This is a genomic window from Cupriavidus sp. 05L310 (assembly GCF_056398185.1).
The window spans coordinates 114033-169003 of sequence record NZ_JBFTOX010000010.1 but is presented as its reverse complement, the minus strand read 5'-3'; the positions used below and the strand labels follow the sequence as shown (position 1 = coordinate 169003).

The window sequence follows — 54971 nt, the reverse complement described above, 5'->3', positions numbered from 1 at the left end:
TCGAAACCAATGTGCTGGTCGACGACGGCCAGATCATCGTGCTGGGCGGCCTGATCGAAGACACTTACGGAGACGGCGTGCAGAAGGTGCCGGGCCTGGGCGACCTGCCGCTGATCGGCGGGCTGTTCCGCTACGAGAACAAGAACCGCGGCAAGACCAACCTGCTGGTGTTCCTGCGGCCGTACGTGATGCGCACCGCCGGCGCCACCGACCGCCTGACGCAGGACCGCTACGACTACATGCGCACCCTGCAGCAAGGCTTTGTGTCGCCCAACATCATGGTGCGCGACGGCAATACGCCGGTGCTGCCGCCGGCGGATGCGCCGATGTCGCCCTTCGTCGACCCGCGCTCGCGCGGGCCGGTGCCGGGTCCGCTGCCGCTGGAACAGACGCTGCCGCAATCGCAGCAGCAACCGCAACCCCGCACGCAGAACCCGTCGGGCAATGGCACGCCGCCGCCGGGCGTCAACCTTGGCAACGCGACGGTGGATTCCACCCGCGCGGTGAACTGAGACAAGCCATGGCAACAAGCATCGCCCCCGCCGCAGCGTCCGACGACGTGCTGGAGCCACCGTCGACCATCGCCGCGCGGCTGGTCTCGTACGGCTTCGCGCGCGAGGCGCGCCTGCTGATCGCGCGCCAGCGCGCCGATGGCCTGGAGGTGTGGGTGAGCCGCGCCACTTCGCCCGCGGCGCTGGCCGAAGTGGCGCGCGTGCACGGGCCGTTGCGCCTGCGCGTGCTGGAACCCGAGGCGCTCGAACTTGCCATGTCCGAGGCGTACAACCGCCAGGACAGCGGCAGCGCCGCCCAGGTGGTTGGCGAGGTGGAAGGCGAGGTCGACCTGTCGCGGCTGATGCAGGACATTCCCGCGGTGGAAGACCTGCTTGAATCCGAGGACGACGCGCCCATCATCCGCATGATCAACGCGCTGCTCACCCAGGCCGCGCGCGAAGGCGCCTCCGATATCCATATCGAGCCCTTCGAGTCTTCCTCGGTGGTGCGCTTTCGCGTGGACGGCACGCTGCGCGACGTGGTGCGCCCGAAAAAGGCGCTGCACGGCGCGCTGATCTCGCGCATCAAGATCATGGCGCAGCTCGACATCGCGGAAAAACGCCTGCCGCAGGACGGCCGCATCACGCTGCGCGTGGGCGGACGCCCCGTGGACGTGCGCGTCTCCACCCTGCCCACCGGCCACGGCGAACGCGCGGTGTTGCGTCTGCTGGACAAGGAAGCAGGCCGCCTCGACCTGGCCAAGCTCGGCATGGCGCCGGACACGCTGGCCGGCTTCGATCACCTGATCCGCCAGCCGCACGGCATCGTGCTGGTGACGGGGCCGACCGGCTCGGGCAAGACCACCACGCTGTACGCCGCGCTGTCGCGGCTCGATTCGCGCACCACCAATATCATGACGGTGGAGGACCCGATCGAGTACGACCTGGACGGCATCGGCCAGACCCAGGTCAACCCGCGCATCGACATGACCTTCGGCAAGGCGCTGCGGGCTATCCTGCGCCAGGACCCGGACGTGGTGATGATCGGTGAAATCCGCGACCTGGAAACCGCGCAGATCGCGGTGCAGGCATCGCTGACCGGCCACCTGGTGCTGGCCACGCTGCACACCAACGATTCCGCCTCGGCGGTGACGCGCCTGGTCGACATGGGCATCGAGCCGTTCCTGCTTTCGTCGTCGCTGCTCGGCGTGCTGGCGCAGCGGCTGGTACGCCGGCTCTGCCAGCACTGCAAGCGCGAGGAAGTGGTCGAGGTCACGCCCGAGGCAGCGGAAGTGCTGCTTGCGCAAGGCAAACCGCTGCAACGCATCTGGCACGCGGTGGGCTGCGACAAATGCGGCCACTCCGGCTATCAGGGCCGCATGGGCGTGTACGAGCTGCTGAGCGTCGACGACGAGATCCGCACCATGATTCACCGCCAGGCGGCCGAATCGGAAATCAAGAAAGTGGCTTTGGAGGGTGGCATGCACACCATGCGCCACGACGCGCAGCGCTGGATCGATTCCGGCGCCACCGCGCTGGAAGAAGTGCTGCGCGTGACGCGCGACTAAGGGACGGCCCGCATCCATGCCAGCCTATCGTTACGAGGCAGTCGACGCCGCCGGCAAGACCGACCGCGGGGTGATCGAAGCCGACAGCCCCAAGCAGGCCCGCGTCCACTTGCGCGCACGCGGCCTGACGCCGCTCAACGTCGATCCGCTGGCGGGCGTCGGCGGCGTGCAGAAGAGCAGCACCGCCGCCTTCGTGCGGCGGCTGTCCACGCAGGAACAGGCGCTGTTCACGCGCCAGCTCGCCAGCCTGATCGTGGCCGGGCTGCCGCTGGACGAAGCGCTGGCGGCGCTGGCCGACCAGGCCGAGCGCAGCTACGTGCACGAACTGCTGGCCGGCATCCGCGCCGACGTGGTCGGCGGCAGTTCGCTCTCGGCGGCGCTGCTGCATCATCCGCGCGATTTTCCGGACATCTACCGCGCGCTGGTCTCCGCCGGCGAGCACTCGGGCCACCTCGGGCTGGTGCTGGAAAAGCTGGCCGACTATATCGAGACGCGCAACACGCTGACCTCCAAGATCCGGCTGGCCTTCACCTATCCCGCCATCGTTACCGTGGTGGCCTTCGCCATCGTGATCTTCCTGCTGTCCTACGTGGTGCCGCAGGTGGTGAGCGTATTCGCCAACACCAAGCAGAAGTTGCCGACACTGACCATCATCATGCTGGCGCTGTCGGATTTCGTGCGCAACTGGTGGTGGGCCGCGCTGGCGTTCATGGTGGCCGTAAGCCTGGGGATACGCAGTCTGCTGCGGCAGCCCGGTGTGCGCCTGGAGTGGCACCGCTGGCTGCTGACCGCGCCGCTGGTCGGCAAGCTGATCCGGGGCTACAACACCGCGCGCTTCGCCAGCACGCTGGCGATTCTCGTGTCGGCCGGCGTGCCCATCCTGCGCAGCTTGCAGGCAGCCGGCGAAACCCTGACCAACGAGGCACTCAAGGCCAACGTGGATGATGCCACCATGCGCGTGCGCGAAGGCGCCTCGCTGGCGCGCGCGCTGGCGGCGCAGAACCAGTTTCCCTCGGTGCTGGTGCATCTGATCCGCTCCGGCGAAGCCACCGGCAACCTGCCGATCATGCTGGAGCGCGCGGCGCAGGGCGAAGGCGCGGAGCTGGAGCGCCGCACGCTGTTCCTCACCAGCCTGCTGGAGCCGCTGCTGATCCTCAGCATGGGCGTGGTGGTGCTGCTGATCGTGCTGGCGGTGCTGATGCCGATTATCGAGATCAATCAGCTGGTGCGGTAGGGCCACGCTTTGCCGCGCAAGCGGGCGAAATGCAAAACGGCGCCTTCGGGCGCCGTTTTGCATTTCTTGTTTCTACTGAGGCTTGGGAGCCGAAGCCACCCGCAAAGGCGTACTTCGGCTTCACCGCCCATAGCCTATTCGGCAGCCTTGGCGGCCTTCTTCGGCACGCGCTTGGCAGGTGCCGCGGCGGCGGCCTTCTTGGCTGCCGGCGCCTTCTTGGCTGCCGGCGCTTTCTTCGCGGGCGCAGCTGCCTTCTTGGCGGGAGCCGCAGACTTCTTGGCTGCTACCTTTTTGGCAGGCGCGGCAGCCTTCTTGGCCCGGGCCGGCGCCTTGGCTTTTGCCTTGGTCTCTGGCACGCTCGCTTCGACGGCTTCAGCCGTTTCCACCTCTTCCACGGCTTCCACCGATTCGACGGCTTCGATCAGCTCGGCAGCTTCGATCGGTTCGAATGCCTCTGGCGCTTCGACAAACTCGACCACCTCGGCGACTTCGATTGCCTCCACGACCGGCGCTACCACCGTCGCGGACGGCGCCACGAAGATCGAGCGGTCGATTGGCCACGGGATCTCGCTCAGCGTGACCTCGGGCTTCGGCGGCCGGCGGCGGCGCGCACCGTTCGTATCGCCGGACTCGACTTCCGTCTGTTCATCTGCCTGCTGCTCATCGCCATCGAGGGCCAGCGCTTCACGCTCCAGGGCATCCATCGGATCGACCACGAAGGTGGCGACAGGCTGGCTCACGGGCGCGGGGGCAGCGAGTTCGGGCAGCGGTGCGGGCTGGACAGGCAGCGCCGGCTGCTGCGCGGGCGCCGGGCGCGATCCGTACTGTTGCTGGGAAGCCAGGCGATCATCGCCTTGACGACCATCGCCGCGACGGTTGTCGTTACGGCGACCGCGCTTTTCGCGCCGCTCGCGATTCTCACCCTGGCGGTTCTCCTCCTGACGGTTCTCGCCCTGGCGGTTCTCGCCCTGGCGGTTCTCGCCCTGACGGTTCTCGCCCTGGCGGTTCTCGCCCTGGCGGTTCTCGCCCTGGCGGTTCTCGCCCTGGCGGTTCTCGCCCTGGCGGTTCTCGCCCTGGCGGTTCTCGCCCTGACGATTCTCGCCTTGACGGTTCTCGCCTTGGCGGTTCTCGCCTTGGCGACCCTCGCCCTGACGGTCTTCACCTTGACGAGCCTCGCCCTCACCCGGCTTCGAACGGCGCTTCAGCCGCACCCACAGCGTCTTGTTGTTGCCGCCGTTGCGAGTCTCGACTTCGAACAGGCCGGTGGCAGCCACCAACTCGGAGAGCTTGCCATAGCCATAGTTGCGCGAATCGAACTCGGGTGCCTGCTTGGCGATATGGTTGCCCATGCCGCCGAGCGTGGCCCAGCCCTCTTCGTCCGACACCGCTTGCGAGGCGCTTTGCAGCAGGCGCACCAGGCGCGAATCCTGGCGCAGCTCACCGCTGTTGCGCTTGCGCGCGGGCGCGGCGGCACCGTCGGATTCCGTATCGGTGTCGGCATCGCTGTCGCTGCGCAGCACGTCGGCAAAAATAAACTTGTCGCAGGCCGTGACGAATGGCTTGGGCGTCTTGCGTTCGCCGAAGCCGTACACGGTGAGCCCCTGCTCGCGGATACGCGAGGCCAGGCGAGTGAAATCGCTGTCGCTGGAAACGATGCAGAAGCCGTCGAAGCGGCCTGTGTACAGCAGGTCCATCGCGTCGATGATCATCGCGCTATCGGTGGCGTTCTTGCCTACCGTGTAGCGGAACTGCTGGATCGGCTGGATGGAGTGCGAGAGCAGGCGCTCCTTCCAGCCGGCCAGGTTGGGCTTGGTCCAGTCGCCGTAGATCCGCTTGACGGCGGCCACGCCATACTTGGCGACTTCGGCCAGCAGGCCTTCGACGATGGCGGGCGCCGCATTGTCGGCGTCGATCAGCACAGCCAGGGTCGCAGTGCCCTGGCGGGAGGAAATAGTCATGTTGGGTCCTGGAGGCCGGTCGGCCTCGGATGGGGCGGGTTGCACCACGGCGTGATCCCTTGAGATATGACGCCCGGCTCGCATCTGCCCGTTTGTTGCGTAAACCTGTTTGCAACGCAGTGTACACGCGAAGCGTGTCCATACGGGAAACCACGCCCCGCGCAGCCGCACTTTTTGCTGCATCGCAAGGTGCCGCGCCCTCCGGCGCGGTGCTACCATGCGCCAAAGAGACACGGCCGTTTTCCGCCTTCACAAGAGGCGGCGCACGGTCGCCCACAACTGAAGTGAGTCGGCGATCCCGACTGCATGCCCCATAGAGGAGCACCTATGAATGCCCCACTGACCCCTCCGGTCAGCGACGCCCTCCGCCGCGCGCTCGAAAACGTTTCCCTCGAAGATAAATACACGCTAGAACGCGGCCGCGTCTATATCAGCGGCACGCAGGCCCTGGTACGCCTGCCGATGTTGCAACGCGAGCGCGACCGCGCCGCCGGCCTGAACACCGCGGGCTTTATCTCCGGCTATCGCGGCTCGCCGCTGGGCGCGCTGGACCAATCGCTGTGGAAGGCCAAGCAGCACCTGGCCGCGCACGACATCGTGTTCCAGGCGGGATTGAACGAGGATCTGGCCGCCACTTCCGTATGGGGCTCGCAGCAGGTCAATATGTACCCGGACGCCAGGTTCGAAGGCGTATTCGGCATGTGGTACGGCAAAGGTCCGGGCGTGGACCGCACCAGCGACGTCTTCAAGCACGCAAACTCCGCCGGCTCCTCGAAGCACGGCGGCGTGCTGGTGCTGGCGGGCGACGACCACGCGGCCAAATCGTCCACGCTGGCGCACCAGTCCGAGCACATCTTCAAGGCTTGCGGCCTGCCGGTGCTCTACCCCTCGAACGTGCAGGAATACCTCGACTACGGCCTGCACGCCTGGGCCATGAGCCGCTACTCCGGCCTGTGGGTGTCGATGAAGTGCGTGACCGACGTGGTGGAATCGTCGGCCTCGGTGGAACTGGATCCGCACCGCGTGGAAATCGTGCTGCCGGAGGATTTCATCCTGCCGCCGGGCGGCCTCAATATCCGCTGGCCCGATCCGCCGCTGGAACAGGAGGCGCGCCTGCTGGACTACAAGTGGTACGCCGGCCTGGCCTATGTACGCGCCAACAAGATCGACCGTATCGAGATCGATTCGCCGCATGCCCGCTTCGGCATCATGACGGGCGGCAAGGCTTATCTCGACACGCGCCAGGCGCTGGCCAACCTGGGCCTGGACGACGAGACCTGCGCGCGCATCGGCATCCGCCTGTATAAGGTGGGCTGCGTGTGGCCGCTGGAAGCGCACGGCGCGCGCGCCTTTGCCGAAGGCCTGCAGGAAATCCTGGTGGTCGAGGAAAAGCGCCAGATCATGGAGTACGCGCTCAAGGAAGAGCTGTACAACTGGCGCGACGATGTGCGGCCCAAGGTTTACGGCAAGTTTGACGAAAAGGACAACGCAGGCGGCGAATGGTCGATCCCGCAGAGCAACTGGCTGCTGCCGGCGCACTATGAACTGTCGCCCGCCATCATCGCGCGCGCCATCGCCACCCGGCTCGAAAAGTTCGAACTGCCGTCGGACGTGCGCGCCCGCATTGCCGCGCGCATCGCGGTGATCGAGGCCAAGGAAAAAGCCATGGCCGTGCCGCGCGTGGCGGCCGAGCGCAAGCCCTGGTTCTGCTCGGGCTGCCCGCACAATACGTCGACCAACGTGCCCGAAGGCTCGCGCGCGCTGGCCGGCATCGGCTGCCATTACATGACGGTGTGGATGGACCGCAGCACCAGCACCTTCAGCCAGATGGGCGGCGAAGGCGTGGCATGGATCGGGCAGGCGCCCTTCGCCGGCGACAAGCATGTGTTCGCCAACCTGGGCGACGGCACCTACTTCCACTCCGGGCTGCTGGCGATCCGCGCGTCGATCGCTGCCAACGTCAACATCACCTACAAGATCCTCTACAACGACGCGGTGGCCATGACCGGCGGCCAGCCCGTCGACGGCAAGCTGTCGGTGCAGGACGTTGCCTTCCAGGTCGCGGCCGAAGGCGCGAAAAAGATCGTCGTCGTCACCGACGAGCCAGAGAAATACAGCGCGGCCATCAAGCTGCCGCAAGGCGTGGAAGTGCATCACCGCGACCAGCTCGACAGGATCCAGCGCGAACTGCGCGAGGTGCCCGGCGCCACCATCCTGATCTACGACCAGACCTGCGCCACCGAGAAGCGGCGCCGCCGCAAGCGCGGCACTTACCCCGATCCGGCAAAGCGCGCCTTCATCAACGACGCGGTCTGCGAAGGCTGTGGCGATTGCTCGGTGAAGTCCAACTGCCTGTCGGTGGAACCGCTGGAAACGGAGCTTGGCACCAAGCGCCAGATCAACCAGTCATCGTGCAACAAGGACTTCTCGTGCGTCAACGGCTTCTGCCCGAGCTTCGTCACGGCGGAAGGCGCGCAGGTGAAGAAGCCCGAGCGCCACGGCGTGTCGATGGACAACCTGCCCGCATTGCCGGAACCCGTGCTGCCTGGGCTTGACCATCCCTTTGGCGTGCTGGTCACGGGCGTAGGCGGCACCGGCGTCGTCACCATCGGCGGCCTGCTGGGCATGGCGGCGCACCTGGAGAACAAGGGCGTGACCGTGCTCGACATGGCGGGCCTGGCGCAGAAAGGCGGTGCGGTGCTGTCGCACGTGCAGATCGCGGCGCATCCCGACCAGCTCCACGCCACCCGCATCGCCATGGGCGAGGCGGACCTGGTGATCGGCTGCGACGCCATCGTCAGCGCCATCGATGACGTCATCTCCAAGACCCAGGTCGGGCGCACGCGTGCCGTCATCAACACCGCGCAGACGCCCACCGCCGAGTTCATCAAGAACCCCAAGTGGCAGTTCCCCGGCCTGTCGGCAGAACAGGATGTGCGCAACGCGGTCGGCGAAGCTTGTGACTTCATCAACGCCAGCGGCCTGGCCGTGGCGCTGATCGGCGACGCCATCTTTACCAACCCGCTGGTGCTGGGCTACGCCTGGCAGAAGGGATGGCTGCCGCTATCGCTGGACGCGCTGGTGCGCGCCATCGAACTCAACGGCACGGCGGTGGAAAAGAACAAGGCGGCATTCGACTGGGGCCGCCACATGGCGCACGACCCTGAGCATGTGCTGTCGCTCACCGGCAAACTGCGCAGCACCGCCGAAGGCGCCGAGGTAGTCAAGCTGCCCACCTCCTCCGGCGCCATGCTGGAAAAGCTGATTGCGTACCGCGCCGAACACCTGACTGCCTATCAGGATGCGGCATACGCGCAGACCTTCCGCGACGCGGTGAACCGTGTGCGCGCAACGGAAAGCGCGCTGGTCGGCAGCGGCAAGCCGTTGCCGGTGACCGAAGCGGCGGCGCGCAATCTTGCCAAGCTGATGGCCTACAAGGACGAGTACGAAGTCGCGCGGCTCTATACCGACCCGGTCTTCCTCGACAAGCTGCGCAACCAGTTCGAAGGCGAGCCCGGCCGCGACTACCAGCTCAATTTCTGGCTGGCGCCACCGCTGATGGCCAAGCGCGATGAGAAGGGGCATCTGGTAAAGCGCCGCTTCGGCCCGTCCACGATGAAGCTCTTCGGCGTGCTCGCCAGGCTGAAAGGCCTGCGCGGCGGCGTGTTCGATGTGTTCGGCAAGACCGCCGAGCGCCGCACCGAACGCGCGCTGATCGGCGAGTATCGTGCCTTGCTGGACGAGCTGACGAGCGGCCTGAGCGCGGCCAACCACGCAACCGCGATCACGCTGGCGAGCCTGCCGGACGACATTCGCGGCTTCGGGCATGTCAAGGACGACAACCTGGCGAAGGTGCGTACGCGCTGGACGGCGCTGCTGGAGCAGTTCCGGCATCCGGAGTCGGCGCAGCAGGTGGCTTGAGTTTCAGGTTGAACGGAGCGCTGCCGCGAGGGGGCGCTTCGGTTGTTGTCGGACCCCACATTTTTTGGAAATGTGGGGTCTTTTTGTTTCCGGCGTGGCTGCTGTCGGAGCCAATACGCGCTTCACACTGCAAGATGGCACTGCACATCTCGTTATGCGAAACTCAGTGTCCTTCGTCCCGCAGCGCCTGAATCGCATTGATCGACTCTTTCGTCCGCTGACGGCCAAACTTGGCCCTTACTGGTGAGCGATGCCCGTATCTTCTGGCATCGGCAGCCCGGTGAACTTCACCCTATGAGTAGGCATGTCGCAACAGGCATGTGGGCATGCAGGAAGAAAATCGACCCCTACCGCGCGACCTGCCTCCCCCATTGCGGGATCATCCAGGAACGTTGCCCGTGCGCTGGTATGAATCCTTGTGGGATTGAATCCCCGGCTGACAAGAAAGTGACGAACTGTCTCGGCACGCGCGCTGACAAGTTGCCTCCCACCTGTATCGCCACCGACCAGATATGCCGCAATGAAGAAATAGTCGTAGTTCGGGTAGTGAACCCGCAGGTCCGCGAGCCAAGTCCCAAGCTTGAGTGCCGCACTGGCATTCAGCGTGTGTACATTCTTCGGGAACTGAAGGTCTACTCCCTTCACGCGTGGACTGCAAGCGAAGGCCACGCTATTCGACAGGCACATCGCCAGCATGGCGCATCCGACCCACCGCCGATACGAACTCGCCGATCCTGGTCTATTTCGGTTGGTCATGATTCCCCCGATCAGCTTGTTTCGCATCAATTGGTTGTGGCCCAGGACAGCACGGATGGGGGCAGCGCGGGTTGATGGATATATACGCCGTACTTGCCAGCCTCCGTGCTTCGGCGTTTGGCGGCGCACCGTATCCATAGTTCTTTATTTCTGTATCAAAGATATCCGAATCCTCAACACCAAAATTCAATAGCAGAGTCTTCAAGTTGCGCAACCGAATCTTCGCCAGATGCACCGATACCCCAACTCGTGGATTCTCCTGAACAGAAATGTAATATTGACCGCTATTTGGGAACGCCAGTCGAGTCTTGCTCCTCCAATCCGCCATCCGATGTATCTCGCCGGCGGAAAGATTAGTGCGACCAGACTCATAAATTGGCTCGTACTCAATATATGGAGGATGGCAGGCGAGGACTGGCGACACAAAGGCAATCAAGGCGAAGGCCACGCTACTCGACAGGTACATCGCCAGCATGGCGCGACCGATCCACCGCCGATACGAACTCGCCGATTCCGGCCAATTTGCTTTGGTCATGATCCCCCCGATCACCTTGTTGCGCATCAATTGGTTGCGGTCCGGGACAGCACGGATGGGGGCAGCGCGGGATGATTGAAATCTCAGCAACATTGGTGAGATGGCGCAGTTCTTGACCTGGCCTCAGGCCGTCGCGAAATCTACGGACAGCTGATTCCTCAATGTCCACCTTGTCGATACCCATATTCGAAAGCGTAGACAACAGGTTCTTTCGCCTCTGCTCCGCCAGCTTGGCTGACACACCTACGCGCGCATTCTGGCGAACATAGACCAGATACTTCCCTCCACTCGGGAGCCACAGCCTAAGTTGTGCCCGCCAATTTGCCAGGCGCAGGACCTCACTTGCCGATAGATCAGATCGACCATTTGAAAACACGGGCTCATAGTCAACATACCCCAAGGTGCACCCTATTGTGGGAAATGAAAATAAAAATACAGTCGCGACGAATAGCTGTTTCACTATGGCCTCCATACCGGCGTCAATCCATCCCAATTTGGAATTTTTGCAACGTAGGCAGCGATGCTATCCGCGTTATTCAGGCAGAACTTATCACGAGCAGCCTGCTTTTGTGCCCACTTGATATTACTCCATGAATCCACCGCATCCATTGCAGATGGAAAATGCGACACCTCATGAATCAAAGTCGTTAGTTTGGAATCATTGGCCGATGGAGTAACATTATTTCAATTAGCCTCATCCGGCATCGTGCAGAAAAGGTGCCCAATAAAAATTGAATACGTCCCGTCCGGCTTGCAGATGGAGGCAGCTGCTGGAATCTCATCACCCTTCGCGCGCGGCACGCACCCAACCCGGGCGAGCGCTTCCTTTGTTTGGCGCTCATAGTTCCTGTCGGTCAGCCCACGCATGATCTCCCGCATCCGGGCCAACCCATCACGCAATGTCTCGCGCGTATCCTCCCTCGCATTGCCAAACCAAAGGCGGACCTTGTCCTGATCCGCCCGATTCCACCGGTCCAGCTCCACCAGTCGATCACCCATCAGGCGCACAGCCTTGTCGCGCAGCCGGTTCATCGTGGAATAGAACTCCGCGTTGCTCATGTTCTGGCAGATCAGCGTGGGATCGTCTTCCGGTGTTGACTGGCGCGCCCCCTCCACCAGCTTGTTCGATGCCTCCACCGGCTCGGCGACAGCGCTATGCGTCGGCATAGGCGTGCGGCCGCCATGGGTCACCTGAATCGTGAAGGTGTTCTGCGAGGCAATGACGAACGGCTTGACGGCACACTTGCAGTTGACGCGAGCGCCTTCCACCAGGACCTGCTTGTCCATCAGGCTAAAGGCCGGATAGCAATCGTTGGTGACAGTGCCACCACTCTTGCACACCGGGCAGGTGGCAAAGTCCCCCTCGACGCCGACCTGCACGCCGTCTTGCGTCATCTCCCCGGTGCCGATCAGCACGCCGTTGTTACTGGTGCGGTCCCCATTGCGAAGCGCACATCGAATATCCATCATTGGAAGTCTCCACGAATCGTGTGTTCTTGCGGTGGCTTCGGCCATCAGCCTGAAGCCGACCGTTCAGGCATTCACCTTGCGGACCGGTTCTCCGAAGAACACCTCGATGGGCACGAAGTGCCATTGCGCGGCTTCGGGGTCGTAAAGGGCTACCTGGTTGATCTGCGCCCCCACGGGGACCGTTCCCGGCATGCGCTGTATGGCCAGCGCCACGGCCTGATGCCGTTGCTGTTCCGTCCAGGTTTCCAGCAGGCAGTGCGAATCCGCGTGCGCGAACAGCCCGGCGTGTTCACGCAGCCGTTCGTACTTGGCAATGCCGTCCTGGTCGATCTCGAGGTCGATGGCATCGCGCCGCGCTTCCGGGATCTCTTCGGTCTGCACCATGCAGACACTGGCGAGCGCCCCTTTGCGCCGGACCACGATCCGGCCATCGCTCGCAGCCCAGCCACAGTGCAGGTTGACATGGAGCTTTCCGCCGCTATCCCGGATCAACGTCCGGGGATCGAAAGCCGCCGCATGCACGACGTGATACGGCTTGCCCGGGCCAGACACGAACGCGGCGTTCAGCAGTGCATCAAAGGGTGAGATATGGACGGCCAGTGCGGAGCCGGCATCGGCGTTGCCCTCCTCCACGAATTCGCAAGCGGCATTGCACCAGTCCGGCTGGCCGTCCCCCGGCGCGTAGTTGACCAGCACGAACAGGGCTGGCCGGGTATGCAGAACGTGCCCGCATGAGCGAAAGGGCGTATTAGGGGGCGTATTGGGTAGCGCCATTTGAGTGCACCTCCTATGAGTGAAATTTGGAGTGCCTCAATCTTTACTCGATACGGCGCGAGCGTTGGTTGGGAAATTTCTGATTTTGCTCGGGGATTGAGCAAAGGCGGGACGACGAAGCGTCCGGCGTGCTTGAATTCAACAAGGCGCGGCATCGCCCTTTAGTGTCGGTGAAGGGATCCTGGATGCCGTCCGAGATGAGCTTTGTAGCGATGGACTGCGTGATGCGGCCAGCTTGACTGAAAGCAAGCCAAGCGATGTCGTAGAGCAGATAGCACTACTGGAGGCGCATGAAACCAGAATTCAGCCTGTTGCAGATGAGAGATGTTTGGATTGATGCCTACAAATATGGCGACATCGATCAGCTGGATTTCGTGCAGAGCGCCCATTTCTTTGTGAAGCGAGGCGAGACGATCCTGACCAAGCAGCAACAACTTGGACACATACGTACACGCTTGGCTGCAAACGCATGGCGCGCTGACGAATTGAACGCTCATGATGAAACAAAAGACGTGATGGAGCACGCCGAGTGGGCAACGATCTCCGGCACCGGTTCAATGAGGCAGAACGGGAGGGTGCTCTCCCGATTCCGGTTTCTGGAACTCTGGCTGGTCAGTGACGGGCGATGGCAGGTCGCCGCATTGTGTTATGAGGATGCCGGCAACCGTGAGGCATCGAGCTAGCCTTGTTTCTCCACGCCGAACGCATGCCGCTATACGACTCGGCGCGGGAAACACCTGCGTCAGCGTCTGCTAGCCGCCAGGCACGCCATGCGCGATGGAAGGGGTAGAGACATTGCTGACGCTGCAATATCAGCGGTCCCGATACTTCAACGCGAACAGCGTCATCCCCCAGAACGGCACCCACCAGGCCAGATCGCTGCACAGCACGAACAAGCCGCTGCGCCATTCGAAGACGCCAGTCAGCGCTCCGTGCAGGAAGCCCAGCGGCCCCAGCGTCTTGCCCACCAGGCCCACCACCACCAGCGGCCAGTAGCGCAGCATGTCCTGCGCCGCGATCCAGTAGCCCAGCGCGTAGACGCCCACCATCATGCCGATGCAGCGGATCATGGCGTCAGGCGTGACGGGCATGCCCAGCCAGTCGAAGATCTGCGACGGCCACAGGCTCAGCGCAATCGCATAGAGCAGGTTATAGAACGCGGCCAGCCGCAATACCGCGGGCATCCACGCTGGTATGCGGGGCAGGCTGACGGACGCATTGCGCCCGATGGTCGGATCGGACTTCATTCCACATTCTCCGGGTGAGTATCAGGTTCAGGTTCGCGGATGGCGAGCACGCCGTCGTAGCGCAGCAGGTAGCCCAGGCGTGGCGCCCATATGCGCACGTCGCAGCGATAGCGGTCCGCATCCAGTGCGCGTTCGCTGGCCAGCACGTGCAGCCACGGCACGGTCAGGCCGAACAGGCTGACGCCGCGGCTGGCCTGCCGCAGGCGCCCGGCGCCATCGACACGCGTTGCCAGCACGATGGCCAGCGGCCCCAGGCGTTCGGTCACTTGCCCGGCCCGCGCGTGCCGCATGCGGCTCGCCACGATGTGCCCGCCGATGCGGCGGTGCCAGCGCTCGCCGGCGGGCTCTGGCGAGATGGTCACAAGGCAAGCCGCCGCCGCCGCGGGCCGGGGCAGCGCCGACAGCCGCATCAGCGCCCGCAGCCAGCCCCGCGCACTCCAGCGCACGCTCAGCGTGCCGCGCAAGTGCACGCCCTCGGCACGATGCACGCGCCGCAGCACCGGCGGCAGGCTGGCAAGGGCGGTCCCCAGCATGGTCCCGTACAGGCTTTGCGGGCCACCGTCCGTGGCATGCGCGGCGAGCGTGTTCATCCACGTGCCCGCCCGTTGCCGAGCAGGTCCTCCAGCGCCAGTTGCAGGGTCGGGAAGCGGAAGGCATAGCCTTCCTGCTGCAGTCGCGCCGGCGCCGCGCGCAGCCCGTCGAGCAGCAGCGTGGCCTGCTCCCCCAGCGCAAGACGCATGGGCCAGGCCGGCGTCGGCATCCAGGCCGGGCGGCGCAGCACAGCGGCGGCGCGGCGGACCAGGCCGGCCTGCGTGGGAGTCTCGGGCGCTACCAGGTTGTAGGTGGCGACGGCGCCTTCGCTTACCGGCGCCGCTCCACGGCACAGCCACGCGATCACGCCAAGCACGTCGTCGATGTGGACCCAGCTCTGCGCCTGGCGGCCGCTGCCCATCGGGCCGCCGAAGCCCAGCCGCACCGGCATCATCATGGCCGGCAGCGCGCCCTGGTGGCCGTAGACCACACCCAGGCGCAGGATGGCCAGCGGAATGCCGAGCCCGGCCACGGCGCGCGCCGCCAGCTCCCATTCCCGGCACAGTTGCGAGGCGAAGATATCCTGCGGCGCGCTGGCTTCGGTACGATCGCGCAAATCGTCGTCGGCCTGGATGCCGTAGTAGCCCACCGCCGAACCGTTGATCAGCAGACGCGGCCGGTGCGTGGCCGACGCTAGCCAGGCAGTCAGCGCGCGCGTGGTGCCCACGCGGCTCTCCACCAGGCTGCGCTTGCGCGCGGCACTCCAGCGCGAGCCCAGGATAGGTGCGCCGGCGAGGTTCACCACGACATCGAAGCGCGTGGCAGGATCGAGTTCCGCGAGGGCACCGACGCACGCCGCGCGGCCATCGAACAGCTGCGATGCCACGCGCGGGTTGCGCGCCCAGATCGTGACGCGGTGCCCGTCCGCCAGCAGTGCCCGCACCAGCGCCTGGCCAATGAAACCGGTGCCGCCGGTCAGCAGGAAGGATTGCGCGCGCCGCGCCGTATCGGCCCCGGCAAAATCGAACGCCGGCACCGTGCCGGCACGGTCGGCAAGTGCGCGGCTCGCCAGTGCATCGCGCACCCCGGACGCCGCCACGCCCAGCGCAAACACGCTCAGCCCCCAGCTTTGCCAGCCTTGCGGATTGAGATGCAGGCCGGTCGGTAAGTGCCACCACGCTTGCGAATGCCACGCCAGCAGGCCGAAGATCACGCCACCGTTGATGGCCAGCACGGTATGCGTCACCCGCTCGCTCGGCGGCAGGCTGCGGGTCTGGTCCTCCACCACGAAGTCGCGCAGCGTCAGCAGGATCTCGATGGCGATGATGGCCCACAGGGGAACCAGCCATGCGCCACCCCACGCAAACCACGCCAGGCCGGCGAACAGCACGCCGTACAGCACCGCCCGGATCGCATGCAGGCGCAGCTCCGGCGCGGCGTTGTGCTGCTGCGGCAGTGCGCAGCGCAGCTCGTGGTGCCAGACGGTGTCGAAGGCGCCCATCAATCCCTGCACGATCAGCAGGTTGAGGATGACGGTATGGAGCGTGTCGCTGGCCGGGTCCATCTCAAGCATCCTTAATTACAATAATTTCTGTTAAAAGAGAAATATCAAGTCAAAAAAACGGCCGCCATGGCGGCCGGCTCTTCATGCCTGTGCTATTTGCCAGCTTCGCGGGCGCGCTGGTCGCCACGCACCAGCTTCTGGATGCGCGCGCCCAGTTTCATTACCTTGACCAGTGTGTCGGGCGAGAGCCGCAGCATCTCGTCGCCCCAGCTGCCCAGCGTTTCCATCAGCTGCAGCGTGGCGATGATGCGCTTCTGCACTTCCTTGCTCTCCCTGGCGAAGGCGGGATTGTTCACGCATTCGTGCAAGGCATCGATGGTGGGATCGAACTCGCGCTGCTTGCGCTCGCGCACCACGGTGCGGAACAGGTCCCACACGTCGGTGACGGTCTCGAAGTGATCGCGCCGGTCGCCCATCATGTGCACGGTGCGGATCAGCTTCCAGTTCTGCAGCTCTTTCAGGCTGTTGCTGACGTTGGAGCGCGCGACGTTCAGCGTGTCGGCGATTTCCTCGGCCGGCAGCGGATGCTCGGCAAGGAATAGCAGGGCGTGAATCTGCGCGACGGTGCGATTGACGCCCCACTTCGAGCCCATTTCGCCCCAGTGCAGGACGAATCGTTGTGCGACCGGTTGAAGTTCCATGCCTGACAGTTTATCCGTTCGGAAATTTCCGTCAAGACAGAAATCCAATTTCAGGCAAGCAGGCTCAGGCCGGCCGCGCCAGCGTGCTTTCGTTTTCCTTCACGTACATCGAGTTGCGCGGACGCGCGAACACCCGCCGCACCATCGGCTCGAAGAAGGACAGCGGCAGCGTGTCGTAGTCCCGCATGAAAGCCGCGCCGTCGTACTTGGCGCAGAACTCGGCGGTGCGTTCGAACAGTTCGGGCTGGCTGCGGAATTGCTCGCGCAGGTTGCGGTCGAGACCGAGGTGGTGAAAGAAGTAGTAGCCCTGGAACACGCCGTGCTTCTCGACCATCCAGAGGTTTTCCGGGCTGACGAAAGGCTTGAGGATGGCGGCGGCGATGTCGGGATGGTTGAACGTGCCAAGCGTATCGCCGATATCGTGCAACAGCGCGCACACCACGTACTCTTCGTCGCGCCCGTCGCGGTGGGCCAGCGTGGCGGTCTGCAGGCAGTGGGTCAGGCGGTCGATGGGGAAGCCGCCGTAATCGCCGTCGAGCAGCTTGAGGTGATCGAGCACGCGGTCGGCCAGCGCCTGCGCGAACGGCATGAACTCCGCGGATATCGCGGCCCAGTCCTCGCGCGTGCCTTGCTCCATGTGGCTGAAGGTGGCACGGGCGTGCGCAGTCGTTTCGCTCATTGTGGGGTCTCCGTGCAGGGTGATCCTGCTTGTTTTGATGGTGATGAGCAACGATTCTGGCACAGGTTTCGCGGCTACACTGTCAAGGACTTAACAATGCAGCCGTGTGCCGCGGCGCATCAATCCGCATGCAGATCCGCCCTTACCTGGCTGCCGACGAAGCCGCCATCATCGACCTGTGGCAAACCTGCGGCCTGACCCGGCCGTGGAACGACCCGAAGAAAGACATCGCCCGCAAGCTGACTGAACAGCCGGAGCTGTTCCTGGTCGGGGAAGTGGATGGCCAGCCGGTGGCATCGGCCATGGTCGGCTTCGACGGCCATCGCGGCTGGGTCTACTACCTTGCCGTGCATCCCGACTACCAGCGCCGCGATCATGGCCGCCGCCTGATGGCGCATGCGGAGCAATTGCTGATCGAGCGCGGCTGCCCCAAGATCAACCTGCTGGTACGCACGGGCAACAGCAGGGTCATCGACTTCTACCGCAGCCTCGGGTACGCGCAGGATGACGCCGTCAGCCTGGGCAAGCGGCTGATTCCGGATATCTGAGCGAGGTCAAACGCCATGTTCCACATCCTCGGCATCGATCACCTGGTCCTGCGCACCGGCAATGTGACGGCGCTGATGCGCTTCTACGTGGACGTGCTTGGCTGCAGCCTGGAACGCGTGCAGCCGGACTTCGGCCTGATCCAGTTGCGCGCCGGCGGCGGCCTGATCGACCTGGTCGCGCTGGAGGGCCCGCTCGGCCGCGCGGGCGGCGCCGGCCCCGGCAAGGAAGGCCGGAACCTGGACCACTTCTGCCTGCGCCTCGATCCCTTCGACGCGGATGCGCTTGGCACCCACCTGCGCGCGCACGGGGTGGAGCCGGGGCCGGTGGAGATGCGTTTCGGCGCCGAGGGCAAAGGCCCGTCGATCTACGTGCAGGATCCCGATGGCAATGTCGTGGAGCTGAAAGGACCGCCCGCAAACATGTGACGCAACGTGGGCATTCCGCCCGGATGCCCGCTACAATTCCCGCTTGGCCCTCGCCGCCACTCGCGCCATCCGTCCCCCTCCACGGCGGTCCCCGGCGCGGCGGCAACGACCGCGTCCAGGCGCGCAATGACAAGACACGAAGCTTCTCCCGGCAGGCCCCCTATCTCGCCACGTCAGCTGGTCTGGACCCTCGGCATCACCGAGACCATTTCCTGGGGCACGCTTTTTTTCGCCTTCACCGTCTTTATCGCCCCGATGAGCGCGACACTGGGCTACTCCAAACCCTTCCTCGCCGGCGGCTATTCGCTGGGCCTGCTGGTCTGGGCCATGTGCTCGTTTGCCGTGGGCCGGCTGCTTGACCGCGTGCAGGCGCGCATCGTGATGTGCGCGGGATCGGTGCTGGCGGGCTGCGGTTTGCTGCTGTGGGCGTGGAGCCCGAACCAGGCGGCCTTCCTGCTGATGTGGATACCGCTCGGGCTGGCCATGGCGACCACCCTGTACGAGCCCGCCTTCGTGGTGCTGCGCCAGGCCTTTGGCGACGGCTACCAGAAGTCCATCGTCACCGTGACGCTGATGGCCGGCTTTGCCAGCACCATCTTCGTGCCGCTGGCGCAATGGCTGGTGCTGCACCTGGGCTGGCGCGAGACGCTGCTGTGCTTCGCCGGGCTCAACCTGCTGGTCTGCGCGCCCTTGCATGCGCGCCTGCGCTACGTGGCGCATGCCTCCTATGCCGCCGCCCCGGCGCCGGCTCCGCTGGAGAACTCGGCGCAGCCCGGTATTGCGCGCATGGCCTTGCGCCAGCCGGTGTTCTGGGCCGTGGTGCTGGCCTTCACCGCGCTGTCGGTGATCGCTTCGCTGCTTGGCGCCCACCTGATCCCGATGCTGACCGAAAAGGGCCTGCCGCTGGGCGAACAACTGGTGGTGGCGGCACTGATCGGACCAGCCCAGGTAGTCGGCCGCCTGGTGATGATGCGCTTCCCGGTGCGCCACCCGCTGCGGCTGTCGCTGCCGGTGTACGTGGTAATGAGCGTGGGGCTGCTGTGCTTTGCCCTCGGCTACGGCAAGTGGCTGATGCTGGCCGCCGTGCTCTACGGCTGCGCCAACGGCGTCAACACCATGCTGCGCGCCATGGCCATGCCGGAACTGATCTCGCGCCACCATTACGCCACGCTCAACGGGCTGATGATGACGCCGGTGCTGCTGATGCAGGCCGCCGCCCCCTGGCTGGGCGCATTGCTGTGGAGCGCCGCGGGCGGCTACTGGCTGATGCTGTGGGTGATGGTGGCGCTGGCGCTGATGGCGCTGGCTGCCTTCGGGTTCGCGCTACACCGGCGCGGCCTGCTGCGTACATCCAGCCACCCAGCGGCGGCCTAGGGACGCAGCGGCGGGCAAAGGGGCCTGGACGGTACGGTCGTGCGCCCGACGCACCGATATGCGACGATGCGGGGCTCGACTACCCTGCAGCGCCCGCCAGGGCACCTCGGCGCCACCGCGCGTGGCCGGAGATGCCCGCCGCATCCATGCCCGATTCCACTTCCAGCAATCTGACCCGGCCGCCTTCGCCCCCCTCCGCCGCTCCGGCCATTGCCCCGGTCGGCGCGCGCCGCGTGGAGCACGCCGCGCGCGCCACCATGGCGCTGTTTTTCGTCAACGGCGCCACCTTCGCCACCTGGGGCGTGCACATCCCCACCATCAAGGCCCGCTTCGGACTGTCGGATGCCGTGCTGTCCCTGGCCATGCTGGCGGTGGCCGCGGGCGCCATCGCTGCGATGGGGCCGGTGGGGCGGTGGGTGGCGCGCGTGGGCAGCGCCAGCGCCTGCCGGCGCAGCGGCCTGGTCTATGCGATCGCCACCGCCGCCATTCTCGCCATGCCGCAATTTGCCTTGCTGATCCCGGCGCTGATTGCCTTCGGCATGGCCAACGCGGCCTTCGACGTGGGCATGAACGCGCAGGCCGCCACGGTGGAGGCCAGCCGCGCGCGGCCCGTCATGTCGGCGCTGCACGGCATGTTCAGCCTGGGCGGTATGGCAGGCGCGGCCGTTGGCGGCGTACTGCTGAGCCTGGGCGTGCCGCCGCTGGCGCACGTCATCGGCATGGCGGCGCTGACGGCGGCGGTTACCGCCGGCGTGGCACCGTGGCTGCTGGACGACCATCCGGTACCGTCGCCCTCCGCGCACCACCGCGCGCATGCGGTGCGCGCGCTCTGGCTGCTGGGCCTGATGGCCTTCCTGGGGCTGGTTGGCGAAGGGGCGATGTACGACTGGTCCAGCGTCTTTATGCGTGAAGTGGCACAGGCGCCCGACGCCTGGACCAGCGCCGGCTATGCCGCCTTTTCCGGCGGCATGGCTTGCGGCCGCTTTGGCGGCGACCGCCTGCGCGCGCGCTGGTCGGACGCGCGCACGCTCGCAGGCAGTGCCTGGGTGGCGTTCGTGGGCATCATGCTGGCGCTGCTGTGGCCCGTGCCGGTGGCGACCCTGACCGGCTTTGCGCTGATGGGCCTGGGCGCGGCCAACATGGTGCCGATCTTCTTCGTGGCCGCGTCGCGGCTGCCGGGCGTGGCGCCGGCCGAGGCGATCGCGCGCGTGGCACGCTTTGCGTATATCGGCTTGCTGCTGGGGCCGGTGATGATCGGCGGCGTGGCCCACGCGAGCAGCCTGCAATATGGGCTGGGCGTGGTCGCCCTCACCATGGGCTGGATCGCCCTGGCGGGCGCCCGGCTGGCGCGCCCTTACCTGTCCGCCCGCAAAGGGTAGCAGCGCCCTGCGGGCTCAGGCCGTCGCGCTGGTCAAAGCGCTCTGTTCCGTGCCCACGCCCTCGAACATGAAGGTATCCATCGCCAGCACGCCGTAGGTCACATCGTCGGCCACCCGTGCTACACCCGCCGGCAGCGTCTTCTGCGCCGGCAAGCCGTCATGCGGCCCCAGCGCCGCGCCCAGCGCTACGAAGAACGGCAGCAAGTGCTCGTCGGTGGGATGCGCGCGGCGGGCGTACGGCGCCTGCGCGCGATAGTCGGCAATGCGCGTGGTGTCGCCGCTGGCGAGCGCCTCGTCCAGTGCCTCGATCATCCAGCCGCGGAAAGACTCCACATAGGGCTCGACGGGCGAGCCGTGCTGCTCGCGCCGGCCCCCGATGCCGAAGACTTCCTGCAGGTTGTGGGTAAAGCTGCCCGAGCCCAGCACCAGCACACCTTCGTCGCGCAGGGGCGCAAGCGCACGCCCGATCCCGATCTGGGCCGCCGGCGGGAGATACGGATTCAATGCCAGTTGCACCACGGGGACGTCGGCGTCCGGGAAGAAGTGCCGCATCGGCATCCACGCGCCATGGTCCAGCGGCCGCTCGTCGTCCTGCAGCACCACCGCCGCGCCGGGAACGTGCGCGGCCTCCACCAGCGCCTTGACGCGGTCGGCCAGCGCCGGGGAGCCAGGTGCGTCGTAGCGCAGTTCATAGAGCGCGCGCGGGAAGCCGCCGAAATCGTGCCAGGCCTCCTGCCGCTGCCGGGTGCCGACCACCAGCGTGCTGTAGATCCAGTGCGCCGAGACGATCAGCACCGCGCGCGGCTTGCGCTGGCGCAGCACTTCGCCGAGGGCGTCGAACGCGGCGCCGCTGCGGCCCGGCTCGAGCGCGAGCATGGGGGAACCGTGTGAGATGTAGATGGCGGGGAGCATGATGTCGGCTCTCAATTCCTTTGGATAACGGTATTGAGTGTGACAAAACTTGCCGCCGCTGGCGGTAGGCGTTTGCGGATACCTCCATCAAAAAACTTGAAGCGAATTCGCTGCACCGCACCCGCCCGCCGCATTGCACCGCAACCCTGCCGCCGCCGGGTGTGGGGTGGCCCACACAACGCTTTAAAGATTCAGACACACTGTTGGCAATCGGCTTATGATTCCAACACGAGGTGCTGTCCCGCTGCGCGATGCGAGTCGTTATCCGCGCGAGCCGGGGCCAAACCCCGCAACAAATGGATACGACGCGCCACGAAGCGCGTCAGGCTGGAGAACACCGTGGTCAAGCGCACAGCCCACAGGCCCTGGCTGCCCCATGCAAACTGGTGGCAGCCAGGCGTGTATGCAAGTGGACCGGCTGTGCTCCTCTGGATCGCAGCCCGCCTGCCCGCCCCCTGGCTGGCCGACCTGTTCAATGCACCAGGCGCGGCCGTGCTGCTCAACCATTGCGGCGATACGGTTTTCGTGGCTGGCTGGATAGCCAGTGCGCTGTGGCTCTGGCTCACGCGAAACCGTCCGGAACCAGACGCCGCGCAACAGCAACCCAATGTGGACAGGCCAGCCAAAGCCGGCAGGCCACCGCGGCGGCACGTCGGCTAGCGCCCCCTTCCCGCCGCCACGCGACGCTGGCCTTTGACGCGGTCCGCGCTTCGGTACCTTAGTTCTCCACGGCCCGTTCCACCACTGCCGCGTCCGGCGCCCATGCCGCCGGCACGTCGCCCGCGCGCAGCCCGGGCGCCCAGGCAATCGTCTCGTAGTCGGCCAGGCCTTCCCGATGGAAGGGGTCTTCGGCCAGCCAGCCCGCCACCTCCTCGCGGCTTGTCCCGCGTGCCAGGATGGCGCCGCCCACGCGCGGCTCCTGCCGGCCCGAGAGCAGGAAATGGCCGGCAGCATAGTGGCGGTGAAGGAAGTCGCGGTGTGCCGCCAGGTGCCGGTCGAGTTCTTCCAGGGGCGCGCGGTAGCGCAACAAGATCAGGTACAGCATGGAACGCTCCAAAGGTTGTCCAATCCCGGCCGGGCTTGGCGATGGCAATGCGGCGCCGTTCATGGCAGCAGCAACAGGGAGCCGGAAGTCTCGCCGGCTTCGAGCCGGCGATGCGCCTCGGCGGCCTCGGCCAGTGGCAGGCGCGCGCCGATCTCCACTTTCAGGCCGGCCTCCAGCCTTGCGAGCGTGGCCTGGGCGCCTTCGCGGTAGCGCGCGAGATCGGCCATGAAGCGGAACACGCCCGGCCGGGACAGCGCAATCGACCTGGCCGGCCCCAGCGCTGCCAGGTCGAGCGGCCCGCTGTCGCCGCCCACCTGACCGATGCTGGCCACCATGCCATATGGCCTTACCGCTGCCAGGGTGCGCGCCAGTGTGTCGGCGCCGATGCCATCGATGGCGAAGTCCACCCCGTCGCCGCCACCGAATTCGCGCGCGGCAGCAACGAAATCCGCCTCACGATAACGCACCGCGCGCTCCAGGCCGTGCGCCAGCGCCAGCGCCGCCTTGGCCTCGCTGCCAACGGTGCCGATCACGCGCGCGCCCAGCGCACGCGCCCACTGCACCAGCACCAGGCCCAGACCACCCGCCGCCGCGTGCACCAGCACGCTGTCGCCAGCGCGCAGCGGGCGCACCCGGCCATAGAGCATGTGCGCCGTCATACCGCGCAGCAGGGCGCCCGCGGCGGCCTCGTCCGGCACGCTCTCGGGCAGCGCCACGGCGCGCTCGGCCGGCAAGTTGCGCACGCGGGCATAGGCGCCCGCCGGAGGGCCGGCATAGGCCACTCGCTGCCCTTCCGACAGGCCGCTGACGCCAGGCCCCACCGACTCCACGATGCCCGCGCCCTCCACGCCCAGCGTGGCAGGGAGAGCCGGCAAGGGATAGAGGCCGGTGCGATGGTAGACATCGACGAAGTTCACCCCGATGGCGGTGTGGATCAGCCGGATTTCGCCCGGGCCGGGCGCAGGGACGGGTACGGTTTCCAGGCGCAATGCTTCGCGCCCACCGGGGGCATGCAGGCGCACTTGAAGTGAAGGGATGGCAGTCATGGCGGACTCCGCGAGATGGCGTATCGAATCGTTGAACGTGCAGGTAGCGTCGAAAAGTCGACTCGCATCACGATAGCCCGGTGCAAAATAGATCGGAACTCCCAAATCGTTCGCGTTTATTGTGCAAATTTCGACAGAACAAGGTGGCCTTCCCCTGGACTGGGACGACGTGCGGTACTTCCTCGCACTGGCCCGCCAGCGCAGCCTGTCCGGCGCGGCCAGAGTGCTTCACGTGGAACACTCCACGGTAGCGCGACGCGTGCAGGGCCTTGAAACCAGGCTGGGCGTGCGGTTGTTCGACCGGCTGCCGCGCAGCTGGCCGCTGACCGCCGAAGGCGAGGCCTTGCTCGCCCACGCGAGCCGGATGGAGGAAGAGGCGCTTGCCTTTGGCCGGGCCGCGCTGGGCGCCAGCACGCTGGAGGGCACTGTCAGGCTATCGGTACCCCCCGTTTTCGGGAGCCATTTCCTGGTCCCCCGCCTGGCCGCGCTGCGCCCGCAGTGGCAAGGGATCGTGCTCGACCTGACGGGCGAAGCGCGCGCCGCCGATCTCCATCGCGGCGAGGCTGACCTGGCCGTGCGGCTGTCGCGGCCCCAGCAGCCGGGGCTGGCGGCGCGCAAGCTGGGCGAAATGGGCTACGGCCTTTATGGCGGCCACGGCTGGGTCGGGCTGCCCCAGGATGCCTGGGTCTTCCTCGGCTACGGCGAATCCTTGCGCGAGGTACCGCAGCAGCGCTGGCTGGAGCGCCTGGCCGGCGAGCGGCCCTTCGTGATGCACGCCAACGATCTCGCCACCCTGCACCAAGGCTGCCGCGCAGGGCTGGGCCTGGCCGTACTGCCGCATTTCCTGGCGCGCGACGACCCTGCCCTGTTCGGCATGATGCCGCCGGATGCGGCCCTGCGGCGTGATATCTGGCTGGCGGTACACCCTGACGTGCGACGCTCGCCGCGCGTGCGGGCCGTGGCCGAGGCGCTGGCCAAGGCGGTACAGGAAGCGTCCGGCAGCCTGATCTGACCGCTTCCCGGAACAAGGCGGTGCATCCGCCGCCACCCGCAGGGGCGCGGCACAGGCTGGACACAAAGAGCACCGGCGCGCTGGTTAATTAAAGAATCGCTTACTATTCTGCCTTTCAGGGCACACGCGCCGTCCCGGGCCAAGCCCTCCGCCGATTTCTCATTGCATCAAACGGATCATGCAAGCCACCGCCGCAACACCTCAAGTTCACGAAATATCCAGATCCCAGCGACGAAAGGCGATTCTTGCCGCCACCATCGGCAATGGCCTCGAATGGTTCGACTTCACCGTCTACAGCTTTTTCGCGCTGATCATTGCCAAGTTGTTCTTCCCCACCGGCAATGACCTCACTTCCTTCTTGCTGACCGTCGCCACCTTCGGCGTGGGCTTCTTCATGCGCCCGGTCGGCGCCATCGTGCTAGGCGTCTATGCCGACCGCGTGGGCCGCAAGGCGGCACTGACCCTGACCATCCTGATGATGGCGTTCGGTACGGCCATCATCGGCCTGGCGCCCACCTATTCGTCGATCGGCCTGTGGGCGCCCGCGCTGATCGTGCTGGCCCGCCTGATCCAGGGCTTCTCGGCCGGCGGCGAGGTTGGCGGCGCCACCGCCTTCCTGATCGAGCACGCGCCCGACGAGGAGCGCGGCGTCTACGCCAGCTGGCAGCAGGCCAGCCAGGGCATTTCCTTCATGCTGGGCGCGGCCATGGGCGCGCTGGTGATCAATGGCCTGGAGCCGGAGCAGATCGATGCCTGGGGCTGGCGCATCCCGTTCCTGTTCGGCCTGCTGATCGGCCCGGTCGGCATGTATATCCGCTCGCACCTGGAAGAGCCGCCCGCCTTCGAGGCGCGCCGCGCGGAGCGCAAGGCCAGCAACATCAAGTTCTCCCCGCTGACGCAGGTGCTGCGCGACCATCCGCGCGAAGTGCTGGCCGGCCTGGGCGTGACCATCCTGTGGACGGTGTGCACCTATGTGCTGGTGTTCTACATGCCGTCCTACGCCAAGCAGCAGCTCGGCCTTCCGCTGGGCGCGACCTTCCAGTCGACCGCCCTGTGCGGCGCCATCATCCTGGTGCTGTGCCCGCTGATGGGCATGCTGTCCGACCGCCTGGGCCGCAAGCGCATGCTGGGTACCGTGGCACTGGTCATCGGCGTGCTGGCCTATCCGCTGTTCCACTGGCTCAACGTCTCGCCGACCACCCAGACCCTGCTGATGGTCCAGGTGATCCTCGGCATCCTGCTGGCGGCCTTCACCGGCCCGGCGCCGGCGGTGCTGGCAGAGCAGTTCCCGACCGAGGTCCGCTCGACCGGCCTGTCGCTCGCCTACAACTTCGCCGTGACCATCTTCGGCGGCTTTGCCCCGCTGATCGTGACCTGGCTGATCGCATCGACCGGCAGCAAGCTGGCGCCCGCGTACTACGTGATCGCCGCTGCCGTGGTGAGCTTTGTCGCGCTGCTGTTCATGCACGACCGTACCGGCAAGCCCTTGCAGTAACCGGTCCCGCCGGCGGATTTGCTCCGGCCGGCGACGACGAAATGAAGAAGGCCAACCACCCGGTTGGCCTTTTTCTTTGTGCGTGCACGGGCGTTCAGGACGCCGGCGGATCTCGCTCCGGCGGCGGCGCGGCCGGCTCGCCCAGCGTTCGCAACAAGCGCCAGGCCATTGCGCCCAATACGCCCACGGCCAGCAGTAGCGCGCCCCACAAGACAAGGCGCCGGTTGCGCTGGGCGTCGGCGGGCGCCGCGGCGGACCGCGGCGACGCGTTCATGCCGGCAATCCGCGCCTTGGCGATGACCGGTGCCGGACCGGCCAGCAACTCGGCACGCGCGACCGGCCCGGGTTCCCGCGGCTGCGCCGCGGGTTCGCCCACCGCCAGCGAAAACGGCGCCGCGCCACGCGCGACAAACGTCACCACGGCGGGACGCCATCCCAGCGCCAGCAGCGGCATGCCGCTGCCAAGGCCGCCGGCGCGCGCATCCACGCTCAGGCGCCACAGACGATCGGCATTGCGCTCGATCGCCAGCGGCGCGCTCTCCTGCTCCCCACCGCCCGCACCGGCGAGCCGGTAGAGCTGCCCGCTGCTCACCATGCGCCAGGCCGACTCCGGGTCAGGGCGCGACCACAGCGTCGCCCGCACCACCGTATTGGGCTGCGGCAGGCGAATGCGCACCCGCTCGGCGGGGAAGCGCCCGCCGGTGTCGAACACGTAGTCGCCGCCAGCCTGGGCCTGCGTGGCGGCGATGTCCTCGCGCCATTGCAGCGCCAGCGGCGGCGGCGTGCCCGCCGCCACGATCTCCACCTGCACGCGCGCCGGCGCCGGCGGCACGCCCTGCCACTGCAAGCGCAGGTAGCGCGCCCGCAAGCGCCCCAGCGCGACCCGGTCCTGGCTGAGCACGCTGCCCGCGCGGCTGACCCGCAGCAATTGCGCGCTGCCCACGGCGTGCCAGTGCTGCAGGTCGTCGCTGCTGGCGACGTCCACCGCGCCCTGGTATTCGCCGTCCGGCAGCCCGATCACCACCGCGGCGGCATCCTCGCGCAGCTTGCTCAGGTCCAGCAGCCATGCCCCTGCGCTGGCGGCGGCCGGTTGCGGACTGGCCGCCCGCAGCGCGCCGTCGGTGCCGATCACCACGCCCATGGGCGCGGCCTGGCGCTGCGCCAGCGCCGGCAGCGCGAACCAGGGCACGTCACTCAGCGTACGCGCCTCGGCCGCCGGCTCGGGCGGCAAGTCCAGCGCATAAGGCAGCAATTCGCCGGCGCCGTTGCGCACCCGCAGGTCGGCCAGCCCCGGCCGCGCGCTATGGGCGTAGACATCGGCGTCCAGGGTCACGGCGTAGTAGGCCGCCACGCCCTCGGTGGCCAGCGTGAAGCGCTCGGCCCGGGCCAGTGGTGACAGCAGCAGCGCCCCCAGCAGAAGCGGTAGAGCCGCCAGGTCGCGCGCGCCAGCCTTTGGGAAAACCGGCATCAAATAACCTCCTTGGCCTTCGGCGGCAAGGGCGAGAAGTAACCGATCAGCAACAGCAGCACGCCCACGCCGATAAACGAGATGATCCGCTCGATACCCTTGACGAAGGACAGGTCGAACAGGAACAGCTTGACCACGGTCAGGCCCAGCAGCGCGCCGCCGATAAACCACAGCGCGCGCGTGCCGCGCCGGGTAGCCACCACCATGGCAATCAGCGCCAGCACGGTCCAGAACACCGACAGCGAAGCCTGCACCAGCGTCGAGCCGCCCAGGTCCTGCAGCGTGTACGGCACGCCGGTCCAGTGATGGAGCGTGCGCAGCAGCATCGCGTTGCACCACAGGAACACGGTGGCGGACGCGGCATACTCGAGCGCGCGCGGCCGCGTTGCCAGGCCCAGCGCGGCAAGCCGGTGTTGCCACAGCCCCACCGCCAGCATGGCCAGCAACTGGGCGACGTCGAGCGGGTTGAGCAGCGGCAGGTAGAACAACGGCGCGGCGTCGCCATCGCTGGCCACGCTGGCGAGGCTCCACAGCCACAGCAGCGCCGCCAGCGGCAGCGCGCCCCACAGCAGGTAGGCCCGCGCGAAGCGCGCCACCGGCCAGCGCAGGCGCCAGCCCCAGGCCGAGAGCAGCGCCAGCAGCCCGCCATAGCCATAGGCCCAGGCGCTCCAGCTCCACGCGCCCTCCGGCACGTAGGCGCGCAGCCGCCAGTAGGCTTCGGTGGAAAGCAGCACGCACAGCGTCCAGAACAGCAGCGCATGCATGGGCGCCAGCGCGGCATCGCGTTCATCGCCCTGCTGCCGCCACAGCAACAGCAAGGCCGCGCCAAAGACCAGCAGCCAGGCCAGCGCGCCGATGCCGTGCAGGGGCGACGCCGACCAGATCGCGCAACTGAGCGCGCCCAGGATAGCCAGCACCGGCGTCATGGCCAGCGCAGGCTTGCCGGCCAGCGGCCATGCCAGCACGCGCCGCGCCAGGTGCGCCAGCCACGCGCTCAACACCGCGAACAGCGCCAGCGTGGCGAGCAGCGCGCGCACGGCCCAGTCGAGCACGTCGTACCAGTGATGGATCTCGACCACGCCGCCACCCAGCCACCACAACAGGCCCCACGCCGCGGCGGCAAGGCCCAGCGGCACGGATGGCGCGAACCAGGCGCGCGCCTCTCGCCCGTGCAGGCGCCAGCCGCTGAAAACACCGGACACCGCCAGCAGCAGCGTGCCCACGTAGCGGCCGTTCAGCACTGGCCACGCCAGTGGCGTGGACGCGAACAGGCTGCCCGCCGCGAAAGCCACGCCGGCCGCCAGTTGCAGCAGCAGCCCCGACGCCAGCGCCAGGCGGCGCTGCTGGCGCACGCCCACCCACACCACGGCGGCGCCCTCCACCGCCCACACGGCACTGGTGGTGCGCCCGTCGAAGGCCAGCGGCACGGCCAGCGTGGCAAAGATCGCGCCCAGTGCCAGCATGGCTTCGAACAACATGCCCAGGCGATCGCGGCGCGCCGACAACCACGCGGCCAGGCCGAGATAAAACGCTGCGAGCGCGACCGCGCTCCATGCCATGGCAAAAGGAATATGACGCACCAGCGCGGCTTGCAGGCCCATCGCCAGCAGCGGCGTGCCGAACACCAGCGTGCCGTCGACGTAGTCCTTGAGGCTGACCTGCCGGCGCAACGCGTAGAGCAGCGCGATGCCCGTGTACATCAGGAAAAACAGGAGCAGGAACGGCTCGGTGGTAGCCAGCAGTTCAGGCCGGTAGTTGAGCGCGCCCCACGCCGTGCCGATGCCGAAGGTAAACGCAAAGCCCAGCAGGTTGAGCGGGCGCCAGGCCCGGAACCAGGCAATGGCAAAGATGCCGGCATTGAGCAGCGCGTAGTAGCTGAACAGCATCACATGGCTGCCACCGCCAGTGGAAATCAGTACCGGAGCGAGGAAGCCACCCGCGCTGCCGGTGAATGCCAGCACCGGAGCGTTCTGCAGCACCGCCAGGCCGCCGGCGAGCGCGCAGATGGCCACCATCAGCGGGAAGGCCGCCGCGGCCGGCAACAGGCCGTAGAGCTTGGTGGCGGCGAACACGGTCAGATACAGCACGCCCACGCCGCCGCCCTGCAACACCAGGGCATAGGCAGCGCGCCGCTCGCGCAGCCGCCAGCCCGCCGCCAGCAGCGCGACCGCGCCGGCAGCCACGCCCGCCAGCCGGAATTCGACCGGCAGCATGGCATTGTCGGAGGCAAACTTGAGCAGGAAGGCCACGCCGAAGAAGAGGATCAGGATGCCGACCCGTACCACGCTGTTGCCGCCCAGCAGCCAGCCGCGCGCGGCGGACACCGCGCGTTCGATGAAATCGGGCTCCTGCGGGGCGAATGCGGACGAGAGCGAGGGTTCCACGTGTGGCGCGGGCAGGTCCGCGGCGGCGACGGAGATCGGTGCGGATGCCGTGGGAGCACGAACCGGGGCCGGCACAGAAGGGAAAGTTGGCGGAAGGCTGGCCGCCGGAGCGAACGACGGCTCGGGCATCGCCGTTGCGGCCGCCACCGGGCCTTCCGCCGATGCCGGTTCGAATGCCGGGAATCCGTGCGCCGCTGGCGTACCTTCCACTGCGTCAGCCTGCTGGGGCATCGCCGAGGTCTCGCCGCGCAACTGCGCCATCTCGCGCTTGAGCGTGGCCAGTTCCTGCTCGAGGCGCGCCACGCGAGCCGCGAGCGAAGGCGCCTCCGGCGCGCCCTGTGCCTCCCCATCGGGCCGTGGCCGCGCAGGCCGGTCGCTGACCATCCAGCCAAAGCCGAAGCCCAGTATCGCGCCCGTCAGGGCACCGCCAAACCCGGCCGCCGCGGCGCCGAGCAGCAAGCCAATCACCGCGAATATCCAACGCATCAGATGAGATTTCGCCTAGGAAGGTTGGGGAGATCGGCGGCCAGTGGCACCGATACAGCGTTTGCCGGCACGGGGAACCGCCTGAATCATGCGCGCCCAGTGTAGCGCGAGGGCGACATCGTCAGGCGATGCCAGCCATGCCGGCCGGCCCCGCGGTCATTCTTCGTCGCTATGGATGTTGATCACGTGCCGCGGCTCGAACCACAGCGGCATGCCGGGTTCCATCTCCTCCGTGCAGTAGGGCTGGTTGTCGAGTTCCCCGCTGTAGAGATCCCCCTCGCGCCCGGTGACAACCACCCACATGCGCTCCACGTGCTGCTCGTCGCGGTCCTGCTCGTCGGTGGTAACGATGCGAAAGATCAGCTTCACCAGCTGGCCGGGCTGCAGCGCCTGCCGGTCTTCCAGCGGCGGCACCCAGAATGTCTCCGGGTGCGCCTCGCCGATGACTTCACCGTCGTCGAGCTGCCAGCCGTCTTCTTCGATGGTCGCCAGTCGTTTGTCCATGTCAGTCCTCAAGAAAATCGTTCTTCACGGCCGGCATCGTAGCAAACGCATCGTGCGTCCGTGCGGGCAGGACATGCCGCGCGAGTCGCTTTAAGATGGCGGATCGAAGGAGAACGCACCCATGGCAGCAGACAACAGCGTGGCAAGAAAGGCAGCGAAAAAGGTGGCCGGGAAAGCCGTACAGGCGGAGCGCGTGCGCTGCGGCTGGTGCGGCACCCTTGAGGACTATTGCCACTACCACGACAGCGAGTGGGGCTTTCCGGTCGACGACGACCGCCGCCTGTTCGAGAAGCTATGCCTGGAAGGCTTCCAGGCGGGGCTGAGCTGGCTGACCATCCTGCGCAAGCGCGAGGCATTCCGCCGCGCCTTCGCCAACTTCGAGATCGACAAGGTGGCGCGTTTCGGCGAGCGCGATATCCAGCGGCTGTTGGGCGACGCCGGCATCGTGCGGCACCGGGGCAAGATCGAGGCGGCCATCAACAACGCGCAACGCGCCCGCGAACTGCTGGAGACGGAGCCGTCGCTGGCCGCCTACTTCTGGCGCTTCGAGCCGGATCCCGCCAGCCGGCCAGCGCTGCTGACGCCGGAAGTGCTGCGCACCATGGCTATCTCGCCCGAATCGACGGCACTGTCCAAGGACCTTAAGAAGCGCGGGTGGCGCTTTGTCGGTCCCACCACGATGTATGCGTTGATGCAGGCCATGGGCCTGGTTAACGACCATATGGAAGGCTGCTCGACTCGCGAGGAAGCTCTGCTGGCGAGAAAGACATTCAAGGTGCCGCGCTGAGGAGACGGGTTAACGTTGGCGGTGCGATATGCGGAAGGTATACGCTGCGACGCAGCGAATCAAAGGCGGACCGCGTATACGTATCCCGCAACGGTTGCCTTCTGTCTTTCTATATTGTTTACGTATACCAATATAGTAGTAGTAGGTAAACGACCCGATTTTCCGTGGATAAGCTTGTTTTCCCCTTTCTGTTCAAGGACTTGCGAACAAGATAAGTGCCAGGTATTAGCCTGAGTTCACGGGATATCTCGGTGACGTATACGTGGCGCGCAAAAACCGCCTCAAAGTTGTACGTATACGCCCCACAACCCGCCCCCAGCCGGGGCACAGCTTTCCTGCCTGCTTATCCCCAGGGTTTCGCGCAGTTATCCACAGGCCGGGGGATTCGCCCACGCCTTGCGCAGCACATGTTGCGCAAGGCCCCACGTTGGCAGGCGCACCTGTCTGCATTCACCCAACACCCTGAGCGAGAACGTGGCGGTGTATACGCTATTTCCGCCATTCAGGGGATGGCACGGTCCATGCGGTTAACAGCTTCGAGCGCGGCGCCGAAGCTCGTCTTCCCACCCGGAGCATCCGCTCCTTCGGAGAACCGTCATGAAGATCCATTGCTATGAACCACGAGAGAGCCGGACCAACTCGCCGGTGCGGGGCGCCGTGCGCAAGCTGCGGCAAGCCGTCTTGCTGATTCGCGTGCTCGCGCTATGTGTCAACTGCGTGGCATACGCGCAGCCCGCCGCGCCGGTCAAGTCAGTGGTCACGCCCGAGCAAACGTTTATGCCAGGCTACCTTGAAGCCGTCTCCACCGGCTATGACAACGGCCAGGCACTGCACGAATCCGAAGGTATCGCGACCTTGCGTGTACCGAGTACCGTTGCCAGCCAACTCCGGGCCTCTCCGGCGCCATCCGCGCCGGCACCTGTAGCTGCGGGACCATCGGTGATCCCGGTCTCGCAGAAGACCAGAAGGCCGCAGGGGCAGTGAGGGGAGTGCGTGGGCCCCCTCGGGGCCACCGGCAGCATCCTGGCTCCGAACCTGGCGCACTTGGTGCGGCCGCATTGCTCCGGGCCGTAGAGATCCGTTCGAGGATTTCAGGTTGCCGGCGCTTCAGAAGCGCCCGCTCGAACGGCACGCGATGCGCACGATATCTTCCAAACGCTGGGGCGTCTGCGTTGCCTGGTTTGTTGTCGGCAGAGCGCGCAGGGTAGTGTTAGCAACAGGCTGATGGTCTGCCGAACGTCTTGCCTTCTGCCCTTGCCCGACGCAAGCCCGCCTGTGTCCGCTCAATGACAAGGTCACGCTCGAATTCGGCCACGGCGTTGATCACGCCCATCGTCATCTTCCCTGCAGGACTGGTCAGGTCCACACCCCCGAGCGCCAAGCAATGGACGCGAACGCCAGCAGCATCCAACCGTTCCACTGTCGCCCGCACGGTCAGATTGCCTGAGATTCAAGTGTGACCGCAGCGATATCCGCATGTGGGTTCCATCAGGGCGCACTGATCACGATCCCGTCGTTGCATGATCGAACACTGGCACGCCTATGAGGCCGCGTGCGGTGCGATGGGGGAGCAGCTGTCGCGCAACACCCCAGCACCACGCTATAGGGCGATTGTCGACAATCGGAATGTGGCTGCCTGAGCCCAAGGACCGGCGATCCAACGGTAAAATCCGGCGAGCATTCCTTTGACACGATCCGGAGATTGCCGATGGTTCGCCTGCTGATGCTAATCCTTGGCGTGGATTACTTGCGTACGCGATGGCGCGCACTGGCCTGGGCCGGTGGCATCAGCCTGATCACCGGGGTGGTGCTGTTTATCGACGCACTCGATGACCGTCTCGATTTCCCGATCGAACCGTTTGCATGGCTGCTGCTGCTCGAAGGGCTAGCCACGATGGCGGTGGCGTGGACCGGAATGGGCGGTCAGCGCACGCTGCGCTATGTCAAGGGCATGGCGTTCAGCGTGGCGGCGATCCTGGTGCTGGCCGGCCATCACCATGGCCACATGATTCTGTCGCTGCTGTTCGGTCTGCTGTTTCTGGCCGACGGGCTGCTGCAGGTGGCATCGGCACGCGTGGTGCGCTTTCGTACGTGGCGGCTGGCGATGGCCGGCGGTATCGTCGAGATTGCGGTGGCAATCTTCTTTATCCAGCCCTACCCTACGCACTACGCGGGCACCGTGCCTTACTGCGTGGGCCTTGGGCTGATCTTCGGTGGCTGGAACATGCTGCTGCTCGCATCGCGCGTGCGCAGGCTGGCCGGAAATCCGGGACTGCGTGACACACCGGAAGCCGGCCCGGCCGATGATGCGGACCAGCGACTCACGACATGGAGCGGCCCGCCCGCCGCCGACGAACACGCGCTGACCGTGCACGTGTGGACGCCGGTCGGATCCGCAAAGACCGAAGCGCGCCGCCAGCCGATCATCGACCGCTATATCGCCGCGGTGGACCGCAATGGCGTGATTTCCACCGGCCACGCGGCGCTGGAATCGCCAGAAGGCATCTACATCAGCCTGTATCCGGCGGTCGAGATCGACCGCGCGCCCGACGATTTCACCCGACTGCTGCGCGCCACGCGCGAGAACGACGTACCCGGCACGTTCCAACCCGACTACCCCACCGAATCGAAAGCGTGGTGCCCGTCGACGGTGCAGGTGCGCATCCGCAACTACGACGCGCAGCGCCTGCGCGCATTCTGGGATGCCTATCAGCATGACACCACGTACAACCTGACCCACCGCAACTGTTCAAGTACTGTGGCACGGGCGCTCGATGCCGCGCTGGAAGGCGCCGGCGCGCGCGTATGGGCGCGGCTGGACGGGTGGTGGCCGTTGTTCCGCCTGGTACTGACTCCTGAACTGTGGGTGGCGGCGCACCTACGCAAGCGCGCCGCAACGATGGCGTGGACGCCGGGCCTGACCCTCGACTACGCACGCGCCATGAGCATGCTGGCCGATCCACGTCCCTTCGCCTGGGCCACGTTCATCGGGGCGCTGAAGCGGCGCGGTTCCGCCAGCCTGGCGGACGATCGGGACACCTAGCCGGTGCGTGGAGACTAGCCGAACAGAAATCTGAGGAAACCAGAAAGAAAAAAGGGCTTGGCGCATTGCCAAGCCCTTGATTTCATGAGTATTCGTATGGTGGACCGAAGGAGGATCGAACTCCCGACCTCTGCATTGCGAACGCAGCGCTCTCCCAGCTGAGCTATCGGCCCGTGACGGCTGATTGTAGCCCAGTTTTCGCCAGCATATCAATCACGCCGCCATGCCTGCGTTACCGGTCATTCCGCGCACGGTCGGCACGTTCAGCGGGCGTGCCGTGACCTCGCCGGAGGTGCGCAGCCACTGCGCCATCAGGTCCCAGATCGGGGGGCTGCCGCTCTGGCGGGCGTCTTCCGACACGGGCGCCCAACCGGCTACCTTGTAGGTCTTGCCGGCGTCGATGGGCCGGCCCTTGAGCCGCATGTCGGTGATGCGCCGGCCCATCGCGGCGGTGGGGTCAATCGCGTATTGCAGCCCGCCCACGCGCACCATGTCGCCACCCTGCTGGTAGTAGGGGTCCGGGTTGAACAGGTTGTCCGCCACGTCTTCGAGGATGGTCTTGATGGTCTCCCCGCTCATCGTCGTGACGGTGGTGTGCGGGTACGTGATGGCGGTCTGGTCCATCAGGTGTTCCATGGTGATGGCCTGGCCCGGCAACAGCGTGGTTCCCCAGCGGAACCCGGGTGAGAACGCGATCTCGGCGCCCTGCACGTCCATCAGGCCGTCGAGGATCAGCTGGTCGAAGGTGCCGTTGAAATTGCCGCGGCGGTACAGCAGGCCGCTGTTGCGGGCGAGCACTTCGCCGAGCTGCTTTTCGTACGGCGCGCGTACCTTGGCGATCAGCGCGTCCATGGCCGGATCGGCGGCGAGGTAGTTGGCGAAGACGGGTAACAGGCGGTAGCGGAAGCCGCCGATCTTGCCGCCCTTGACGTCGAAGTCGAGCACGCCCAGAAACTTGCCGTTGGAGCCGGCGTTGGTGACGAGCGTGGTGCCACCGGCGTTCTTGACCGCCACCGGCGCGGGCATGCCGTCGTGGGTGTGGCCGCCGAGGATGGCGTCGAGGCCGCGCACGCGCGAGGCAAGCTTGAGGTCCACGTCCATGCCGTTGTGCGACAGCAGCACGACGACCTGCGCGCCCTTGCCGCGCGCCTGGTCGATGACTTGCTGCAGGTTTTCTTCCTGGATGCCGAAGGTCCAGTCGGGCGTGAAGTAGCGCGGGTTGGCAATCGGCGTGTAGGGAAAGGCCTGGCCGATGATGGCGACCGGCACGCCGTTCATCTCGCGGATCACGTAGGGGTCGAAGACGGGATCGCCGAAGTCGTTGGTCTTGATGTTCTGCGCGAGGAAGGCGACCTTGCCCTTGAAGTCTCGCTCGACGATCTCGGTGACGCGTTCTGCGCCGAGCGTCATCTCCCAGTGCGGGGTCATCACGTCCACGCCGAGGGCGAGCGCGGCGTCGACCATGTCCTGCCCGCGCGTCCACAGCGCGGTGGCCGAGCCCTGCCAGGTATCGCCGCCGTCGAGCAGCAGCGCGCCGGGCCGGCCGGCCTTGAGTTGCTTGATGAGCGTGGCGAGGTGGGCGAAGCCGCCCACCTTGCCGTAGCGGCGCGCGGCTTCAGTGAAATCGAGATAGGTGAAGGCATGCGCCTGCGCGCTGCCGGGCGCGATGCCGTAGTGGCGCAGGAAGGCCTGGCCGACGAGGTGCGGCGGCTTGCCCGCGTAGTCGCCCACGCCGAGGTTGACGTTGGGCTCGCGGAAATACAGCGGCCGCAGCTGCGCATGGCAATCGGTGAAATGCAGCAGGTGCACATTGCCGAAGCGCGGCACGTCATAGAGCTTGCCGGCGGCCTGCGCGGCCTGTGCATCGGTGGCGGGAAAGGTCATGCCGCCGGCGCCGGCAATGGCCAGCACCTGCAGGAACTCGCGTCGGTTCATCGTCTCTTCCAGTGGATTGCATGCGCCGGTATCGGGCAGCGGTGACCCGGCGTCTCGTGGCCGAATGCGGCTACTTCGGCGTTGGCCTGGCGTACTTCGCCAGTGCCGCGACTTCTTCTTCCAGCATCTCGCCGACCTCCTTCTGCACGACCTTGCCATCGGCGTCGATCACGTACAGCTCGGGCAGGCCCTTGCGCTTGCCGAGCGCGGCGCGCAGCGCGGGCGTGTCCATGGTGGCGGGGAAGGTGTAGCCGCGCTTCGCCATGTAGGCGGCGGCTTCCGTCGGATCACGGTCGATGGTTACCGCCAGCACCCCCAGTCCGCCGCGCGCGCCGCCGGTACTGTCGTAGAGCTTCTGCAGGCGCGGGTTCTGCAGCGCGCAGAAGGGGCACCACGATGCCCAGATCTCCAGCACCAGTGGTTTGCCGGCCAGTTGGGCGGCAGTCATGGTGCGGCCGTCGAGCAGTTGCACCGCAGGCAGGCGCACGGTGTCGCCCACCTCCAGTGCCGCGGCCGCACCGCTCCAGGCGAGCACCGCGAGCAGCAGCGTCCGTCGGAAGTTGATGGCCATACCGCCGGTCGCCATCGCGGTGCCTTACTGGTTGACCGGCGAGGCCGGGTCCAGCAGCAACGCCATCACGTCGCGGATCTGCTGCTCGGTGAGGATGCCCTTGTGGCCGAAGCGCGGCATGTTGGAGCAGGCCGCAAAGGCGCTGGAATCCCAGATCTTGCCCCAGGTGTACTTGAGCACCGCTTCCGAATCGCCGCGCAGCTTGCCGTACTGGTACAGCGACGGACCGATATTGCCGAAGGAGATCTCGGCCTTGGTCATCTGGTGGCAGGCGTAGCAGTTCGCGCCGTTGACGCCGCCGACGGCGTCGGAGAACTGCATGCCGCGGCCGTTCTGGGCGGTCTTCTCGCCTTCCTTCCAGTCGCCCAGCCACTGCTTGTCGGCAGGGTACTTGATCTGCTTGAACTCGGCGGCTTCGATTTTCCTGGCCACCGCCGCCGGCACCTTGGAGCGGTCCGGGTAGTCGCTGCACGCCTTCTGCATGGCGTCGCGATCGAGCACGCCTTCGACCGTGGCGGGACCCTTGGACGTGAAGGAGCTTTCGATCAGCGTCTTCATGTCGGCGCCGCTGACGGCGGCGGCCTTGGCAGGCTTCGCGGCCCTGGCCGGCTTGGCGCTGTCCTCCGCGTGAGCCATGCCCACGCAGGCCAGCAGGGCAAACGTGACCGCGGCGAGCTTGCCTTGTGTGTATCTACGCGCTTGTTTCATCTGTGCTCTCCCTTGCTCAGCGCTTCATGGCCGGACCGTCATACGTGCCGCCGTTGGCATTCCTGGCGAGGAACAGGCTCAGCGCCGTGATCACGTCGGAACCATAGGCGGGCTCGGGAAAGCGCTGCTGGCGCAGGCAATCGTAGAGGCGGTGCTGCATCGAACGCACCTCGCCCTGCGAGACGCGGTAGGCCGGCCACGTGGTGTAGGCAGCCTGGGCGCCTTGCCGGGTCAGCAGGTTGGGCAGCTCTTGCAGGCGGATGCGCTGGCCATCGACGGCGTGGCAGGTGGCGCAGGCGAAGTCGTAGGCGCCGCCGCGGTAGAAGAACATCTTCTGGCCCAGGGCATATACGCGCTTCTCTTCGGGATGGGCCAGTTGCACGTTCATCTTCACGCCGCGCGACTCGCCGGTCAGGAAGGCCACCAGGCGCTCGATGTCGGACGGCTTGCCGGTGGAGGCGAAGGGGTTCTTCAGCGCTTCTTCCTGGGTCAGGCCCTGCAGCGTCACGCGGCAATAGGCCAGGCGTTGCTCCAGGTCCATCACGCGGTTGGTGTCCTTGAAGTAGCGCGGCAGTTCGGCGTAAGCGCCCTTGGTCACGCCGGGGCCCTTGCCCAGGTCGCATTGTTCGAGCGAGGCGTTCTTGGGGCCGCCGGGTTTTTTCCAGAGTTCTTCGCCGGCGGCTTCCCACAGCTCGGCGGGATTGCCCTCGGCGAGCATTTGCCGGTATTTGGCGATTTCCTCGGCGGTGCTGCCCTGGGCGTGCACGGCGGCGGCGGCCAGCGCCACAGTGCCGGCCAGCGCCAGCGCGGCGCCCGTGTGGCGGCGTCTGATCGATTTCATGGGGCTTCTCCTCGGGGCCTCGGAAGCCTGCCGCCATGTGGCGCCAGGCCGTGCGGGCCGGTCTTATTGCTTGTCTTCCCGTAGCGCGGCACCCGGTTTGCGCCGGCTCCCGCGCGGATGCTACTTACGGCTTGATATAGGCATAGCCTTCATCAAACTGCAGCCTGGCCACTTCGACCACGCCCGCCTGTACGACCTTGGCTTCCATCAGCAGGCTGGACTCGGGGATCTTGCGCGCCGTCAGCGTGTTGCGGCAGACGCGGAACTCGACGCCGGAACTGGCCAGCGCGCCGACCGCCGCCTCGAACGTATTGCCGCGTGCGTCACGCGCGCCTTCCACGATGAAATCCACGCCATAGCCGAAGGCCACCACCACAATCCTGGTGTCTGGCGCTGCGTTCAGGTGGTTGCGCAGGTTGGCCATGGCGCGCACCGCCTGGTCCGTGCCTTCGGACAACTGGTAGACCACTTTGACGCGCCCGCCCTTGCCGGCGGCCGCCGGTGCCGCTTGCGCCGCCGCCTTGGCCGACAAGCCGATCGCGGCCAGGGCCGCCGTTGCTCGAATGAATGCTCGCCGCATGATTCCTATCCTTCCGGTCGCTCCCCTGCGCGCAACATGCGCCAGCCCGGGTCCGACATTCGACCTGAACCATAGCAGAGGATGCGGCCGCCCGCTCGGCCAGGCCCGTACCTGCTCCGATCAGGAAATGGTGGCTTCGTCGGTCCGCTTGTCGCCGCGGTTGTCGATCCAGGTCACCGTGACCTTGTCGCCCTTGGCGCCGCCCTTGAACTTGAAGTTCAGGAAGGGATCCTTGGACACGGCCGGGCCGAACTGGGCCTGGAATACGTCCTTGCCCTTGCACTGCGCCGTCACGCTCTGGATATGCCAGGCCGGAATGGTCTTGCCGCCCGCATCCTTGCGCTGGCCGGTTTCCATGTCGTGTTTCATCAGGATCTTGACGTCGACCACGCCGCCATTCTCGGCGGCACGTACGCGCATCGGGTCTGCCATGTTCTTTCCTCTTTCAGGTAGTGGTGGGGCGGGAAATCCGCGTGGGGGGATGGGAGCGTGGCCTCAGCCGCCGCAACCGCCCAGCGTCACCTTGATTTCCTTGGACGCCACATACCATTTGCCGCCGGCCTTGACGGCGGCGTACACCATCGAGGTCTGGCCCATCTTGACTCGCGTGGAGACGAAGGGCTCGGTGCCGGCGGGGATGGTGAAATCCGCTGCCAGCGTATTGGGATTCTTTTCCACCAGGATCGCGATCTGCTCGGTGCCAGGAATATTGCTGGTCACCGCGACCGGCACCACGGCGCCGTTTTCGGCGATGTCGGGGGCGGTAAAGACAATGGCGGTGCTTTTCTCGGTGCCGCTGCCGCCGAGCGCCTTGATGACGTCCGCCACGCTCTTGCCATCGAAGGCGGTCTTGTTCCACTCCGCCGCCTGCGCTTTGCTGATCAGGCCGGTGGCGGCCATCAGCGCGAGCACGGAAGTGACCCGCAATACGTCTCGTCGTTTTGAATGCATTGTTTCCTCTTCTCCTGCGTTTTCCGTACCGGCCTGGTTTATTGGCCTGCCGCGCCTTCCGGCACGGCAGCGGGCGGTGCATTGCCGCCCTACAGCGAGGGGCGCCACCGGCGCCCCCTGGGTCCCGAAGCCGTAACCCGGTCCGGGCAGGGCATGCCCTGGGCGCCTTACTTGGCCGGGGCGCCTGCCAGCACCCACTCCACGACCGTCTTCAGGTCGGCATCGCTCAAGCCAGCATTGGCGGGCATCGGCACCGGGCCCCAGACGCCTGCGCCGCCGCTCTTGACCTTCTTGGTCAGCGTTGCCAGGGCGTTCTTGTCGCCCTTGTACTTGGCCGCCACATCCTTGTAGGCGGGGCCGACCAGCTTCTTGTCGACCTGGTGGCAGCCCATGCAGGCGTTCTTGTTGGCGATTTCCTGGGCCTTGGCGGCATCGACTGCAGCGTTGGCCGAGGCGGCGCAAGCCAGCATCAGCGTTGCGATGACAAACTGCTTCATGGATATTGCTCCGAACTTTGAAGAGCCGTGGGGACGGCGATAGGCCACTCGCTGCCCGCCATGCCGGATGGCTGGCCGGCGCGGCGGCGCGCTGGCCGCGCCACGGGGCATGGTGGCGGCCAGTCCGCTATTTTGCCTCAAGAATCCACCCCACCACGGTGCGCAGGTCGGAATCGGGAATCTGCGCCTGGGGCGGCATCGGCATGCTGCCCCAGGCGCCCTGTCCGCCCGCCCTGATCTTGTGAGCCAGCGTGTCCCGCACTTCCTGTCCGTTGTACTTGCGCGCGATCTCGGTAAAGCTCGGGCCAACCAGCTTGCGGTCCGTGGCGTGGCAGGCCATGCACTGGTACTGGCTGGCCAGTTTCGCGCCGGCCTTCTCGTCCGGCGCGGCCGCCGCGGGCGCGCTCGCGGCGGTTCCGATCGCCACGCCGCGCGTGGGTCCCACCGTGCGCTGCTGCGCGGCCAGATCGCCGTGGGCATCGCGCGCGTAGGCCGGCATCGCCGACGCCACCTCCACCGTTCCCGCGCAATCCTTCATGCACGCCGTATTACGCGTATCCGGCTGGCCGCGCCCGGGCCACAAGCCATGTTGCAGGGTCATGCCGTTGCGGTTCGGCATGGTCTGCTGCACCACGGCGATGTTGCGCTCCGACAGCGTGAAATCCGCCGGCACGATATCGCCCAGGTTGAGCAGGTAGGCGGTGACCGCGTAGACCTCGTCGGCGGACAGGCTGCGCGGTGCGTTCCAGGGCATCGCGCGGTGGATGTAGTCCCACAGCGTGCTGACGGTGCTGACTTTCATCAGCGTGGTGCGATACGGCTGGTTGCCGGTCAGCGAAGCCACCCGTCCGCGCTTGATGTCCTCGGTGGTGGTGCCGCCGACGATGGGCGAGAAGACCTCGTTGGATTCACCGAAATCGCCATGGCAGGAGGCGCATTTGCCATCCCAGATTTTCTGTCCCTGCGACACCGTGCCGCTGCCCTTGGGCAGGCCCTGGAAATCGGGACGCACATCGATGTCCCATGCCCCGACCTCGGCCGGCGTCGCGGCGCGGCCCAGCGCGGCGCGCGCGGCTTCCGCCGGCGTCGCGGCGATCGACGCCTGCCCGCCCAGCGCCACGGCGGCGGCAAACAGCGCGGCGCGGGCGGCCTTAATCAACGTGGACATTGGAGACCTCGCCGCTGCCGGCCACCTGCCAGCTCTGGATGGCGTTGTTGTGATAGATCGAGCGCGTGCCGCGCACCGCGCGCAGCTGCGCCATGCGGGGCTGCACATAGCCGGTCTCGTCGATGGCGCGGCTTTGCAGGATGGCGGGGGCGCCGTCCCACGCCCAGTCCAGGTTGAAGCGCGTCAGGCATTTGGACAGCACCGGCGTTTCCAGCCGCGCGGTGCGCCAGTTGCGGCCGCCGTCGACGGAAACATCCACTCGCTTCACCCGCCCGCGCCCGGACCACGCCAGGCCGCTGATGTTGTAGAAGCCGGGGCCCACCATCTGCTGACCGCCCGAAGGCGTGGTGATGACGGATTTGCATTCCTGGATCGAGGTGTACTGGCGCAGCATGCCGTCGGGCATCATGTCGACGTAGTGCACGGTCTCGTCCTTGGTGTTCCACGGCTGGTCGCCCAGCTCCAGCCGGCGCAGCCACTTGACCCACGACACGCCCTGCACGCCGGGTACCACCAGCCGCAGCGGATAGCCGTTCTCGGGACGCAGCATCTCGCCGTTCATGCCCCATGCGACGATGATCTCGTCGGCCAGCGCCATCGGGATGGTGCGCGTCATGCCCGATCCGTCGCCGCCTTCGGCAAGCAGGTAGCGCCCGCGCTTGAAGTCGGCACCGGCATCGTCGAGCAGGACCTTGAGCGGCACGCCGGTGAATTCGCAGCAGGACAGCATGCCGTGGGTGTATTGCACCGTGGGCACCGCCACGTTGCCCCACTCCATGCCGGTGTTGGCGCCGCACTCGATGAAGTGCATGCGCGACACCGCCGGCAGGCGCATCAGATCGTCCATGGTGTAGACGCGCGGCGCTTTCACCAGGCCATTGAACATCAGGCGGTGGCGGGCCGGATCGATGTCCTGCCAGCCCTGGTGATGACGCTCGAAATGCAGCCCGTTGGGCGTGATGATGCCGAAGAAGCCTTGCAGCGGCGCGAAGGAAACAGAAGCGGCGGACACACGGGTCAGCCCCGGCGACTCGCGCCGCACCAGGTTTTTCTCGTAGGCGGAGGGCTGGCCGTAGGGGTGCGCGGCAACCGGCTGGCCCAGCGTGGTGGCCCAGGGTTGCGGCGTGAGGATGGCGTCGTCGCCGGCGCTTTGCGCTGCGCGCGTCCTGCCGCCGGCACCGGCGGCCAGCGCGGCCGCGGCGCCCAGGAAGCTCTTGCGCAGGAAGTCGCGGCGCGGGCTGTCCGGCGTGCCCAGGCCATGTTGCGCGATGTCCTGCTGCAACGATGCGCTGATGAAATGCTCCGGCGCACGCACGATGCGCCCGGGGCGGATCTGTTCCGGCACTGCGGTCTCCTCCGGTCCGCTCGTCCGGCGCGCAAGCGCCGTCGGCCAACCTGTTATCGGCCGGCGCCCGCGGATGCGGGCTGCCGCCGTACAACCTGCGTGCGAACGTGAATGCGGTTGCCCTGCGCCCCGGTACGCGCCTGGCCTCAGCGGCTACGGCGGCGCGGCGCCGGTGCGGCCTGCGGCATGAAGCGGTCGACCATGCCCGCGGGCAAGGCGCTGTCTTCCAGCCGGCTGGCCACCTGCACGCAGACCGTGCGGCACAGCTCAATCACGCTCTCGTCCTCGATGGCGTAGAACACGAGGTTGGCTTCCTTGCGGCGCGACAGCACGCCCGCGCGGTACATCGCGGTGAGATGCCGCGAGACATTGGTCTGCGAAGAGCCCACCGTTTCCACCACGGTGCCAACCGGCTTCTCGCCATCGCACAGGGCGTGCAGGATCTTCAGCCTGGTGGGTTCCGCCAGCAGACTGAAATACCCCGACACTTTCTCGAACACGCGATCCATCTCGTCCATGCCGTCCAATATATTCGTATATGCGTGATTGCGCATATAGTGTTTACCCCTTTGCGCCGCGTTTCCGGATGCGGGGCTGACTGCGATCTCGGAGACATATGCAACGCGCACCGTCACCGGTGCGCGCCGTGGTTGTCCTGCCGGGCGTTCAACCGAGCATGTCGGTCCAGATGGCATCCGCCCATGCCTGCGCATAGGTGCCTTCCAGCGCGTTCGGCGCAGCCGACAAGCCGCCCGCGCCCGGCACCGTGACCATGGTCTTCTGCGCTGCATCATAGCGATGCACGCTGGCGATGTGGATCGCTTCGCGCGCGGACGTGAAGCTGTAGCAAGTGTTGTTGTAAAGCGGCTCGGAGTTCGGCGCCTGGCCGGCGAGCAGCGACACGATGGCCGCCGCCGCCACCTTGCCGTGCTGGTTGGCCATATGGCCCGACTTGGGCATCAGCGGCGCGATCTGGATGGCGTCGCCGAGCATGTGAATGTCGGGCACGGCGATCGATTCGAAGGTAAGGAAGTCGACCTCGCACCAGCGGCCGTTGGCGGTAGCCAGCCCGCTTGCCACGGCGATGGCGCCGGCGCGCTGCGGCGGCAGCACATTGAGCACATCGGCGCGCTCGTCGTCCTGCACCTCGAACTTGAGCGTGCGGGTGGCGGGGTCCACGTCGATGGTGTTGTACTGCGGCCGGTACTCGATCATGCCTTTGTAGCGCGTGGCCCAGACCTGCTTGAACAGCGCGCCCTTGGAGGTGACGTCGGGATTGGCGTCGAGGATCAGCACCTTGCTGCGCGGCTTGGCCTGGCTGAAATAGTCCGCGACCAGGCAGGCGCGTTCGTAGGGCCCGGGCGGGCAGCGGTAGGGCGCGAGCGGAATGGTGATGGCGAAGGTGCCGCCATCGGGCATCGCTTCCAGCTGGCGGCGCAAATCCACCGTTTGCGGGCCGGCCTTCCAGGCGTGGAGAATCTGCTCGCCGCCTGGCTGGGCGAGGCCCGGAATCTCGCCAGAGAGCACATCCACGCCGGGCGACAGCACCAGCCGGTCGTAGGGCAGCGTGCCGCCGCCGGCGAGGCGCACCACCCTGCGCGCCGGGTCGATCGCGTTGACATGGTCGCGCACCACGTTCACGCCGTGGCGCTTCGCCAGCGCTTCGTAGGAGAGGGTGATGTCACCGATGCGCTTGCTGCCGGCGAGCACGAGGTTGGACAGCGGGCAGGAGACCAGGCTGGCGTTGGGCTCGACCAGCGTGACCTCAATACCTTGGCCGCTCCATTCGCGCAGGTAACGCGCTGCGGTGGCGCCGCCATAGCCGCCGCCCACCACCACCACCTTTGCCTTGCCGGTAGCGCTGGCCGCTTGCGCGCCGAATGCGCCGAGCGCGGCAGTGCCGGCGAGCGCGCCGAGGAATTCACGTCTTTGCATCTGAGGGTCTCCTTGCCGGGTTGCAAGCCGGCGCGCTTAGCGCACGGCGGCGAACCAGCCCGCGATGGCTTCGATCTGCTGGTCGCTGTAGCCCTTGGCGATCTGCTGCATCACCGTGGCTTCGCGCTTGCCTTGCCTGAAGTCCTGCATCTGCCGGACCAGCTCGGACTTGTCGCGGCCGGCGAGGCCCGGCACCGGGCTCCCCGCGGGCGCGCGGCCCGCGGGGCCGTGGCAGCCGGCGCACGCGGCGGCCCAGTTGCGCGCTTGCAGCGCGGCGGCGTCGGGCGCCTGTGCTTGCGCGCCGCCGGGCAAGGCCAGTAACACCAGCGCCGCCAAGGCGGCAAGTAGGGGGGGCTGGATCATCGTGTTCGCTCCGGGATCGCGCCGCGAGGGCGTGCCTACCCTAACACACCGGGCGCGCGCATGTGATGCGAAAACCTCAGATCGAAGTGCGCCCGGTGATGCCCGGAGAAGGCGGCGAGCGGCGGGGAAGTGGCGCGTGAACCGGCCGCCTGAAACTGCGGCCGCAGCGCGAGGCGCTGTAATGGGTACGCCGCGCGGCAATGCACGCGGCGCACGGCCAGGCTGGCGCGGGAGCCAGGGCTGGCCCGACGCGCCGGCCGTTCAGGGCAGGTTGCGGCCGGGCGGCAATGCCACCGGCGAGGCTACCGGCGACGCGACCGGGGTGGTCGTGGCGCCAGGGGCCGCCTCTGGCGCGGGCGGCGCGGATTGCACCGGTGCGGGCGTGCCGGAAGTGGTATCCGGCGGCGTGGTCCGCCCGGTGGCGGCAGCGTCGAGCCTGCCGCTCTCGGCTTCGGTCACATAGTCGAAGGCCTTTACCACCTTGGTGACGCCGCTGGCATTGCGGGCCACATCGGTGGCGCGTTCGCCTTCGGGCGGCGTGACGATGCCAAGCATGTAGACCACACCCTTCTCCGTGACGATCTTGATCGAGTTCGAGGGCACGCCTTCGGCGGTGATCAGCATGGTCTTGACCTTGCTGGTGATGTAGGTGTCCTCGCTCTGCGTGGCGAACGAGGGCGACGGCACGATTTCGAGCTCGTCGATCACCTCGCGCGCGTTGGGCAGGCCTCGCACATATTTGTCGATCTGCTGCTTGACAGCGGCGTCCTTGGCCTCGCCGGTCAGCAGCACCTTGCGGTTAAAGACCGACACGCTCACGCGCGCCTGGCCGTTGTAGCGCGAACTCAGCGTGCTATCGGCCTCCAGCTGCAGGCCGCGGTCGATGGTCTGGGTGGTGGTTGGCCGGCGGTCGGTGGCCACGGTCACGCCACTGGCCACGCCGGCGGCGATGACCGGGAAGCAACCGGTGAGCTGCGTGGCCGCAACGGTCAGTGCCGCCACCATCGTCGCGGTGCGGGCCAGGCGTGGCAGGGTCCCGGCCGGCCGGGAGGTGCGGGATTCACGCGAGTTGGGCAGAGTCGTCATGCGGTCCTTGCTTGTAGCGGTGAGGCAAAAATGGGCTGTGGTTGCTTCGGGAGCGAAATTCAGGGGCGAGAAAGCGAGGCGCTATCGGCGGCGGGCTCAGCCCTCGCCCAGCAGCGCCTCGTCGATGCCGTCGCACAGGCAATGCAGGGTCAGCAGGTGCACTTCCTGGATACGCGGGGCGCGCTCGCTGGGCACGCACAAGTTGACGTCGAATTCGTCCAGCAGGCCGGCGAGCTCGCCGCCGCCCATGCCGGTCAGGGCCACCACGCTCATGTCGCGCTGCTTGGCAGCCTGCACCGCGGCGAGCACGTTGGCGGCGTTGCCGGAGGTGGAAATCGCGAGCAGCACGTCGCCGGGCTGGCCGAGGGCTTCCACCTGCTTGGAGAACACCAGGCTGAAATCGTAGTCGTTGCCGATGGCGGTAAGGATCGAACTGTCGGTCGTCAGGGCGATCGCGGCCAGGCCGGGGCGCTCGCGCTCGAAGCGGCCGATCAGGTCGGCGGCGAAATGCTGGGCGTCGGAGGCCGAGCCGCCGTTGCCGCAGACCAGGATCTTGTTGCCGCTGGTGAGCGCGCCCACCAGCCGCTCGATCGCCGCGGCGATGTGGGGCGCCATCAGCGGCGCGGCCTGGCGCTTGGTCTCTGCGCTGTCGAAGAAATGCTGCTGGATGCTATCGATATGCATGGCTCGATCGGCCTTCTTGTTTTCAAACGCTTTTCAAATGCGGCACGCGCCGCAAGATATTGCGCATTATGACGCAGGCGCCCGGGCTCCCCCGCGCTTCATGGCGCCGCGCCGGCATCGAAGGCGTCGCGAATCCATTCGAGCCGCCCCGGCTCCAGCGCCACCACATCGAGCCGGCAGCGCGGCGCGGCGCCTGGTTCCGCCTGCGCGGCGAGGTAATGCTCCGCGGCCAGCAGGATGCGCCGCTGCTTGGCCGGTGTGACACTGGCAGCCGCGCCGCCGAAGGCGCGGCTGGCGCGCTGGCGCACTTCCACAAAAACCAGCGTACCGTCGGCCTCGCGCATGATCAGGTCGATCTCGCCGCCTTTGCAGCGATAATTGCGAACCACGAGCGCCAGGCCCTGCCTTTCCAGGTAAGCCAGCGCGCGTCCCTCGGCGCGAGCGCCCCGCGCCTGTGCCGGGGACATCGTGGATTTGAATGATGGATTCAACGGAAGTTCTCAAGCATGACTGACTGGATCTCCCTGGCGGCCGGCCAGTCCTACCCGTCCGGCACCCTGTACGTGGTGGCTACCCCGATCGGCAACCTGGCCGATCTCTCCCTGCGGGCACTGCACGTGCTCGGCCTGGCCGACGCCATCGCCTGCGAGGACACCCGCAATACCGGCCAGCTGCTCACGCGCGTTGGCCTGCACCGCCCGCTGCTGGCGGTGCACGAGCACAACGAACGCGAAGCGGCGGAGCGCATCAACGCGCGGCTGGCCGCTGGCGAGCGCATTGCCTACGTGTCCGACGCCGGCACGCCCGGTATCTCCGATCCGGGCGCGCGGCTGGTGGAAGCGGCGCGCGCGGCCGGCCACGCGGTGGTGCCGCTGCCCGGCCCGAGCGCGGCCGTGGCGGCCTTGTCGGTAGCGGGCGAGATGCTCGACAGCGGCGACGGACGTTTCACCTTTGCCGGCTTCCTGCCGTCCAAGGCGCGCGCGCGCAGCGAGGCCATCGCCGGACTGGCCGCGCTCGATCACGCCTGGGTGGTCTATGAGGCGCCGCACCGCATTGCCGACACGCTGGCGGCGCTGGCCGCCGCGCTGCCGCCGGACAGGCGGCTGCTGATTGGCCGCGAACTGACCAAGCTGTTCGAGGAAATCAAGGTGCTGCCGGTGAGCGAGGCGCCAGCCTGGCTGGCCGCGGATGCATCGCGCGCCAAGGGCGAGTTCGTGCTGGTGGTGGAAGGCGCGTCGGCTAAGGCAGCGGATGCCGGCCAGCCTGACGCCCGCGCACAGCAGGTGCTGGAGCTGCTGCTGGCCGAGTTGCCGGCCAAGCGGGCCGCCAAGCTCGCCGCCGCCATTACCGGCGCTTCCACCGATGCGCTGTACCGGCTGGCGCTGGCCCGGCGGGCGGGGCACGGCGAGGGCGACGGGGATGGCGAGGCGGCTACCGAGTGAATCGTCCGGGTGCCTGATGACCGCATCGGCGCATAAGCCGACGGCGTCGCGGACCTGGCATGCCTGCATGGTCCGCATCCCGGCTCAGCGGCTCTTGCGCCGGGCCGCCGGCTTGCGCGTCTTGCGGGCCGCGCGCACGGGACTGGCCGGGTTGTCGGCCAGTTCGGAGTCGGTCGTGGCATCGTCGCCACTATCGCCCGCATCGTCGCCGCTCGGCGCGATCTGCGGCCCCAGCGCCGCTACCTCGGAGCGCGACAGGCGCCGGATCTCCACCTGGGTGGAGCCGTGATCGGTAAAACCGAGGCGCTTGGCCGCGCCAAAAGAGACGTCGAGCACGCGGTTGCTGTGATACGGCCCGCGATCGTTGATGCGGACCACCGCCACCTTGCCATTGCGCAGGTTGCGCACCAGCACCCAGCTATCGAGCGGCAGCGAGGGATGCGCGGCAGTCATCGCCCGCATATCGAAGCGCTCGCCATTGGCCGTCTTGCGGCCATGGAAACCCTTGCCATACCAGGACGCCATGCCGCGCTGCTCATAGGAGCCCAGGTCGGGCCGCAGGCCCTCGAACGATCCCACGCCATCCCCCTGCGCGTCGCCGCCCCAGCGATACAGGCCCCAGCCATTGCTGCTGTCCTTCGGGGCTTTGTCCGAGGCGCCGTTTTTCTCGCCCTTGGCAACTTTGGCAGGCTTGGCCGGCTTGGCAGTCCCCGGCGTGGCGGCGGTGGGCACGCCCTCCTGCGTTTGATCGCCCGGTGGGATCGCACAAGCGGCAAGCGCCAGCGCGCACGTGGCATGCACGCACAGGCGGACGATCCGCGCGGGGCGGGAAAGGGGGAGTTGTAACCAACGCATCGCGGGAGTCTAGCATCACGCAGTTACACCTATGGCCTTGATTTTGTTACGAATTGTCTGTAACGCGCGGCACAAACCGTACCCGATTCGGCGCTTGCCAGGCGCCAGGCCAGTCCTGACAAGGCTTTCGCGGTGTGCTTCGCGCATTGCTTCATGCCCTTCCGACGCTGTCGGGCGCGGCACCTTTTTACAGGCCCGACGCTACAATGCGACCACTGTTCCGATCGCGAGCCATCCTTCGCCCTCGATTTTTGTGGTGCATGCGGCGCTCGTATCCGGCCCTGGCTCCCTGTCTCCCCTCCAACTTTCGCTCCATGCAAGTCCTACTGATTCCCGTGACGCCCTTCCAGCAGAACTGCACGCTGCTGATCGACGAGACCACTGGCCGCGCCGCGGTGACCGATCCCGGCGGCGACCTTGACCGCATCCATGCCGCGGTCAAGGAACACGGCGTGACGCTGGAGAAGATCTTCCTCACGCACGGGCACGTGGACCACTGCGCCGGGGCGGCATCGCTGGCGCGCGAGCTTGGGATCCCGATCGAAGGGCCGCACGAGGACGAGCGCTTCTGGATCGAGCAATTGCCGGAGCAGACGCGCCGTTTTGGCTTTAGCCACGCCGAGATCTTCGAGCCGCAGCGCTGGCTGGACACGGGCGACACCGTGCAGTTCGGCAGCGAGACGCTGGAGGTCTACCATTGCCCCGGCCACACGCCCGGCCACGTGGTGTTTTTCTCGCGCGCGCACCGGCTCGCCATCGTGGGCGACGTACTGTTCGCGGGCTCGATCGGCCGTACCGACTTCCCGCGCGGCAACCACGCCGACCTGATCCGCTCGATCCGCACCCATTTGTGGCCGCTGGGCGGCGACGTAACCTTCGTGCCCGGCCACGGGCCTGTCTCCACGTTTGCCGAGGAGCGCAAGAACAATCCCTATGTGGCGGACCACCTGATCGACGTCGGCTGAGCCCCCGCACGCCGCGCTTTCCGAATCCCTATTCCAAGGCATGCCATGGCCAAGCGACAGGCACCCGACACCCGCCCCGAAATCTATGTGAGCACCGACGTGGAAGCCGACGGCCCGATCCCCGGCCCGCACTCCATGTTGTCCTTCGCCTCCGCCGCGATGCTGGCGGACAAGACCGTGGTGAGCACCTTCTCGGCCAACCTGGAGACGCTGCCGGGCGCCGCCGGGCATCCGGCGCAGATGCAGTGGTGGCAAACCCAGCCGGAAGCCTGGGCAGCCTGCCGGCAGAACCCGGAGCCGCCCGAGCGGGCCATGGTGCGCTACGTGGAATGGGTGGAGAGCCTGCCCGGCAAGCCAGTCTTCGTGGCCTTCCCGGCCGGCTTCGATTTCACCTGGATGTTCTGGTACATGATGCGTTTCGCCGGCCGCTCGCCGTTTGGCTGGGCGGCGCTTGACATCAAGACGATGGCATTCGCCATGACCGGGCTGCCCTACCGCAAGACCGTCAAGCCGGCGCTGCCGGCCGAATGGAAAGATCCGCTGCCGCACACCCATGTGGCGCTGGACGATGCGCTGGAGCAGGGTGCGCTGTTTTGCAACATGCTTACCGAATTGAAGGCCCGGGAGGCCAGGCTCGCCGCTGCACAGGCCGTGCCCGCAAGCGACGGCCCGCCCGCTCCCCCCGCGGCCTGAACCGGCTCACGCGCGGATTCCCGGCGCCGGCATGCGCCGGCCTCGCATCCTGTGGCGCGCCAGCTATAGTTAAGACGTATATGGCATCCGAACTGGCATTCGAACCCACCCGATCTCAGGGCGGCCGCGTCGCCAAGCCATATACGGCCTCGCGTGCCACGCCCAGGAGGTGTCGCCCATGCGTTTCCACCCCGACCTGCACCTCAGGCAGTTGGCCGGCCGGTTGCACTGGCCGCACGGGACGCCCTCGACGCGCGAATCCACGCGCCCGCACTCCCTCGAAGACGACGCCGAAGTCGCCAAGGCCATTGTTTACGTCAGCGCGCTGACCCTGGTGATCCTGCTGGTGGTCCTCGCGGCAATCGCTTTCGGTCAGGAGGCCATGCACTGGCTGGGTGTTCCTTAGACGACCCGCCTGAAGCAGTACAGCCTCCCTGACCGGGCCGGCCCCCACCTTGCGTGGGGGCCGGTTTTATTCAGGGGCCGCGGTTTGCCGGGCCCGCGGCCGGGACAAGCCTGGCTCAGGCCAGCAAGGGCGCCACATTCTCGGGCGGACGGCCAATCGCGGCGCGGCGGTTGCGCACCACCACCGGGCGCTGCAGCAGGATGGGATGGTCGGCCACCGCGCCCAGCACCTCGGCATCGGTCAGGCCCGGATCGGCCAGCCCCAGCTCTTTGTAGGGCGCCTCGTTGTCGCGCACCATCTCCCTCACCGGCACGCCCAGCATGGTGTGAAGCTGCTTGAGGGTGGACAGCGTGGGTGGCGTCTTCAGGTACTCCACGATCTCCACGGGCTCGCCCAGCCGGGTTGCGGCGGCCTCGACCAGCGCCAGGGTTTCGCGCGATTTCGAGCAACGGGGGTTGTGATAGATGGTGATCATGACGGTACTCCTGGTTCGGTGTCGGGGCGGCCCGGCGCGCGCTGGCATTGCGATGGCCGGCCGAGCGAGCCCGCGCGCCTGGGGCTGAAACCCGCACTATACAAGCGGCGCCGCGCGCCCGCATGCCCCGCTGCGGCGGGGCATGTCCGTTCAGTCCGCGCCGTGCTTTTCCGGCGCCAGCCGCAGCAAGGCCGCCACCGTGGCGCGCAGTCCGGCACGCAGCGGCTTGTCGTGGCGCAGCACCAGCGCCAGCGTGCGCGCCAGCGGCGGCGCAAGCGGGCGCACGGCGATGCGGGCGCGCGGCTGGCCGGGCGGCAAGGCCATGCCGGGCAGCACCGAGTAACCCAGCCCGGCGCCGACCAGTTCCTTGATCGCTTCGACGCTGTCCAGCTCCATGACAGGGCGCGCGCTGATGCCGGCGCGCAGGAACCACTCATCCACCAGCCGGCGCGTATTGCCACCCGGCGAGAACAGCACCAGCGGCCGGCCGGCAAGATCGGCGGGCGCCACGGTGGCGGGCAACGGATCGCCGTCGGCCGGCCCGATGGCAACGAACGGGTCTTCCAGCACGGGCGTGATGTCGAACATCCGGCCCGAGGCCGGCAGCGTAACGAAGGCCAGGTCAAGCGCGTTGTCTTCCACCGCCTTGAGCGCCTCGCCGGTGTTTTCCGTGCTGACCACGATCTCCAGCGCCGGCATGGCGCGGCGCAGGTCGCGCAAGACTGCCGGCAGCAGGTAGATGCAGGCGGTGGCGCCAGTGCCCAGCCGCACCCGCCCTACCGCTCCGCCGGCATGGCGCGCCATGCTGTCGTCGGCGGCGGCCAGCGCGCCCGCCACGCCGCGCGCGTGCGCCAGCAGGTCCTCGCCGGCGGCGGTGGGCAGCACATGGCGTCCCACCCTTTCCAGCAGGCGCAGGCCGTAACGCTGTTCGAGCTGGCGGACCTGCAGGCTGACCGCCGGCTGGCTCAGGCCCAGGCGCTCGGCGGCTGCCGAAAAGCTGCCCAGTTCGCAAACCAGGGCAAAGGCCTGCAGAAAGTCTGGATTGAGATGCCGCATGGCAAAGAAATTCTTATGCGCCGCATAAGTCAGCGAAGCTTCCTTTATAGCATCGGCGCACGGTAAGGTAGCGGCGTCGGGCCGCTCTGGTTGGCTCCGATAAACACCGATAACGCGGCTTCCCTCCACGTTCGGCCATCAACCCGGATCCGATCTGCCTTCCGGCTCACCTGCCCAGACCGCGCGCCGCGCCAGCACCATGAAAGCCCCTCTCGCCACACTCAGCGCTGCTTCCGCCACGCCGTTGGCCGTGGCCAACGCCACCGCTGCCGTCCAGGCCTGCGCCAGCCCTTCGATCCGCGACGCCACCGCCGCGGACATCCCCGCCATCCAGGCGATCTATGCCCACCATGTGCGCCACGGACGCGCTTCGTTCGAGGAAGTCGAGCCGGGCGTGGACGATATGCGGCTGCGCCACGCGGAGGTGAAACGCCAGGGGCTGCCCTACCTGGTGGCCGAGCGCGGCGGCGAAGTGCTGGGCTATGCCTATGCTTCCGCCTACCGGACACGCAGCGCCTACCGTTTCGCCATCGAGGATTCGGTCTACATCGACGAGCGCTTCCGTGGCCAGGGCCTGGGGCTGGCGTTGCTTGCCGCGCTGGTATCGCGCTGCGAAAGCGGCCCGTGGCGGCAGATGGTGGCAGTGGTGGCCTGCACCGCCAGCGGCGAGGGCGCGGGCTCGCTGGCATTGCACGAGCGGGTGGGTTTCCGCACCATCGGCCGGCTGCAGTCGGTTGGCTTCAAGCATGGCCAGTGGATCGATACGGTGCTGATGCAGCGCTCGCTGGGCGATGGCGATGAGACGCTGCCGGTGGAGCGCGCGGCCAGACGGTAGGCACGGCACCGGCTATGCGCCGGAGGATACTCGGGCCGCAGACGCGGCTCAGCCGGTTCGGGGCGCTCGCCGATCGCTGCCGTCCGGACGGGCCGCTCCGCCACCGGCGCCATTCAGCTGCTGCGCGAGGTGTCCGGCCCACGCATCGACGCGCGCCATGCCGCGTGCGACGTGTTCGCCGCCGCGTCGCATCTGGTCCAGCCGCAGCGCTTCGAAACGGGTCAGGCCGATGCAGGCCAGCACGTACTGCAGGTAAGGCGTGAGGAAATCGCGCTGGGCCGCGGGGCCTTCATCGAGCGGCC

55 protein-coding genes, 1 tRNA gene and 2 pseudogenes (2 of these 58 cut by a window edge) are annotated in these 54971 nt (G+C 67.0%); 20 read left to right on the top strand and 38 right to left on the bottom strand.

Going from position 1 to position 54971, the window contains the following annotated elements:
* The 3 genes in view from gspD to gspF are tightly spaced (at most 16 nt apart) and all read left to right on the top strand, a layout consistent with a single transcriptional unit that may run on beyond the window.
* Window positions 1-512 carry the end of a type II secretion system secretin GspD gene (gspD, locus tag AC1DS6_RS09800; protein ID WP_441632992.1) on the top strand. 1900 nt of this gene lie to the left of the window's left edge, so the window shows 512 of its 2412 coding nt (coding positions 1901-2412); the start codon falls outside the window, past its left edge; its stop codon occupies window positions 510-512.
* Window positions 513-520: 8 nt separating this feature from the next.
* On the top strand, window positions 521-2059 hold the full coding sequence (gene gspE, locus AC1DS6_RS09795; RefSeq protein WP_441632986.1) for a type II secretion system ATPase GspE: 1539 nt from the start codon (window positions 521-523) through the stop codon (window positions 2057-2059).
* A 16-nt stretch (window positions 2060-2075) separates the two neighbouring features.
* Window positions 2076-3293 carry a type II secretion system inner membrane protein GspF gene (gene gspF, locus AC1DS6_RS09790; protein WP_441632984.1) on the top strand — a complete coding sequence of 406 codons (1218 nt, stop codon included), beginning with the start codon at window positions 2076-2078 and terminating at the stop codon, window positions 3291-3293.
* Window positions 3294-4468: 1175 nt separating this feature from the next.
* Here gspF and AC1DS6_RS09785 read toward each other — a convergent pair.
* Window positions 4469-5251, bottom strand: a pseudogene (locus AC1DS6_RS09785) (NYN domain-containing protein); the annotation flags it as partial.
* A gap of 327 nt (window positions 5252-5578) precedes the next feature.
* Between AC1DS6_RS09785 and AC1DS6_RS09780 the strand changes: the two are divergent.
* Window positions 5579-9172: an indolepyruvate ferredoxin oxidoreductase family protein gene (locus tag AC1DS6_RS09780; protein ID WP_441632980.1), complete on the top strand. Its 3594-nt coding sequence runs from the start codon at window positions 5579-5581 to the stop codon at window positions 9170-9172.
* A gap of 237 nt (window positions 9173-9409) precedes the next feature.
* Here the strand turns inward: AC1DS6_RS09780 and AC1DS6_RS09775 are convergent, their stop codons facing one another.
* The 4 genes from AC1DS6_RS09775 to AC1DS6_RS09760 form a co-directional block, all read right to left on the bottom strand.
* Complete coding sequence (locus tag AC1DS6_RS09775) at window positions 9410-9868, bottom strand: OmpA family protein (RefSeq protein WP_441632978.1); 459 nt, start codon at window positions 9866-9868, stop codon at window positions 9410-9412.
* 43 nt (window positions 9869-9911) lie between these two features.
* Window positions 9912-10463, bottom strand: a complete 552-nt coding sequence (locus AC1DS6_RS09770) for a hypothetical protein (protein ID WP_441632976.1) — start codon at window positions 10461-10463, stop codon at window positions 9912-9914.
* 684 nt (window positions 10464-11147) lie between these two features.
* Window positions 11148-11933, bottom strand: coding sequence for a PAAR domain-containing protein (locus AC1DS6_RS09765; RefSeq protein WP_441632974.1), 786 nt, complete (start codon window positions 11931-11933; stop codon window positions 11148-11150).
* 63 nt (window positions 11934-11996) lie between these two features.
* Window positions 11997-12707: a hypothetical protein gene (locus tag AC1DS6_RS09760; protein ID WP_441632972.1), complete on the bottom strand. Its 711-nt coding sequence runs from the start codon at window positions 12705-12707 to the stop codon at window positions 11997-11999.
* A gap of 290 nt (window positions 12708-12997) precedes the next feature.
* Here AC1DS6_RS09760 and AC1DS6_RS09755 point away from each other — a divergent pair, with 290 nt between their 5' ends.
* Window positions 12998-13390, top strand: coding sequence for a hypothetical protein (locus AC1DS6_RS09755; RefSeq protein ID WP_441632970.1), 393 nt, complete (start codon window positions 12998-13000; stop codon window positions 13388-13390).
* A gap of 129 nt (window positions 13391-13519) precedes the next feature.
* Here AC1DS6_RS09755 and AC1DS6_RS09750 read toward each other — a convergent pair whose 3' ends face one another.
* The 5 genes from AC1DS6_RS09750 to AC1DS6_RS09730 all read right to left on the bottom strand — a co-directional run bounded on the left by AC1DS6_RS09750 (window position 13520) and on the right by AC1DS6_RS09730 (window position 17369).
* Window positions 13520-13954, bottom strand: a complete 435-nt coding sequence (locus tag AC1DS6_RS09750; RefSeq protein WP_441632968.1) for a hypothetical protein — start codon at window positions 13952-13954, stop codon at window positions 13520-13522.
* The gene (locus AC1DS6_RS09745) at window positions 13951-14544 is read right to left on the bottom strand and encodes a DUF4166 domain-containing protein (RefSeq protein WP_441632966.1); all 594 of its coding nucleotides are present in this window, start codon (window positions 14542-14544) and stop codon (window positions 13951-13953) included. The genes AC1DS6_RS09750 and AC1DS6_RS09745 overlap by 4 nt, the downstream gene beginning before the upstream one ends.
* On the bottom strand, window positions 14541-16049 hold the full coding sequence (locus AC1DS6_RS09740; RefSeq protein WP_477102473.1) for a TIGR01777 family oxidoreductase: 1509 nt from the start codon (window positions 16047-16049) through the stop codon (window positions 14541-14543). Before AC1DS6_RS09740 ends, AC1DS6_RS09745 begins: the two co-directional genes overlap by 4 nt.
* Before the next feature lie 92 nt (window positions 16050-16141).
* A complete protein-coding gene (locus AC1DS6_RS09735) occupies window positions 16142-16690 on the bottom strand; it encodes a GbsR/MarR family transcriptional regulator (protein ID WP_035862436.1) in 549 nt (182 codons plus the stop codon).
* A gap of 64 nt (window positions 16691-16754) precedes the next feature.
* Complete coding sequence (locus AC1DS6_RS09730; RefSeq protein ID WP_441632961.1) at window positions 16755-17369, bottom strand: HD domain-containing protein; 615 nt, start codon at window positions 17367-17369, stop codon at window positions 16755-16757.
* A 128-nt stretch (window positions 17370-17497) separates the two neighbouring features.
* Between AC1DS6_RS09730 and AC1DS6_RS09725 the strand changes: the two genes are divergently transcribed.
* The 4 genes from AC1DS6_RS09725 (at window position 17498) to AC1DS6_RS09710 (ending at window position 21096) form a co-directional block, all read left to right on the top strand.
* Complete coding sequence (locus AC1DS6_RS09725; protein ID WP_441632959.1) at window positions 17498-17917, top strand: GNAT family acetyltransferase; 420 nt, start codon at window positions 17498-17500, stop codon at window positions 17915-17917.
* A 15-nt stretch (window positions 17918-17932) separates the two neighbouring features.
* Entirely contained in the window at window positions 17933-18343 is a 411-nt protein-coding gene (locus AC1DS6_RS09720) for a VOC family protein (RefSeq protein WP_441632957.1), read from the top strand.
* Window positions 18344-18469: 126 nt separating this feature from the next.
* Window positions 18470-19717 (top strand): MFS transporter, encoded by a 1248-nt coding sequence (locus AC1DS6_RS09715; RefSeq protein WP_441632955.1) that lies wholly within the window; start codon window positions 18470-18472, stop codon window positions 19715-19717.
* Between the two features lie 146 nt (window positions 19718-19863).
* Complete coding sequence (locus tag AC1DS6_RS09710; protein WP_441632953.1) at window positions 19864-21096, top strand: MFS transporter; 1233 nt, start codon at window positions 19864-19866, stop codon at window positions 21094-21096.
* A gap of 15 nt (window positions 21097-21111) precedes the next feature.
* On the opposite strand, the gene AC1DS6_RS09705 is transcribed toward AC1DS6_RS09710, so the two are convergent.
* A complete protein-coding gene (locus tag AC1DS6_RS09705) occupies window positions 21112-22008 on the bottom strand; it encodes a DODA-type extradiol aromatic ring-opening family dioxygenase (protein ID WP_441632951.1) in 897 nt (298 codons plus the stop codon).
* A 420-nt stretch (window positions 22009-22428) separates the two neighbouring features.
* Here AC1DS6_RS09705 and AC1DS6_RS09700 point away from each other — a divergent pair, with 420 nt between their 5' ends.
* A complete protein-coding gene (locus tag AC1DS6_RS09700) occupies window positions 22429-22668 on the top strand; it encodes a hypothetical protein (protein ID WP_441632949.1) in 240 nt (79 codons plus the stop codon).
* 58 nt (window positions 22669-22726) lie between these two features.
* Here AC1DS6_RS09700 and AC1DS6_RS09695 read toward each other — a convergent pair whose 3' ends face one another.
* Together AC1DS6_RS09695 and AC1DS6_RS09690 are read right to left on the bottom strand one after the other, a co-directional pair.
* A complete protein-coding gene (locus AC1DS6_RS09695; RefSeq protein WP_428179148.1) occupies window positions 22727-23053 on the bottom strand; it encodes a YciI family protein in 327 nt (108 codons plus the stop codon).
* A 59-nt stretch (window positions 23054-23112) separates the two neighbouring features.
* Window positions 23113-24099 (bottom strand): quinone oxidoreductase family protein, encoded by a 987-nt coding sequence (locus AC1DS6_RS09690; RefSeq protein ID WP_441632947.1) that lies wholly within the window; start codon window positions 24097-24099, stop codon window positions 23113-23115.
* A gap of 154 nt (window positions 24100-24253) precedes the next feature.
* On the opposite strand from AC1DS6_RS09690, the gene AC1DS6_RS09685 reads away from it, so the two are divergent.
* Both AC1DS6_RS09685 and AC1DS6_RS09680 read left to right on the top strand, forming a co-directional pair.
* The gene (locus AC1DS6_RS09685) at window positions 24254-25111 is read left to right on the top strand and encodes a LysR family transcriptional regulator (RefSeq protein WP_441632990.1); all 858 of its coding nucleotides are present in this window, start codon (window positions 24254-24256) and stop codon (window positions 25109-25111) included.
* Between the two features lie 178 nt (window positions 25112-25289).
* Window positions 25290-26606, top strand: a complete 1317-nt coding sequence (locus AC1DS6_RS09680) for an MFS transporter (RefSeq protein ID WP_441632945.1) — start codon at window positions 25290-25292, stop codon at window positions 26604-26606.
* 94 nt (window positions 26607-26700) lie between these two features.
* Here the strand turns inward: AC1DS6_RS09680 and AC1DS6_RS09675 are convergent, their stop codons facing one another.
* The 3 genes from AC1DS6_RS09675 to AC1DS6_RS09665 form a co-directional block, all read right to left on the bottom strand.
* Window positions 26701-28074 carry a DUF3999 domain-containing protein gene (locus tag AC1DS6_RS09675; protein WP_441632943.1) on the bottom strand — a complete coding sequence of 458 codons (1374 nt, stop codon included), beginning with the start codon at window positions 28072-28074 and terminating at the stop codon, window positions 26701-26703.
* A complete protein-coding gene (locus AC1DS6_RS09670) occupies window positions 28074-30944 on the bottom strand; it encodes a DUF2339 domain-containing protein (RefSeq protein ID WP_441632941.1) in 2871 nt (956 codons plus the stop codon). The genes AC1DS6_RS09675 and AC1DS6_RS09670 overlap by 1 nt, the downstream gene beginning before the upstream one ends.
* Before the next feature lie 156 nt (window positions 30945-31100).
* Window positions 31101-31448 carry a DUF2314 domain-containing protein gene (locus AC1DS6_RS09665; RefSeq protein ID WP_441632939.1) on the bottom strand — a complete coding sequence of 116 codons (348 nt, stop codon included), beginning with the start codon at window positions 31446-31448 and terminating at the stop codon, window positions 31101-31103.
* Between the two features lie 121 nt (window positions 31449-31569).
* On the opposite strand from AC1DS6_RS09665, the gene AC1DS6_RS09660 reads away from it, so the two are divergent.
* Together AC1DS6_RS09660 and AC1DS6_RS09655 are read left to right on the top strand one after the other, a co-directional pair.
* Window positions 31570-32235 (top strand): DNA-3-methyladenine glycosylase I, encoded by a 666-nt coding sequence (locus AC1DS6_RS09660; protein ID WP_441632937.1) that lies wholly within the window; start codon window positions 31570-31572, stop codon window positions 32233-32235.
* Window positions 32236-32832: 597 nt separating this feature from the next.
* Window positions 32833-33219, top strand: a complete 387-nt coding sequence (locus tag AC1DS6_RS09655; RefSeq protein WP_441632935.1) for a hypothetical protein — start codon at window positions 32833-32835, stop codon at window positions 33217-33219.
* Between the two features lie 235 nt (window positions 33220-33454).
* Here the strand turns inward: AC1DS6_RS09655 and AC1DS6_RS09650 are convergent.
* Window positions 33455-33673: pseudogene (locus AC1DS6_RS09650) on the bottom strand (recombinase family protein); the annotation flags it as partial.
* Between the two features lie 270 nt (window positions 33674-33943).
* Here AC1DS6_RS09650 and AC1DS6_RS09645 point away from each other — a divergent pair.
* Window positions 33944-35278 carry an HdeD family acid-resistance protein gene (locus tag AC1DS6_RS09645; protein ID WP_441632933.1) on the top strand — a complete coding sequence of 445 codons (1335 nt, stop codon included), beginning with the start codon at window positions 33944-33946 and terminating at the stop codon, window positions 35276-35278.
* 97 nt (window positions 35279-35375) lie between these two features.
* On the opposite strand, the gene AC1DS6_RS09640 is transcribed toward AC1DS6_RS09645, so the two are convergent.
* The 17 genes from AC1DS6_RS09640 to AC1DS6_RS09560 all read right to left on the bottom strand — a co-directional run bounded on the left by AC1DS6_RS09640 (window position 35376) and on the right by AC1DS6_RS09560 (window position 48409).
* Window positions 35376-35451: transfer RNA gene (locus tag AC1DS6_RS09640), tRNA-Ala, on the bottom strand.
* A gap of 40 nt (window positions 35452-35491) precedes the next feature.
* Window positions 35492-37213, bottom strand: coding sequence for a thiosulfohydrolase SoxB (gene soxB, locus AC1DS6_RS09635; RefSeq protein ID WP_441632931.1), 1722 nt, complete (start codon window positions 37211-37213; stop codon window positions 35492-35494).
* A gap of 70 nt (window positions 37214-37283) precedes the next feature.
* Entirely contained in the window at window positions 37284-37784 is a 501-nt protein-coding gene (locus tag AC1DS6_RS09630; protein ID WP_441632929.1) for a TlpA family protein disulfide reductase, read from the bottom strand.
* Between the two features lie 24 nt (window positions 37785-37808).
* Entirely contained in the window at window positions 37809-38492 is a 684-nt protein-coding gene (gene soxX / locus AC1DS6_RS09625) for a sulfur oxidation c-type cytochrome SoxX (protein WP_441632927.1), read from the bottom strand.
* Window positions 38493-38508: 16 nt separating this feature from the next.
* Complete coding sequence (gene soxA, locus AC1DS6_RS09620; RefSeq protein WP_441632925.1) at window positions 38509-39333, bottom strand: sulfur oxidation c-type cytochrome SoxA; 825 nt, start codon at window positions 39331-39333, stop codon at window positions 38509-38511.
* Between the two features lie 124 nt (window positions 39334-39457).
* The gene (locus tag AC1DS6_RS09615) at window positions 39458-39913 is read right to left on the bottom strand and encodes a DsrE family protein (protein WP_441632923.1); all 456 of its coding nucleotides are present in this window, start codon (window positions 39911-39913) and stop codon (window positions 39458-39460) included.
* A gap of 120 nt (window positions 39914-40033) precedes the next feature.
* On the bottom strand, window positions 40034-40345 hold the full coding sequence (gene soxZ, locus AC1DS6_RS09610; RefSeq protein ID WP_441632921.1) for a thiosulfate oxidation carrier complex protein SoxZ: 312 nt from the start codon (window positions 40343-40345) through the stop codon (window positions 40034-40036).
* 63 nt (window positions 40346-40408) lie between these two features.
* On the bottom strand, window positions 40409-40864 hold the full coding sequence (soxY, locus tag AC1DS6_RS09605) for a thiosulfate oxidation carrier protein SoxY (RefSeq protein WP_035873240.1): 456 nt from the start codon (window positions 40862-40864) through the stop codon (window positions 40409-40411).
* A gap of 167 nt (window positions 40865-41031) precedes the next feature.
* The gene (locus tag AC1DS6_RS09600) at window positions 41032-41361 is read right to left on the bottom strand and encodes a c-type cytochrome (protein ID WP_035873236.1); all 330 of its coding nucleotides are present in this window, start codon (window positions 41359-41361) and stop codon (window positions 41032-41034) included.
* 127 nt (window positions 41362-41488) lie between these two features.
* On the bottom strand, window positions 41489-42529 hold the full coding sequence (locus AC1DS6_RS09595; protein ID WP_477102472.1) for a c-type cytochrome: 1041 nt from the start codon (window positions 42527-42529) through the stop codon (window positions 41489-41491).
* Complete coding sequence (gene soxC, locus AC1DS6_RS09590; RefSeq protein WP_441637628.1) at window positions 42513-43874, bottom strand: sulfite dehydrogenase; 1362 nt, start codon at window positions 43872-43874, stop codon at window positions 42513-42515. The genes AC1DS6_RS09595 and soxC overlap by 17 nt, the downstream gene beginning before the upstream one ends.
* 146 nt (window positions 43875-44020) lie before the next feature.
* Window positions 44021-44428 carry an ArsR/SmtB family transcription factor gene (locus AC1DS6_RS09585; RefSeq protein ID WP_035873232.1) on the bottom strand — a complete coding sequence of 136 codons (408 nt, stop codon included), beginning with the start codon at window positions 44426-44428 and terminating at the stop codon, window positions 44021-44023.
* Window positions 44429-44540: 112 nt separating this feature from the next.
* The gene (locus tag AC1DS6_RS09580; RefSeq protein WP_441637626.1) at window positions 44541-45809 is read right to left on the bottom strand and encodes an FCSD flavin-binding domain-containing protein; all 1269 of its coding nucleotides are present in this window, start codon (window positions 45807-45809) and stop codon (window positions 44541-44543) included.
* Between the two features lie 36 nt (window positions 45810-45845).
* Window positions 45846-46172 (bottom strand): c-type cytochrome, encoded by a 327-nt coding sequence (locus AC1DS6_RS09575; protein ID WP_477102471.1) that lies wholly within the window; start codon window positions 46170-46172, stop codon window positions 45846-45848.
* 261 nt (window positions 46173-46433) lie between these two features.
* Entirely contained in the window at window positions 46434-47258 is an 825-nt protein-coding gene (locus AC1DS6_RS09570; protein ID WP_441637343.1) for a BON domain-containing protein, read from the bottom strand.
* 96 nt (window positions 47259-47354) lie between these two features.
* Entirely contained in the window at window positions 47355-47942 is a 588-nt protein-coding gene (locus AC1DS6_RS09565) for a phosphoheptose isomerase (protein ID WP_035873219.1), read from the bottom strand.
* A gap of 98 nt (window positions 47943-48040) precedes the next feature.
* A complete protein-coding gene (locus AC1DS6_RS09560) occupies window positions 48041-48409 on the bottom strand; it encodes a YraN family protein (protein ID WP_441637341.1) in 369 nt (122 codons plus the stop codon).
* A gap of 39 nt (window positions 48410-48448) precedes the next feature.
* Here AC1DS6_RS09560 and rsmI point away from each other — a divergent pair, with 39 nt between their 5' ends.
* The gene (gene rsmI / locus AC1DS6_RS09555; protein ID WP_441637339.1) at window positions 48449-49384 is read left to right on the top strand and encodes a 16S rRNA (cytidine(1402)-2'-O)-methyltransferase; all 936 of its coding nucleotides are present in this window, start codon (window positions 48449-48451) and stop codon (window positions 49382-49384) included.
* An 84-nt stretch (window positions 49385-49468) separates the two neighbouring features.
* Here the strand turns inward: rsmI and AC1DS6_RS09550 are convergent, their stop codons facing one another.
* Window positions 49469-50239 carry a septal ring lytic transglycosylase RlpA family protein gene (locus AC1DS6_RS09550; protein WP_441637337.1) on the bottom strand — a complete coding sequence of 257 codons (771 nt, stop codon included), beginning with the start codon at window positions 50237-50239 and terminating at the stop codon, window positions 49469-49471.
* A gap of 314 nt (window positions 50240-50553) precedes the next feature.
* On the opposite strand from AC1DS6_RS09550, the gene AC1DS6_RS09545 reads away from it, so the two are divergent.
* The 3 genes from AC1DS6_RS09545 to AC1DS6_RS09535 all read left to right on the top strand — a co-directional run bounded on the left by AC1DS6_RS09545 (window position 50554) and on the right by AC1DS6_RS09535 (window position 52303).
* Window positions 50554-51204 (top strand): MBL fold metallo-hydrolase, encoded by a 651-nt coding sequence (locus AC1DS6_RS09545; RefSeq protein ID WP_441637335.1) that lies wholly within the window; start codon window positions 50554-50556, stop codon window positions 51202-51204.
* 45 nt (window positions 51205-51249) lie between these two features.
* Window positions 51250-51897 (top strand): 3'-5' exonuclease family protein, encoded by a 648-nt coding sequence (locus AC1DS6_RS09540; protein ID WP_441637333.1) that lies wholly within the window; start codon window positions 51250-51252, stop codon window positions 51895-51897.
* A gap of 178 nt (window positions 51898-52075) precedes the next feature.
* Window positions 52076-52303, top strand: a complete 228-nt coding sequence (locus tag AC1DS6_RS09535) for a hypothetical protein (RefSeq protein ID WP_035873207.1) — start codon at window positions 52076-52078, stop codon at window positions 52301-52303.
* Window positions 52304-52418: 115 nt separating this feature from the next.
* Here AC1DS6_RS09535 and arsC read toward each other — a convergent pair whose 3' ends face one another.
* Both arsC and AC1DS6_RS09525 read right to left on the bottom strand, forming a co-directional pair.
* Window positions 52419-52778 carry an arsenate reductase (glutaredoxin) gene (gene arsC / locus AC1DS6_RS09530; protein ID WP_035873204.1) on the bottom strand — a complete coding sequence of 120 codons (360 nt, stop codon included), beginning with the start codon at window positions 52776-52778 and terminating at the stop codon, window positions 52419-52421.
* Window positions 52779-52928: 150 nt separating this feature from the next.
* Window positions 52929-53834, bottom strand: a complete 906-nt coding sequence (locus AC1DS6_RS09525) for a LysR family transcriptional regulator (RefSeq protein WP_477102470.1) — start codon at window positions 53832-53834, stop codon at window positions 52929-52931.
* 199 nt (window positions 53835-54033) lie between these two features.
* Here AC1DS6_RS09525 and AC1DS6_RS09520 point away from each other — a divergent pair, with 199 nt between their 5' ends.
* Window positions 54034-54669: a GNAT family N-acetyltransferase gene (locus tag AC1DS6_RS09520; RefSeq protein ID WP_441637250.1), complete on the top strand. Its 636-nt coding sequence runs from the start codon at window positions 54034-54036 to the stop codon at window positions 54667-54669.
* A gap of 48 nt (window positions 54670-54717) precedes the next feature.
* On the opposite strand, the gene AC1DS6_RS09515 is transcribed toward AC1DS6_RS09520, so the two are convergent.
* On the bottom strand, window positions 54718-54971 hold the 3' end of the coding sequence (locus tag AC1DS6_RS09515) for an FMN-dependent NADH-azoreductase (protein ID WP_441637252.1). It continues 427 nt past the right edge of the window; 254 of the gene's 681 nt are visible here — the last part of the coding sequence; the start codon falls outside the window, past its right edge; the stop codon is at window positions 54718-54720.

Bases quoted from the DNA above. Each gene is read 5' to 3' on its own strand.
- AC1DS6_RS09615 (WP_441632923.1), bottom strand. From the start codon at position 39,913: ATGCGGCGAGCATTCATTCGAGCAACGGCGGCCCTGGCCGCGATCGGC.
- gspE (WP_441632986.1), top strand. From the start codon at position 521: ATGGCAACAAGCATCGCCCCCGCCGCAGCGTCCGACGACGTGCTGGAG.
- AC1DS6_RS09715 (WP_441632955.1), top strand. From the start codon at position 18,470: ATGACAAGACACGAAGCTTCTCCCGGCAGGCCCCCTATCTCGCCACGT.
- AC1DS6_RS09705 (WP_441632951.1), bottom strand. From the start codon at position 22,008: ATGCTCCCCGCCATCTACATCTCACACGGTTCCCCCATGCTCGCGCTC.
- AC1DS6_RS09565 (WP_035873219.1), bottom strand. From the start codon at position 47,942: ATGCATATCGATAGCATCCAGCAGCATTTCTTCGACAGCGCAGAGACC.
- AC1DS6_RS09600 (WP_035873236.1), bottom strand. From the start codon at position 41,361: ATGAAGCAGTTTGTCATCGCAACGCTGATGCTGGCTTGCGCCGCCTCG.
- AC1DS6_RS09535 (WP_035873207.1), top strand. From the start codon at position 52,076: ATGCGTTTCCACCCCGACCTGCACCTCAGGCAGTTGGCCGGCCGGTTG.
- AC1DS6_RS09775 (WP_441632978.1), bottom strand. From the start codon at position 9,868: ATGCTGGCGATGTGCCTGTCGAATAGCGTGGCCTTCGCTTGCAGTCCA.
- AC1DS6_RS09760 (WP_441632972.1), bottom strand. From the start codon at position 12,707: ATGGCGCTACCCAATACGCCCCCTAATACGCCCTTTCGCTCATGCGGG.
- AC1DS6_RS09525 (WP_477102470.1), bottom strand. From the start codon at position 53,834: ATGCGGCATCTCAATCCAGACTTTCTGCAGGCCTTTGCCCTGGTTTGC.
- AC1DS6_RS09660 (WP_441632937.1), top strand. From the start codon at position 31,570: ATGGCAGCAGACAACAGCGTGGCAAGAAAGGCAGCGAAAAAGGTGGCC.
- gspF (WP_441632984.1), top strand. From the start codon at position 2,076: ATGCCAGCCTATCGTTACGAGGCAGTCGACGCCGCCGGCAAGACCGAC.
- AC1DS6_RS09770 (WP_441632976.1), bottom strand. From the start codon at position 10,463: ATGACCAAAGCAAATTGGCCGGAATCGGCGAGTTCGTATCGGCGGTGG.
- AC1DS6_RS09585 (WP_035873232.1), bottom strand. From the start codon at position 44,428: ATGCGCAATCACGCATATACGAATATATTGGACGGCATGGACGAGATG.
- AC1DS6_RS09730 (WP_441632961.1), bottom strand. From the start codon at position 17,369: ATGAGCGAAACGACTGCGCACGCCCGTGCCACCTTCAGCCACATGGAG.
- AC1DS6_RS09690 (WP_441632947.1), bottom strand. From the start codon at position 24,099: ATGACTGCCATCCCTTCACTTCAAGTGCGCCTGCATGCCCCCGGTGGG.
- AC1DS6_RS09780 (WP_441632980.1), top strand. From the start codon at position 5,579: ATGAATGCCCCACTGACCCCTCCGGTCAGCGACGCCCTCCGCCGCGCG.
- AC1DS6_RS09595 (WP_477102472.1), bottom strand. From the start codon at position 42,529: ATGTCCACGTTGATTAAGGCCGCCCGCGCCGCGCTGTTTGCCGCCGCC.
- AC1DS6_RS09725 (WP_441632959.1), top strand. From the start codon at position 17,498: ATGCAGATCCGCCCTTACCTGGCTGCCGACGAAGCCGCCATCATCGAC.
- AC1DS6_RS09570 (WP_441637343.1), bottom strand. From the start codon at position 47,258: ATGACGACTCTGCCCAACTCGCGTGAATCCCGCACCTCCCGGCCGGCC.
- AC1DS6_RS09545 (WP_441637335.1), top strand. From the start codon at position 50,554: ATGCAAGTCCTACTGATTCCCGTGACGCCCTTCCAGCAGAACTGCACG.
- soxY (WP_035873240.1), bottom strand. From the start codon at position 40,864: ATGCATTCAAAACGACGAGACGTATTGCGGGTCACTTCCGTGCTCGCG.
- AC1DS6_RS09560 (WP_441637341.1), bottom strand. From the start codon at position 48,409: ATGTCCCCGGCACAGGCGCGGGGCGCTCGCGCCGAGGGACGCGCGCTG.
- AC1DS6_RS09575 (WP_477102471.1), bottom strand. From the start codon at position 46,172: ATGATCCAGCCCCCCCTACTTGCCGCCTTGGCGGCGCTGGTGTTACTG.
- soxX (WP_441632927.1), bottom strand. From the start codon at position 38,492: ATGAAACAAGCGCGTAGATACACACAAGGCAAGCTCGCCGCGGTCACG.
- AC1DS6_RS09540 (WP_441637333.1), top strand. From the start codon at position 51,250: ATGGCCAAGCGACAGGCACCCGACACCCGCCCCGAAATCTATGTGAGC.
- AC1DS6_RS09670 (WP_441632941.1), bottom strand. From the start codon at position 30,944: ATGCGTTGGATATTCGCGGTGATTGGCTTGCTGCTCGGCGCCGCGGCG.
- AC1DS6_RS09695 (WP_428179148.1), bottom strand. From the start codon at position 23,053: ATGCTGTACCTGATCTTGTTGCGCTACCGCGCGCCCCTGGAAGAACTC.
- AC1DS6_RS09645 (WP_441632933.1), top strand. From the start codon at position 33,944: ATGGTTCGCCTGCTGATGCTAATCCTTGGCGTGGATTACTTGCGTACG.
- AC1DS6_RS09580 (WP_441637626.1), bottom strand. From the start codon at position 45,809: ATGCAAAGACGTGAATTCCTCGGCGCGCTCGCCGGCACTGCCGCGCTC.
- AC1DS6_RS09655 (WP_441632935.1), top strand. From the start codon at position 32,833: ATGAAGATCCATTGCTATGAACCACGAGAGAGCCGGACCAACTCGCCG.
- AC1DS6_RS09765 (WP_441632974.1), bottom strand. From the start codon at position 11,933: ATGATGGATATTCGATGTGCGCTTCGCAATGGGGACCGCACCAGTAAC.
- AC1DS6_RS09740 (WP_477102473.1), bottom strand. From the start codon at position 16,049: ATGGACCCGGCCAGCGACACGCTCCATACCGTCATCCTCAACCTGCTG.
- AC1DS6_RS09550 (WP_441637337.1), bottom strand. From the start codon at position 50,239: ATGCGTTGGTTACAACTCCCCCTTTCCCGCCCCGCGCGGATCGTCCGC.
- rsmI (WP_441637339.1), top strand. From the start codon at position 48,449: ATGACTGACTGGATCTCCCTGGCGGCCGGCCAGTCCTACCCGTCCGGC.
- AC1DS6_RS09665 (WP_441632939.1), bottom strand. From the start codon at position 31,448: ATGGACAAACGACTGGCGACCATCGAAGAAGACGGCTGGCAGCTCGAC.
- AC1DS6_RS09675 (WP_441632943.1), bottom strand. From the start codon at position 28,074: ATGCCGGTTTTCCCAAAGGCTGGCGCGCGCGACCTGGCGGCTCTACCG.
- arsC (WP_035873204.1), bottom strand. From the start codon at position 52,778: ATGATCACCATCTATCACAACCCCCGTTGCTCGAAATCGCGCGAAACC.
- AC1DS6_RS09720 (WP_441632957.1), top strand. From the start codon at position 17,933: ATGTTCCACATCCTCGGCATCGATCACCTGGTCCTGCGCACCGGCAAT.
- soxB (WP_441632931.1), bottom strand. From the start codon at position 37,213: ATGAACCGACGCGAGTTCCTGCAGGTGCTGGCCATTGCCGGCGCCGGC.
- AC1DS6_RS09745 (WP_441632966.1), bottom strand. From the start codon at position 14,544: ATGAACACGCTCGCCGCGCATGCCACGGACGGTGGCCCGCAAAGCCTG.
- AC1DS6_RS09680 (WP_441632945.1), top strand. From the start codon at position 25,290: ATGCAAGCCACCGCCGCAACACCTCAAGTTCACGAAATATCCAGATCC.
- soxZ (WP_441632921.1), bottom strand. From the start codon at position 40,345: ATGGCAGACCCGATGCGCGTACGTGCCGCCGAGAATGGCGGCGTGGTC.
- AC1DS6_RS09630 (WP_441632929.1), bottom strand. From the start codon at position 37,784: ATGGCCATCAACTTCCGACGGACGCTGCTGCTCGCGGTGCTCGCCTGG.
- soxA (WP_441632925.1), bottom strand. From the start codon at position 39,333: ATGAAATCGATCAGACGCCGCCACACGGGCGCCGCGCTGGCGCTGGCC.
- AC1DS6_RS09710 (WP_441632953.1), top strand. From the start codon at position 19,864: ATGCCCGATTCCACTTCCAGCAATCTGACCCGGCCGCCTTCGCCCCCC.
- AC1DS6_RS09520 (WP_441637250.1), top strand. From the start codon at position 54,034: ATGAAAGCCCCTCTCGCCACACTCAGCGCTGCTTCCGCCACGCCGTTG.
- AC1DS6_RS09735 (WP_035862436.1), bottom strand. From the start codon at position 16,690: ATGGAACTTCAACCGGTCGCACAACGATTCGTCCTGCACTGGGGCGAA.
- AC1DS6_RS09755 (WP_441632970.1), top strand. From the start codon at position 12,998: ATGAAACCAGAATTCAGCCTGTTGCAGATGAGAGATGTTTGGATTGAT.
- AC1DS6_RS09750 (WP_441632968.1), bottom strand. From the start codon at position 13,954: ATGAAGTCCGATCCGACCATCGGGCGCAATGCGTCCGTCAGCCTGCCC.